General features: G+C 35.4%; 55 protein-coding genes, 1 tRNA gene, 1 other RNA gene, 2 pseudogenes, 1 riboswitch and 1 other annotated feature (1 of these 61 running past the window's edge). Of the genes and pseudogenes, 13 read left to right on the top strand and 46 right to left on the bottom strand.

Translation table 11 applies throughout. The features are described 5' to 3' along the window. Positions 1-1,620, bottom strand: partial view of a DNA polymerase III subunit gamma/tau gene (dnaX, locus tag G577_RS0101580; protein WP_028789647.1) — the 5' portion only. 114 nt of this gene lie to the left of the window's left edge; 1,620 of the gene's 1,734 nt are visible here — the first part of the coding sequence; it begins with the start codon at positions 1,618-1,620; the stop codon falls past the left edge of the window. A gap of 206 nt (positions 1,621-1,826) precedes the next feature. Between dnaX and G577_RS0101575 the strand changes: the two genes are divergently transcribed. Both G577_RS0101575 and G577_RS0101570 read left to right on the top strand, forming a co-directional pair. Continuing rightward, positions 1,827-3,227 (top strand): glycoside hydrolase family 1 protein, encoded by a 1,401-nt coding sequence (locus tag G577_RS0101575; RefSeq protein WP_028789646.1) that lies wholly within the window; start codon positions 1,827-1,829, stop codon positions 3,225-3,227. A gap of 5 nt (positions 3,228-3,232) precedes the next feature. Then, positions 3,233-4,561, top strand: coding sequence for a PTS transporter subunit EIIC (locus tag G577_RS0101570; RefSeq protein WP_028789645.1), 1,329 nt, complete (start codon positions 3,233-3,235; stop codon positions 4,559-4,561). A 214-nt stretch (positions 4,562-4,775) separates the two neighbouring features. Here G577_RS0101570 and G577_RS0101565 read toward each other — a convergent pair whose 3' ends face one another. From G577_RS0101565 to rplK, 5 genes are all read right to left on the bottom strand, one after another. Further along, positions 4,776-5,408, bottom strand: a complete 633-nt coding sequence (locus G577_RS0101565; protein ID WP_028789644.1) for an NAD(P)-dependent oxidoreductase — start codon at positions 5,406-5,408, stop codon at positions 4,776-4,778. A 182-nt stretch (positions 5,409-5,590) separates the two neighbouring features. Next, on the bottom strand, positions 5,591-5,959 hold the full coding sequence (gene rplL, locus G577_RS0101560) for a 50S ribosomal protein L7/L12 (RefSeq protein ID WP_028789643.1): 369 nt from the start codon (positions 5,957-5,959) through the stop codon (positions 5,591-5,593). A gap of 41 nt (positions 5,960-6,000) precedes the next feature. After that, positions 6,001-6,507 (bottom strand): 50S ribosomal protein L10, encoded by a 507-nt coding sequence (gene rplJ, locus G577_RS0101555; protein WP_028789642.1) that lies wholly within the window; start codon positions 6,505-6,507, stop codon positions 6,001-6,003. Between the two features lie 33 nt (positions 6,508-6,540). Further along, positions 6,541-6,666: a sequence feature (ribosomal protein L10 leader region), on the bottom strand. Between the two features lie 51 nt (positions 6,667-6,717). Next, positions 6,718-7,407: a 50S ribosomal protein L1 gene (rplA, locus tag G577_RS0101550; protein ID WP_028789641.1), complete on the bottom strand. Its 690-nt coding sequence runs from the start codon at positions 7,405-7,407 to the stop codon at positions 6,718-6,720. Between the two features lie 104 nt (positions 7,408-7,511). After that, the gene (gene rplK / locus G577_RS0101545) at positions 7,512-7,937 is read right to left on the bottom strand and encodes a 50S ribosomal protein L11 (protein WP_028789640.1); all 426 of its coding nucleotides are present in this window, start codon (positions 7,935-7,937) and stop codon (positions 7,512-7,514) included. A 229-nt stretch (positions 7,938-8,166) separates the two neighbouring features. Here rplK and G577_RS0101540 point away from each other — a divergent pair, with 229 nt between their 5' ends. Further along, entirely contained in the window at positions 8,167-9,069 is a 903-nt protein-coding gene (locus G577_RS0101540) for an alpha/beta hydrolase (RefSeq protein ID WP_028789639.1), read from the top strand. Positions 9,070-9,101: 32 nt separating this feature from the next. Here the strand turns inward: G577_RS0101540 and nusG are convergent, their stop codons facing one another. The 3 genes from nusG to rpmG form a co-directional block, all read right to left on the bottom strand. Further along, positions 9,102-9,656 (bottom strand): transcription termination/antitermination protein NusG, encoded by a 555-nt coding sequence (nusG, locus tag G577_RS0101535; RefSeq protein ID WP_028789638.1) that lies wholly within the window; start codon positions 9,654-9,656, stop codon positions 9,102-9,104. A gap of 127 nt (positions 9,657-9,783) precedes the next feature. Then, entirely contained in the window at positions 9,784-9,954 is a 171-nt protein-coding gene (secE, locus tag G577_RS0101530) for a preprotein translocase subunit SecE (protein WP_028789637.1), read from the bottom strand. 23 nt (positions 9,955-9,977) lie between these two features. Continuing rightward, positions 9,978-10,130, bottom strand: coding sequence for a 50S ribosomal protein L33 (gene rpmG / locus G577_RS0101525; RefSeq protein WP_028789636.1), 153 nt, complete (start codon positions 10,128-10,130; stop codon positions 9,978-9,980). Positions 10,131-10,292: 162 nt separating this feature from the next. Here rpmG and cbpA point away from each other — a divergent pair, with 162 nt between their 5' ends. Then, entirely contained in the window at positions 10,293-10,934 is a 642-nt protein-coding gene (gene cbpA / locus G577_RS0101520; RefSeq protein WP_028789635.1) for a cyclic di-AMP binding protein CbpA, read from the top strand. A gap of 37 nt (positions 10,935-10,971) precedes the next feature. On the opposite strand, the gene G577_RS0101515 is transcribed toward cbpA, so the two are convergent. The 5 genes from G577_RS0101515 to G577_RS0101495 all read right to left on the bottom strand — a co-directional run bounded on the left by G577_RS0101515 (position 10,972) and on the right by G577_RS0101495 (position 17,329). After that, a complete protein-coding gene (locus G577_RS0101515) occupies positions 10,972-11,460 on the bottom strand; it encodes a QueT transporter family protein (RefSeq protein ID WP_028789634.1) in 489 nt (162 codons plus the stop codon). Between the two features lie 774 nt (positions 11,461-12,234). Next, on the bottom strand, positions 12,235-14,766 hold the full coding sequence (recD2, locus tag G577_RS0101510) for an SF1B family DNA helicase RecD2 (RefSeq protein WP_081675710.1): 2,532 nt from the start codon (positions 14,764-14,766) through the stop codon (positions 12,235-12,237). A gap of 274 nt (positions 14,767-15,040) precedes the next feature. Next, positions 15,041-15,682: a histidine phosphatase family protein gene (locus G577_RS0101505; RefSeq protein WP_028789632.1), complete on the bottom strand. Its 642-nt coding sequence runs from the start codon at positions 15,680-15,682 to the stop codon at positions 15,041-15,043. Positions 15,683-15,708: 26 nt separating this feature from the next. Beyond that, complete coding sequence (gene trmL / locus G577_RS0101500; RefSeq protein ID WP_028789631.1) at positions 15,709-16,215, bottom strand: tRNA (uridine(34)/cytosine(34)/5-carboxymethylaminomethyluridine(34)-2'-O)-methyltransferase TrmL; 507 nt, start codon at positions 16,213-16,215, stop codon at positions 15,709-15,711. A gap of 271 nt (positions 16,216-16,486) precedes the next feature. After that, complete coding sequence (locus tag G577_RS0101495) at positions 16,487-17,329, bottom strand: methyltransferase domain-containing protein (RefSeq protein ID WP_028789630.1); 843 nt, start codon at positions 17,327-17,329, stop codon at positions 16,487-16,489. A gap of 81 nt (positions 17,330-17,410) precedes the next feature. Here G577_RS0101495 and G577_RS0101490 point away from each other — a divergent pair, with 81 nt between their 5' ends. Continuing rightward, the gene (locus G577_RS0101490; RefSeq protein ID WP_028789629.1) at positions 17,411-18,067 is read left to right on the top strand and encodes a copper homeostasis protein CutC; all 657 of its coding nucleotides are present in this window, start codon (positions 17,411-17,413) and stop codon (positions 18,065-18,067) included. A 118-nt stretch (positions 18,068-18,185) separates the two neighbouring features. On the opposite strand, the gene mgtE is transcribed toward G577_RS0101490, so the two are convergent. The 4 genes from mgtE to yjbM are packed head-to-tail and all read right to left on the bottom strand — an operon-like array spanning position 18,186 to position 21,940. Further along, complete coding sequence (mgtE, locus tag G577_RS0101485) at positions 18,186-19,550, bottom strand: magnesium transporter (RefSeq protein ID WP_028789628.1); 1,365 nt, start codon at positions 19,548-19,550, stop codon at positions 18,186-18,188. Between the two features lie 5 nt (positions 19,551-19,555). Beyond that, complete coding sequence (locus G577_RS0101480) at positions 19,556-20,458, bottom strand: RluA family pseudouridine synthase (protein ID WP_028789627.1); 903 nt, start codon at positions 20,456-20,458, stop codon at positions 19,556-19,558. Between the two features lie 5 nt (positions 20,459-20,463). Continuing rightward, entirely contained in the window at positions 20,464-21,270 is an 807-nt protein-coding gene (locus G577_RS0101475) for an NAD kinase (protein WP_028789626.1), read from the bottom strand. Then, a complete protein-coding gene (gene yjbM, locus G577_RS0101470; protein ID WP_028789625.1) occupies positions 21,263-21,940 on the bottom strand; it encodes a GTP diphosphokinase in 678 nt (225 codons plus the stop codon). The genes G577_RS0101475 and yjbM overlap by 8 nt, the downstream gene beginning before the upstream one ends. A gap of 152 nt (positions 21,941-22,092) precedes the next feature. Here yjbM and G577_RS0101465 point away from each other — a divergent pair, with 152 nt between their 5' ends. Continuing rightward, on the top strand, positions 22,093-22,668 hold the full coding sequence (locus G577_RS0101465; RefSeq protein WP_028789624.1) for a CYTH domain-containing protein: 576 nt from the start codon (positions 22,093-22,095) through the stop codon (positions 22,666-22,668). A gap of 88 nt (positions 22,669-22,756) precedes the next feature. Here G577_RS0101465 and pepF read toward each other — a convergent pair whose 3' ends face one another. The 8 genes from pepF to G577_RS0101425 all read right to left on the bottom strand — a co-directional run bounded on the left by pepF (position 22,757) and on the right by G577_RS0101425 (position 35,307). Continuing rightward, positions 22,757-24,574 (bottom strand): oligoendopeptidase F, encoded by a 1,818-nt coding sequence (gene pepF / locus G577_RS0101460; RefSeq protein ID WP_028789623.1) that lies wholly within the window; start codon positions 24,572-24,574, stop codon positions 22,757-22,759. Between the two features lie 91 nt (positions 24,575-24,665). Continuing rightward, entirely contained in the window at positions 24,666-25,634 is a 969-nt protein-coding gene (locus tag G577_RS0101455; protein WP_028789622.1) for a competence protein CoiA, read from the bottom strand. A 106-nt stretch (positions 25,635-25,740) separates the two neighbouring features. Beyond that, the gene (locus tag G577_RS0101450) at positions 25,741-26,451 is read right to left on the bottom strand and encodes an adaptor protein MecA (protein WP_028789621.1); all 711 of its coding nucleotides are present in this window, start codon (positions 26,449-26,451) and stop codon (positions 25,741-25,743) included. A 137-nt stretch (positions 26,452-26,588) separates the two neighbouring features. Then, entirely contained in the window at positions 26,589-26,987 is a 399-nt protein-coding gene (gene spxA, locus G577_RS0101445) for a transcriptional regulator SpxA (RefSeq protein WP_028789620.1), read from the bottom strand. A 172-nt stretch (positions 26,988-27,159) separates the two neighbouring features. Continuing rightward, positions 27,160-30,330 carry a DEAD/DEAH box helicase gene (locus G577_RS0101440; protein ID WP_028789619.1) on the bottom strand — a complete coding sequence of 1,057 codons (3,171 nt, stop codon included), beginning with the start codon at positions 30,328-30,330 and terminating at the stop codon, positions 27,160-27,162. A gap of 16 nt (positions 30,331-30,346) precedes the next feature. Continuing rightward, a complete protein-coding gene (locus G577_RS0101435) occupies positions 30,347-33,460 on the bottom strand; it encodes an AAA family ATPase (RefSeq protein WP_028789618.1) in 3,114 nt (1,037 codons plus the stop codon). Further along, a complete protein-coding gene (locus G577_RS0101430; protein ID WP_028789617.1) occupies positions 33,450-34,586 on the bottom strand; it encodes an exonuclease SbcCD subunit D in 1,137 nt (378 codons plus the stop codon). Before G577_RS0101430 ends, G577_RS0101435 begins: the two co-directional genes overlap by 11 nt. 103 nt (positions 34,587-34,689) lie before the next feature. Next, entirely contained in the window at positions 34,690-35,307 is a 618-nt protein-coding gene (locus G577_RS0101425) for a lysophospholipid acyltransferase family protein (RefSeq protein WP_028789616.1), read from the bottom strand. Between the two features lie 149 nt (positions 35,308-35,456). Here G577_RS0101425 and G577_RS0101420 point away from each other — a divergent pair, with 149 nt between their 5' ends. Together G577_RS0101420 and G577_RS0101415 are read left to right on the top strand one after the other, a co-directional pair. Then, positions 35,457-36,194: a tRNA1(Val) (adenine(37)-N6)-methyltransferase gene (locus tag G577_RS0101420; RefSeq protein ID WP_028789615.1), complete on the top strand. Its 738-nt coding sequence runs from the start codon at positions 35,457-35,459 to the stop codon at positions 36,192-36,194. Continuing rightward, on the top strand, positions 36,184-36,471 hold the full coding sequence (locus tag G577_RS0101415) for a GIY-YIG nuclease family protein (RefSeq protein WP_028789614.1): 288 nt from the start codon (positions 36,184-36,186) through the stop codon (positions 36,469-36,471). The genes G577_RS0101420 and G577_RS0101415 overlap by 11 nt, the downstream gene beginning before the upstream one ends. Positions 36,472-36,493: 22 nt before the next feature. Here the strand turns inward: G577_RS0101415 and crcB (G577_RS0101410) are convergent, their stop codons facing one another. The 3 genes from crcB (G577_RS0101410) to G577_RS0101400 form a co-directional block, all read right to left on the bottom strand. Next, positions 36,494-36,856 carry a fluoride efflux transporter CrcB gene (gene crcB, locus G577_RS0101410; RefSeq protein WP_028789613.1) on the bottom strand — a complete coding sequence of 121 codons (363 nt, stop codon included), beginning with the start codon at positions 36,854-36,856 and terminating at the stop codon, positions 36,494-36,496. Further along, entirely contained in the window at positions 36,846-37,244 is a 399-nt protein-coding gene (gene crcB, locus G577_RS0101405) for a fluoride efflux transporter CrcB (RefSeq protein WP_028789612.1), read from the bottom strand. The genes crcB (G577_RS0101410) and crcB (G577_RS0101405) overlap by 11 nt, the downstream gene beginning before the upstream one ends. 68 nt (positions 37,245-37,312) lie before the next feature. Continuing rightward, a riboswitch (Fluoride riboswitch) is annotated at positions 37,313-37,374 on the bottom strand. A 44-nt stretch (positions 37,375-37,418) separates the two neighbouring features. Further along, the gene (locus tag G577_RS0101400) at positions 37,419-38,009 is read right to left on the bottom strand and encodes a TetR/AcrR family transcriptional regulator (protein ID WP_028789611.1); all 591 of its coding nucleotides are present in this window, start codon (positions 38,007-38,009) and stop codon (positions 37,419-37,421) included. A gap of 243 nt (positions 38,010-38,252) precedes the next feature. Here G577_RS0101400 and G577_RS0101395 point away from each other — a divergent pair, with 243 nt between their 5' ends. Further along, positions 38,253-39,134 (top strand): ABC transporter ATP-binding protein, encoded by an 882-nt coding sequence (locus G577_RS0101395; RefSeq protein WP_028789610.1) that lies wholly within the window; start codon positions 38,253-38,255, stop codon positions 39,132-39,134. Positions 39,135-39,159: 25 nt separating this feature from the next. Then, entirely contained in the window at positions 39,160-40,770 is a 1,611-nt protein-coding gene (locus G577_RS0101390) for an ABC transporter permease (RefSeq protein WP_028789609.1), read from the top strand. Between the two features lie 439 nt (positions 40,771-41,209). Here the strand turns inward: G577_RS0101390 and G577_RS0101385 are convergent, their stop codons facing one another. The 16 genes from G577_RS0101385 to G577_RS0101315 form a co-directional block, all read right to left on the bottom strand. After that, positions 41,210-42,013, bottom strand: coding sequence for an AraC family transcriptional regulator (locus tag G577_RS0101385; RefSeq protein WP_028789608.1), 804 nt, complete (start codon positions 42,011-42,013; stop codon positions 41,210-41,212). Between the two features lie 229 nt (positions 42,014-42,242). Further along, the gene (gene efp, locus G577_RS0101380; protein ID WP_028789607.1) at positions 42,243-42,809 is read right to left on the bottom strand and encodes an elongation factor P; all 567 of its coding nucleotides are present in this window, start codon (positions 42,807-42,809) and stop codon (positions 42,243-42,245) included. 83 nt (positions 42,810-42,892) lie between these two features. Beyond that, positions 42,893-44,716, bottom strand: coding sequence for an LTA synthase family protein (locus G577_RS0101375; protein WP_028789606.1), 1,824 nt, complete (start codon positions 44,714-44,716; stop codon positions 42,893-42,895). A gap of 135 nt (positions 44,717-44,851) precedes the next feature. Next, positions 44,852-45,868, bottom strand: coding sequence for a lipoate--protein ligase (gene lplA / locus G577_RS0101370; protein ID WP_028789605.1), 1,017 nt, complete (start codon positions 45,866-45,868; stop codon positions 44,852-44,854). Between the two features lie 93 nt (positions 45,869-45,961). Then, positions 45,962-46,600: a TIGR01906 family membrane protein gene (locus G577_RS0101365; protein ID WP_028789604.1), complete on the bottom strand. Its 639-nt coding sequence runs from the start codon at positions 46,598-46,600 to the stop codon at positions 45,962-45,964. Next, the gene (locus G577_RS0101360; RefSeq protein ID WP_038027565.1) at positions 46,597-47,367 is read right to left on the bottom strand and encodes a TIGR01457 family HAD-type hydrolase; all 771 of its coding nucleotides are present in this window, start codon (positions 47,365-47,367) and stop codon (positions 46,597-46,599) included. Before G577_RS0101360 ends, G577_RS0101365 begins: the two co-directional genes overlap by 4 nt. 5 nt (positions 47,368-47,372) lie before the next feature. Next, on the bottom strand, positions 47,373-47,978 hold the full coding sequence (locus G577_RS0101355) for a YutD family protein (protein ID WP_028789602.1): 606 nt from the start codon (positions 47,976-47,978) through the stop codon (positions 47,373-47,375). Between the two features lie 21 nt (positions 47,979-47,999). Next, entirely contained in the window at positions 48,000-49,388 is a 1,389-nt protein-coding gene (locus G577_RS0101350; RefSeq protein ID WP_028789601.1) for a bifunctional metallophosphatase/5'-nucleotidase, read from the bottom strand. 117 nt (positions 49,389-49,505) lie between these two features. After that, positions 49,506-49,579, bottom strand: a tRNA-Pro gene (locus G577_RS0101345). A gap of 119 nt (positions 49,580-49,698) precedes the next feature. Beyond that, an RNA gene (gene ffs, locus G577_RS11685) (signal recognition particle sRNA small type) lies at positions 49,699-49,797 on the bottom strand. Between the two features lie 33 nt (positions 49,798-49,830). Next, on the bottom strand, positions 49,831-50,343 hold the full coding sequence (tadA, locus tag G577_RS0101340; protein ID WP_028789600.1) for a tRNA adenosine(34) deaminase TadA: 513 nt from the start codon (positions 50,341-50,343) through the stop codon (positions 49,831-49,833). A gap of 62 nt (positions 50,344-50,405) precedes the next feature. Continuing rightward, entirely contained in the window at positions 50,406-50,741 is a 336-nt protein-coding gene (locus G577_RS0101335) for a hypothetical protein (protein ID WP_028789599.1), read from the bottom strand. An 80-nt stretch (positions 50,742-50,821) separates the two neighbouring features. Beyond that, positions 50,822-51,529, bottom strand: coding sequence for a zinc metallopeptidase (locus G577_RS0101330; RefSeq protein ID WP_028789598.1), 708 nt, complete (start codon positions 51,527-51,529; stop codon positions 50,822-50,824). An 84-nt stretch (positions 51,530-51,613) separates the two neighbouring features. Next, positions 51,614-52,438 (bottom strand): diaminopimelate epimerase, encoded by an 825-nt coding sequence (gene dapF / locus G577_RS0101325; RefSeq protein WP_028789597.1) that lies wholly within the window; start codon positions 52,436-52,438, stop codon positions 51,614-51,616. Positions 52,439-52,447: 9 nt separating this feature from the next. Beyond that, positions 52,448-53,746 carry a diaminopimelate decarboxylase gene (gene lysA, locus G577_RS0101320; RefSeq protein WP_028789596.1) on the bottom strand — a complete coding sequence of 433 codons (1,299 nt, stop codon included), beginning with the start codon at positions 53,744-53,746 and terminating at the stop codon, positions 52,448-52,450. Next, the gene (locus tag G577_RS0101315; RefSeq protein WP_028789595.1) at positions 53,743-54,909 is read right to left on the bottom strand and encodes a M20 metallopeptidase family protein; all 1,167 of its coding nucleotides are present in this window, start codon (positions 54,907-54,909) and stop codon (positions 53,743-53,745) included. The genes lysA and G577_RS0101315 overlap by 4 nt, the downstream gene beginning before the upstream one ends. A gap of 154 nt (positions 54,910-55,063) precedes the next feature. Here G577_RS0101315 and dapA point away from each other — a divergent pair, with 154 nt between their 5' ends. From dapA to dapD, 3 genes and pseudogenes are all read left to right on the top strand, one after another. Beyond that, complete coding sequence (gene dapA / locus G577_RS0101310; protein WP_028789594.1) at positions 55,064-55,945, top strand: 4-hydroxy-tetrahydrodipicolinate synthase; 882 nt, start codon at positions 55,064-55,066, stop codon at positions 55,943-55,945. Between the two features lie 11 nt (positions 55,946-55,956). Next, a pseudogene (dapB, locus tag G577_RS10855) lies at positions 55,957-56,696 on the top strand (4-hydroxy-tetrahydrodipicolinate reductase). A gap of 12 nt (positions 56,697-56,708) precedes the next feature. Further along, positions 56,709-57,413, top strand: a complete 705-nt coding sequence (gene dapD, locus G577_RS0101300; protein ID WP_028789593.1) for a 2,3,4,5-tetrahydropyridine-2,6-dicarboxylate N-acetyltransferase — start codon at positions 56,709-56,711, stop codon at positions 57,411-57,413. Between the two features lie 84 nt (positions 57,414-57,497). Here the strand turns inward: dapD and G577_RS12620 are convergent. Beyond that, positions 57,498-57,671: pseudogene (locus tag G577_RS12620) on the bottom strand (group II intron reverse transcriptase/maturase); the annotation flags it as partial.

The raw sequence follows: 57,671 nt of genomic DNA, 5'->3' as shown, positions 1-57,671 counted from the left end.
TTCACTTTCGTTCACAGTTTCTTCTTGGCCAGAAAGAAACTCTTGTCTTAAAATCGGCCAACTTTCCTCTGTAATATAGACCAAATCTGGTTTATAGCCAGAAATCATCCGGCTAATATTATTTTGTACAGCGGCAATAAATTCCTGATCATTGGCTGCTTTTTTGCAAATAATTTCATAATCAAAAGCAATGACTAAACCATTCGGACTAGCCGCTTTGGGATGACTGGCACTTAACATCGCTTTTTGCGTGACACTTAAGCTCGCTAAAAGATCTCCCCAAATTTCTTTCACACTTGTCAGCTCTTTTTTAGTTGCTTCTTTCAAAACTTGAAATACACGTTTTTTCGGTAAACGATAATGCGTATTTGTTGCTTTTTTTTCTTTATTTTGTGCCGGCTGTGTCTGTGTTTGAGGTTGTCCAATTTGTTCTTTCAACTGAGTTACTTCTTTTTGTAACTCAGTTATTTGTTCTTTTAACTGAGTTACTTCTTGGCTATCAGCTACAGTCTGATTAGCGGTTACTGTTTCTTCAGATAAACCTTTGCCCGCTAGTTTCACCACAGCAACTTCTAGATAAATTCTAGGATTTGTAGAAAAACGAATTTCATTTTGTGCTTCATTTAATACATCTATAAAAGCATATATCTGCTCAGCAGAAATTTCTTTAGCTGACTGTTTAAATGTTTCTGTCAAATGCTGGGCTTTTTCAGCTAGTAACTGTGGCGCTTTTTGATAGATTAATAAATCGCGGCAATAGACCAACAAGTTCTCTAACAACCGTCTAGGTTCTTTACCTGAAGTCAGCATTTCATCTAATAGTTGCAAGCATGTAGCAGGTTCTTCTTGTTTACAAGCAACAATAAAACGATCCATCATGTCATAAGTCAGACTGCCAGTCACTTCTAAGGCATTTTCCAAAGTAATTGTCCCGTTACTAAAAGAAATAGCTTGATCTAAAATACTTAATCCATCGCGCATTCCGCCTTCAGCAGCTTGTGCAATCACATTTAAAGCCTCTTTAGAATACTCAATGTTACTTTTTTCTAAAACATAAGCTAAATGCTCCACAATATCACTAGTAGCAATCCGTTTAAAATCAAAACGTTGCGTTCTAGAAATAATCGTCGCTGGTATTTTATGAGGTTCTGTAGTAGCTAGGATAAAAATCACATTTTTTTTAGGTTCTTCCAAGGTCTTTAATAAGGCGTTAAAAGCACCAGTCGATAACATATGGACCTCATCGATAATATATACCTTATATTGAGCTTGTGTGGGAGCGTAGTTTGCTCGTTCACGAATTAGGCGGATCTCTTCGACACCATTGTTGCTAGCAGCATCTATTTCAATGACATCTTCTTGAGTTCCTTCTGTAATTGAGCGACATATTTCACACTCATTGCAAGGTTCCCCATCTTTGCTGTTCGGACAATTGACAGCTTTAGCAAGAATTTTTGCGGCACTGGTTTTCCCTGTACCTCGTGGGCCCGTAAATAAATAAGCATGAGAAATTTGACTTTGCATGATCGCGTTTTTTAAAGTTTGCGTAATAGCTTGCTGACCAATAACGTCATCAAATCGTTGGGAACGCCACACACGGTAGAGTGCTTGATAAACCAAATGAGCCACCTCTTTTCAAAATTCACTGCCTTCTATTATACGCAATTTCTCTTAAAAATACTACAATTTGAGAAAATCCCTTTGGATCTTTTTTAAATCTTTACCGAACAAATTGAATGTAAGTTTTTAAGCAAACATACTCGAATTTGTTCTTAAAAATTAGTATACTTAAGAATGAATGTCAATTTTCACAAAGGAGAATGATAATGTCATATAAATTTCCAAAAAATTTTCTATGGGGAGCTTCTATTAGCGCTCATCAAACAGAAGGTGCTTATAAAAGTGATGGTAAAGGGCTAACTGTACAAGATACTAGACCTCGCGATAATCATGAAATTGCTGATTTTACCATCGCAAGCGATCATTATCACCATTACAAGAAAGATATCAAACTGCTGGCAGAATTAGGTGTAGAAATTTTTCGTTTTTCTATTTCTTGGGCACGGATTTTTCCTTTAGGTAGCGGAGCAGTCAACCAATCTGGAATTGATCACTACCAGAAAGTGATCGATGAATGTTTACGTTATAATATTCAACCAATGATTACACTTAATCACTTTGATCTTCCTCAAGCTTTAGAAGATATTGGAGGTTGGTCCAATCGTGAAACCATAACTGCCTTTAAAAACTACGCTAAAACAGTATTTAAAGCTTATGGTAACCAAGTAAAATATTGGCTAACAATTAACGAACCTAATGTAATGTTACTGGTTGATCAAAAAATTTTAGGAAAACAAATTCCACTTCAAGAAAAATATCAGCAGTTTCACCACTTGATGATAGCAGAAAAGTACGCTTTTAAGCTTTGTCATGAATTAGTAGAAAATGGCCAAATTGGTCCAGTCCCTAATATTTCACTCGTTTATCCAGCCACAAGTAAACCATTGGATAATCAAGCAGCGCTATATTTTAATAGTGTAAGAAACTGGGCTTATCTCGATTTTTCTTGTTTTGGTCGCTACAATACTGTTTTTAAAGATTACCTAAAACAAAAGGATATCTCTATTACCTTTGCAGCTGAAGATGAAGCCTTAATGAAAGAAAATTTTCCTGATTTTGTCGCTATGAACTTTTATACAACAATGACTGTGGAAAAGCCAACGGATAAAAATAAGATGAGCGAAGGAATTAACGACCAACAAAGTGAAGATATTATGGACTGGGGATTTTATAAAGGGGTCACCAACCCTCACCTTAAAAAGAACCAATTTAATTGGACAATTGATCCTGAGGGATTAAAAACCACTTTACAAACATTATATGATCGCTATCATTTACCTATCATTATTACTGAAAATGGCTTAGGCGCAAAAGATCAACTAACAGAGAATGGAAAAATTCATGACGACTATCGTATCGATTATCTATCACAACATCTTGAACAATGCTTAAATGCCATTCAATCTGGAGTTGATTTATTTGGGTATAGCCCATGGTCTGCTATTGATCTAATCAGTGTGCATGAAGGTATTAGCAAGCGCTATGGCTTTATTTACGTGGATCGCACAGAAAAAGAGTTGAAACAATTGAAACGATATAAAAAAGACAGTTTCTTCTGGTATCAAAAACTCATTCAAACTAATAAGATTCCTTTAGAAAGAAGATGAAGAAAATGAATGCCGTATTTAACTTTCTAGAAAATAAACTTATGCCTCCTTTAAACCGGCTAGCGAATTTGCGAGTAGTACAAGCAATTATGCAAGCTGGGATCGTAACTGTTCCTTTTACGATCGTTGGATCGATTTTTTTAATTATTAATAATTTACCAGATATTATTCCACCATTGGCACCTTTTTTTGAGCAAACTATATTAAAGTTATCCCCGCTTTATAGTATAGTTACAACAATGTCAATTGACTCAATTGCCATTTTTTATGCTTTAGCTACTGCTTTTTATTTGACCGAAAGCTATCGAAAAGAATCCGAAAAACAAATGAGCAGTTTTGTCGGAGCCATTTTAGGACTATTTGCTTTTTTATTAACGATCATTCAAGTAGACATACAAAATGGCCAAGCACAACTACTACAAGACAGCGCTGAAGGCTCGATGATCTATAACGGCGTAGCTCTAGATAGTTGGGTGACACGTTTTAGTGGTGTGGGCATTTTCATTGGTATTATAACGTCGATTTTAGCCGTGCAAATCTACCGATATTGTATAGTGAAAAATGTGACGATTCATATGCCTAAAGGGGTTCCAGATGGGGTTAGTAAAGCATTTGCTTCTTTAATTCCAGCTATTTTTATCGCAATTACAATGGTTGTTATCAACGGAGTTTTAGCGTTTTTCCACACAGATTTACATGCCATTTTAACGGAACCTTTCGAGTTCGTAAAAGGGTTAACAGGATCTTGGTTAGGAATAGTAATTATTATGTTACTTATCCACTTACTATGGATAGTAGGCGTTCATGGAACTGCGATTATTAAAAACAGTTTTATCAATCCTATTTTATTAGTAGCTTTGACCGAAAATATTAATGGAGCGGAAAACATCTTTGCTGGCGATTTTGTTAACATGTATATTTTCCTTGGGGGTGCTGGTAGTACATTAGGGCTGGTTTTATTAATGGTCTTTAATGCAAAATCAGATCAATTAAAAGTATTAGGAAGAGCTGCTATTTTACCAGGTCTTTTTAATATTAATGAGCCTGTGATCTTTGGGGCGCCTATTGTTTATAATCCATATTTAATGATCCCATTTATATTAGCTCCTATTATTAATGTCACAATATCTTATTTTGCTGCTTCAGTAGGTTTTGTCAATAAAATTATTTCTGGAATTCCTTGGATTTCTCCTGTAGGAACAGGAGCTTTTTTAGGAACAGGTGGCGATTTCCGTGGAGTATTCATCGCTATTATTAATCTTGGCATATCGATTCTCATTTATTATCCATTCTTTAAAATGTATGACAATAAATTGTATAGTCAACAAAAGTGAAATTACCACGAAAAATTCACATCGCATTTTACTACAAAGAATAGAGCTGGGGCATAAGTTCTTTGAGTAATCAAGTATCCGAACGATATGTATTGAGGTTTGACCATCGTTACAAATTTGCGACGACTGCTAAATCGCAGAGACCGTCTTTCTATAATTCGGATATTTTTACTTATGTCACAGCTCTATTCTTCTTCTCTAATACTATTTCACACTATGCGTTTTGATAAATTGATATTTGTACTTGGTTATATTTGTCTGCTTCCACAGCATCTACAAAGGCAAGTGCGTAATCTTGATAACTAATTTTACTTTCGCCTGCTTTATTTTCTACATATTCATTATCTGTAATTGTATAATCTTCCGTTTTTACTCCATCAGCTATAAAACTTGCTGCAGGACTGACGTATACCCATTGCGCATCTCCACGCTCTTTCAAATGATCCAAAGCTTTTACCATTCCCTCAGCAACAGGTTTTGCCTCTTCTGGGAACTCTGGAGTATCCTTTAACTGTTTTACATGTTCGGAATCAATGTATAAACTACCTGCACCCCCAACCACAAATAGTTTTGTACTTGTACCACTTAAACAATCTGCTAAGTGCATTAATGAAGAATCATGTAAATCCATATCTGAAGGGTTCCAAACGCCAAAAGCATCAACCACAATATCAAATTCTTTCAAATCTTGATACGTCAAATCATAAAGATCCTTTTGTAAAACATAAGAAGCTTCCGTTTGATTTTTATGACGTACAATAGCAGTAACTTCATGGTTACGCTTAACAGCTTCATTTGTTATTAATTTTCCCGCTCTACCACTTGCGGCTACAACTGCAATTTTCATCAATAACTCCTCCAGGTATTTTATACTTTCAATAGTTATCTTACACCATCTTATGAAAAAATGGAAAAATATATTCCTCAACTTTTCTTTATTTTTATAGAATTCACCTTCTTAAATAACTACAAAAAAGAAGCTAGGAAATCTAATATTTAGACTTCCTAGCTTCTTTATCATTAACCAAATTACTTCAATTCTACGCTAGCACCAGCATCTTCTAAAGCAGATTTCAAACTGTCAGCTTCTTCTTTAGATACATTTTCTTTAACCGGAGAAGGAGCACCGTCAGCAACAGCTTTTGCTTCTTTCAAGCCTAAACCAGTTGCTTCACGGATAGCTTTAATGACTTTCACTTTTTGGTCACCAGCATCGCTAAGTTCTACAGTAAATTCAGTTTGTTCTTCAGCTTCTTCAGCTTCACTTGGAGCTGCAGCAGCAACTGGCGCTGAAGCAGATACACCAAACTCATCTTCAATAGCCTTAACTAAATCATTTAATTCTAAAATTGTCGCACCTTTTAGTTCTTCGACAATGTTTTCAACATTTAATGCCATTTTATTTTCCTCCATTATATTCAATAATTTTTTAACTGCAATTAAGCAGCATCTTCGTCGTTACTTTTTTCAATAACTGCGTTAAGTCCGTAAGCCACATTGCGTACAGGAGCTTGTAAGACAGATAGCAACATAGATAGTAGTCCATCGCGATTTGGTAGTTTTGCCAAATCTATAACTTCATCCAATGTAGCAACTCTATCTTCAACTACACCACCTTTAATTTCTAGTGCGCTCGCTTCTTTTGAAAAATCATTAATAATTTTCGCCGGAGCAACCACATCATCATTACTAAAGGCAACAGCAGTAGGGCCTACAAAAACTTCTTCTAAACCTTCTAAACCAGCTTCTTTAGCTGCCCGAACAAGAATAGAATTTTTTATTACGTGCATTTCAACATTGGCATCACGTAATTGTTTACGTAAACGAGTATCTTCGTCCACCGTCAATCCACGGTAATCAACAAACACAACTGATTCAGCTGCATTAAATTGTTTCGCTACTTCTGTAACGATTTCTGCTTTCTTTGCAATAGCTGCTTCACTCATCTTTTTTCACCTCCTAATTTTACTGCGAGAGTTTTTTACAATAAAAAAACTCTATGTCACCGCAGACATAGAGGGTCTATTGATACTTATCAATAAAAGTCCTCGGTAGGATTTACGACTTGAGTCACCTACTGTCTTCGGTACACTTAATCATTAACGTCAAACACCTTATCATAGAAAAGGTGTTTACGTCAATCTTTTTTTCAATTCTTAAAATGAAGCTGGATCTACATGAATACCAGGGCCAAAAGTTGGAGTTATAGTAATATTTTTCATGTAAGTGCCCTTAGCCGCTGATGGTTTAGCTTTTTCAATAACGTCTTGAACCGTTTTGAAGTTTTCTATTAATTGGTTGTCGTCAAAAGAGACTTTACCAATTGGTGCATGTATATTACCATTTTGATCAACACGGTAAGTTACTCGACCAGCTTTAACTTCCTCGACAGCTTTTGCCACGTCCATTGTAACTGTGCCAGTTTTAGGATTAGGCATTAAACCTTTAGGTCCTAAAACACGTCCTAATTTACCAACTTGTGCCATCATATCTGGCGTTGCAATGACTACATCAAAATCAAACCAACCTTGTTGAATGCGATCAGCTAACTCACCTTCACCTACATAATCGGCACCAGCTGCCTCAGCTTCTTGGGCTTTATCACCTTTAGCAAACACTAAAACAGTTTGCGTTTTTCCGGTGCCATTAGGCAAAACAACAGCTCCTCGTATTTGTTGGTCTGCTTTTTTTGGATCAACATTTAAACGATAAGCAACTTCAAGAGTTGCGTCAAAATTTGCAATACTTGTTTCTTTTGCTAATGCAACAGCATCCTCAACTGAATAAGCTTTTGATGTATCCACTTTTTCTAATGCTTCTTGCATTTTTCTGCTTTTTTTAGCCATTATATATGTTTCCTCCTTATTGTGGTTATAACGGTAAAACCTCCCACGTGTTCTATACCTTTCAATATAGAGCTGACTGAGAAGCTACTTTAAGGGAGAGTGATTTATCCTTCGATGGAAATCCCCATGCTTCGTGCAGTTCCTTCAACCATGCGCATAGCAGATTCAACGTCAGCTGCGTTTAGGTCTTCCATTTTTGTTTCAGCGATTTCTCTGATTTGATCACTCGTTACTTTAGCCACTTTATTTTTATTAGGTTCGCCTGAACCCTTATCCAAATTCGCAGCTGATTTTAACAATACAGGAGCTGGTGGTGTTTTAGTAACAAAAGTAAATGAACGATCTTCGTATACAGTAATTACCACAGGGATAATCATACCCGCTTGATCAGCTGTACGAGCATTAAATTCCTTGGTAAATCCCATAATATTAATACCTGCTTGTCCCAAAGCCGGACCTACGGGTGGAGCTGGCGTTGCTTTACCTGCAGGAATTTGTAATTTGACAATATTTTCTACTTTTTTTGCCACGAGACATACCTCCTTAAGTCCGTGATGTGGTTAATTGGAGAGCAAAATTTCTCCTCCCACGCTTAACTATGCAACAATATTTACATATTGCACACTCACAATATTATAGCAAAATTAGCTTCTATTGCAAGAGTTTTCCTTAATTTTTTCAAATAATCGTTCTTATTATTTTGCTTTTTTCTAGTAGAATATTATAATATGACAAGGATCACTCTAAAGGAGTACGAAAATGAAAAAATTTTTATTCCCCCTTGGCTTATTATTCATTTTGTTTTTAGTGGGGTGCCAAGGTTCAAATAATACAGAAACTCAACATAGCAATCAATCTAATCAGTCGCGAAATGCGACTCAAGCTGATGAAGATGTTAAAGCTTCACAACGATCTGACGCAGCCGTAGAAAAGTCCACAAAGCCTACGTTATTTGTTCATGGTTACCAAGGAACTGTTAACTCCTTTCGATCAATGATTCAATATATGGAGGAAGAAAATATGGCTGAGCGTGAAATGACAGTCACTGTCTATCCAGATGGTTCGCTTGATACCCAAGGTGAATTAACCGGTGAGCGTACAAACCCTATCGTTCAAATCATTTTTGAAGACAATATCAACAACGAATGGAATCAAACGGAGTGGATTAAAAACGTGTTAAGTTTTCTAGAAGATAGTTACCAGCTTGATCAAGTAAACTTAGTCGGTCATTCGATGGGCGGAGTTAGCTCCTACAGATATATGGGAACCTACGGACAAGAAGAAGCACTTCCAGAAGTTGAAAAATTTATTGGTCTAGGGGCTCCTTTTAATGGCTTTATTAATACAAGCGACCATCAATCACTGGATGATTTATTAGAGAATGGACCAGATAATCTTTCTGAAAGATACCAAGACTTCGAAGAATTAACACCTCAAGTTTCACAAGATACCACTCTGCTATTAATCGCAGGTCAATTAAGTGAATCAGACTTCTCCGATGGTACGGTCCCTCTTACAAGTGCTCTAGCTGTCTATTCTTTGTTAAAAGCTAATGAATTTGAGGTCGACTATTCCATTGTAAATGGACAAGACGCTCAACACAGTATGCTTCATGAAAATAACCAGGTAAATAAACAAATTGCCCAATTTCTATGGGAATAAAAAAACAGCACCGCATTAACGGTGCTGTTTTTTTATATGTTTTCATCTATTTTATCGACCTGGTCAAAATCAAGTTCCGTGCTCGTTTCACGACCAAACATATCAATATTTACTTTTAATTTTTGTTTTTCTTCATCAATTTCTGAAACTTGCCCTTCCAATCCAGAAAAAGCTCCCTCAACAATCTTTACTGTTTCTCCATTTTCAACTTTTAACTCTACAGTTCTTGTACTCATCCCTAACGAATGCAAAATGGAATTGATTTCTTCTGGAAGTAGTGGCGCTGGTTTACTTCCTGCTCCATGCGATCCGACAAATCCCGTGACTCCAGGAGTGTTTCTTACAATATACCAAGACTCATCAGTCATTACCATTTCTACTAGCACATAACCAGGAAATGTTTTATGAACGACTTCCTTTTCTTTCCCGTTTTTCACTTCTTTTTCTGTTTCCTCAGGGACAACTACGCGAAAAATATAATTCTCCATTTGCATACTTTGTCTGCGTGTTTCTAGGTTAATCTTCACTCTGTTTTCGTAACCAGAATACGTATGAAGTACATACCATCCTTTTTCAAAAGATTCCATTTTTTCGGCTCCTTTTACTCTTGTAAAATAAAAAAACCTCAAGTCCTCCTCGAAGTTTTTCTCCTAGTACATTATAGCATCCTTCTTAAGGTTTCGCTAGTGCTTGGCATGTAAAACTATTGAAGTTTTACTGTAATATCCAAGTAAAAACTGTTTGAATACCTGTATCCATAATATAAAAAATAACGGTAAAAATCAAAGCCATCTCAATGACTACAAGCGTATCCTTACGTAATTGTTTTCCTGTTGGCCAAGTGACTTTTTTCATTTCATCTTTTACGCTACGTATAAACTTCATCTATATCCTCCTTAAAGCGATGATCATTTAGTTTCCTTATGTAAAGTATGCTTATTACAATATCTGCAAAACTTATTAGCTGTTAAACGTTGCTGGTCTTTTCCTCGACTCGTTGTTTTTGTATAATTACGTGAACCGCATATTGAACAAGCAAGTACTGTTTTTTTTCCGCTCATACTTGCTACCTCCTAGAATGTCTCTGCGTTCTGAAACATGCTTACATTAGCACGAATTCTTTAAAGTGTCAATTCAGTAAATAGCAAGAAAAAATAACTAAATTTCTCATAGTTTTATGGTATCATAGTAAAAAATAAAGGAAAAGCAAGGAGAGTGTTTATATGTTATTAAAAACAATGGTACATAAAAAACAAGATTTAACCACTGTAACAGAAAGCAATACTTTAAAAGAAGCATTACAAATTCTAGAAAGCTCAGGTTTTCGTTGCATCCCTATACTGGATGAAAGCAATCAGACTTTTCTAGGAAACATCTATAAAATGCACATTTATCGTCATCAAGCCAATGAAGGTGACATGAATTTACCGGTAACTCATTTGTTAAAAAACGCCACAAAGTTTATTCATGTAAATTCTTCTTTTTTCCAAGTCTTTTTTACTATCAAAGAATTGCCTTATATCGCTGTTCTTGATGAAGACAACTATTTTTACGGAATACTGACCCATAGTTCCTTATTAAATATGCTTTCTCAATCTTGGAATGTTGATAAAGGAAGCTACGTTCTTACGATTGCTTCTACTGGTAAACAAGGCGACCTAGCTAACATAACAAAAATTATTTCAAAATATAGCAACATCGCAAGTTGTATCACTCTCGACATCGACAAAGATGAATTTATTCGTCGTACGTTGATCACCTTGGCATCAAATACGTCAAAACAAACCTTAGACACCATCATTAGTCGCTTAGAAAACAAAGACTTTAAAGTGGTAGAAATCGAAAATTTAATAAATGATAAATAAAAGGAAGCTGGATGACTTGTTCCCAGCTTCCTTTTATTTATACTTGTTTGGCAAAATGTAATTTTTCATTGATAAAATACATGACTGGCGCTGAAATGCTCATAATAATCAATTCGCTTAAAGCTGTTGTTAAATAAGTGAACCAAAAAGGCAATTCGGCAGTCAATATAAGCATTAAAGCAATTAAAAACATACTGAAAGTAAAGAACAAAGTGTTTAAAACCAAACGTGCTTTGATGTTGGGGATTTTCTTTTCCAATACAGCAGTTAATAATAAAGCCAACAGCGTTTGCGCTCCTCCAAAAATAACATCTAAGGGACCTTCACCAAATAAAAGGTTAAAAACAATAACTCCGCCAAAAACCCCCCATAGCATTTTTCTGTTAAATACCACGAGATGATTTAAACTTTCTGATAAACGAAATTGAATCGCTCCAGAAGATAAAGGAGAAACAAAGCTTAAAGCTACATATAGTGCCACAATGATTGCATTAACGGTAACAACTCTTACCCTATTATTTGTCATATAAATCCTTCTTTCTCCAAGTTTTGATTACGCAGGATGGTTGATGAACTGCAAATGTTTAAAACAACAAGAATAAGATAGTTACTTATAGATAAAAAAGGACGCCTACTGATTTCATTTATCTTCAAGTACAAAGAAACTTTTTTGAGCGCGCTTTGATTGGTACTACATTTTGTTTTTCTTTTTTACTGCTACAGGTAACTTCCCCACAAGTGACTAACTGCAAAGCAAACTGAAGAATTGGGGTATAATAGAAAAACCAATAAATAATACTATTTCATAACTATTCTCCTCTTGACGATAAAAGTATAACAAAAATTTTAATAAAAGTAACTAATTTCCCAAAAAAGCAAAACTTTCGTTTGAAAACGCTTGCTTTTCGCTGAAAAATATGGTATAAAATAAGTGTAAGGAGACATAAGAATTCCCAGTAAAGTAGTCGACAAAGGTACTACGTGAAAAGAATTGTTGTGATCTTAAATGAACGAAAAAGGAAGTGGGAATTTGAGTTACTCCTTACTAATTGAATAAGAATCCGATGAGTGTATGAGCATAAAATTGAAGTGGACATACGAACCTTCAACTTTATGTTAAAAGATGATCTAAGAATTTTGAAAAAGTTTTTCGAAAAATCTCATTCTCATCGGATTCTATTTTTTTGTCTTTTTTTAGTAAAAGGGCGTCTGAGTAATTAGAAACTAGCGTGCTTAAAATAAATTAACCCCCCTGTTTTTTTATTCTTATGTGCTTATTAGCAAGAAATGTCTATTATTTTTATGACATTTGAAAATCATAAGGGGTTAACTCTCCCATACCAATCATTGGATCAATTTCATTGTCTTGTATTCGTTCCTGTGTTAGTTGCATCTCCTCAAAAGAGTTGCTCGTTTCTTGTGCAAACAAGTCCATTGTCTCATCTTTAGCCAAATCCAAGTTCGGTTTTGGCCTATTACTTTTGACAGGGGTTTGTTCCTTTTCAAATGGAGCTTCTTCCTGTGCCTCTTCATAAGATGAAATTTTTAGTCTCATAGCTTGAGAAATCGAATCAATCCCACTGATTCTTTCTTTGAGCGCTGTCAATCGTAAAGTAGACACCTGCTCCACACATTTTCTGTAGGCAGATAATTCTCCTATTAAAATCAGCATTTCTTTACTTCTAGTTACAGCTGTATACAATAAATTGCGTTGAAGCATTCGCGAATATTGGTGAACCATTGGCAAAATAACCATTTTAAATTCATTGCCTTGTGCCTTATGAATTGAACAACAATAAGACAAAGTGATCTTATTCCATTCATTGCGTTTATATCTCACTTCATTCGCATCAAAGGCAATAACGAGTTCGTCCACTTTTTCCTCTGAGTCCTTAGCATAAATAATACCTGTAATTTCTCCCATATCTCCATTAAATACATTATCTTCAGGCGCGTTAACTAATTGAAGGACCTTATCACCAATCCGATAAACAACATTATTAAATGAGACTTCCTTTTTTGTCTGATCAGCATTTGAATTGAAAATTTCTTGCATCATTTTATTTAACGCATGAATACCAGCGGGTCCTTTATACATAGGGGCTAAAACTTGGATATCCTGCGGAGTAAAGCCTCTTTGTTTAGCTTTTATAGCTACCTTAGAGATTAAAGGCTCAATTTGTTGAGCTTGGCAAGCAAAATACGACCGATCTATTTGATTTTGCGTAAAGTCCTCGGGTAACGCGCCATTCTTTATTTCATGAGCCAATGAAATGATACTGGAGCCATCCTCTTGTCGATAGATTTCAGTTAATTCTTTGTGAGGAATTTCTGAGATACACAATAAATCATGTAAGATTTGTCCAGGGCCTACGGAAGGAAGCTGGTCCTTATCGCCGACAAAAATGACTTGCATATTATCAGGGATCGCTTTAAACAAAGTATTAGCTAACCAAGTATCTACCATAGACATTTCATCAACAATTAAAAGCCCCCCCTCAAGCTCTTTGGGAGCTGTATTTTTCGCCTTATTTTCTCGTCCATTTAAACCTAGCAAACGATGAATAGTACTACTAGGGAGCCCTGTTGTTTCATTCATACGTTTAGCAGCACGACCTGTGGGAGCTGCTAATAATACAGGAAAAGTTTCTTCTGAATATTGACTCGGGTCTAAAGAGATATCGTTTAATTCGGCAAATAATTGAACAATACCATCGATAACAGTGGTTTTTCCAGTGCCAGGCCCACCAGTTAGTAGAAATAATGGAGATTGTATCGCTTTTTTTATTGCTTCTTCTTGTGAAGTGCCGTAGACAATATCCAATCGTTTTTCCAACTTGCGTAGACTTTTATTCAACTTATTTTGGGAGTAACTGATTTCTTTTTTTTGTTGCAGCAATCGTTGGATGCTTGAAGCTATTCCCCATTCAGCAAAATAAAGACTATTTTCAAATAAATTGGTTTCTTCTTGTTGGATTTTTCCTTCTTCTACTAATTCGATGACCCCGTTAGCAACTTTTTCTGGGGCAATTTCTACAGGACGGCTATTTTCTAATATTTGTAAGACCTGTTCCAATAACTCTTTAGCTGCAATATAGGTATCTCCCGTTTCCATTGATTGCTGCAAGATTTGATGCAAGATAGCGGCACGGATCCTTTTATCTGAAGTAGCATCAATTCCCAATTGCTCAGCGATATTGTCAGCCTTTTTAAAACCAATCCCATCAATATCTTCCACCAATTGATAAGGATTTTCTTCGATGATCTCTAAAGTTTCGTTTTTATAAGTCTGGTAAATAGCAAATGCTAATTGACTTCCAAATCCGTACCGATTTAAACCCACAATCGCTTTGTCCATGCCGTAATTTAAACGTATTGTATCTACTAACATCTCACGCTTTTTTTTATTTAATCCAGAAATCTGTTCTAGTACTGTTGGCTCATCCAAGATTTTATCGATAGCACCTTCACCCAACAGGTCAACAATTTTTTCGGCCGTTTTTTGCCCAATACCAGGAAAGGTATCACTTGAAAGATAATGGATGAGACCGTTTTCTGAAGTTGGTTGCTCTTTTTGATAAGCCCTAGCTTTAAATTGTTCGCCGTATTTCGGATGCACTACAGGTTCTCCAAAAAAACGGTACAATTCTTCCTCTTGGATATCACCAAAACTACCTGTAACAACAATTTCTTTGTCGTTATAATCCATATTGGTTTCCGAGATTTTAACTAAGAGTACTTTATAAAAATTATTAGGATTTCTAAAAAAAACCGCCGCAATTTTACCGATAATATACCATTCTTCTGGCAACGGATATGACGCTCCTTTCACGTATAAACATAAATATCACATTAGCTTACAAAGTGAGCTTATTATTCCTGCTACAAGCCTGAATAAAGAAGACCTGTGTCCTGAATTGGATTTCAGGACATAAGTTAACCATTTTTTGAGCTAAATTTTAGTTTTCAGTACATAACTTTACTAAAGCTATGTACTGAGATGATCTTCAGGGCATAGGTTGCCTTGTTTTATGTCCTGAATTTAATTTCAGGACATAGCTTAAGATATTCATAAACTACCCTATTGATTTTATATCGTTAAATTCTCATTTGAGTTCTTGTAAAGAAGGAAGAAAACTAACATCGTTCCATAATGTTAATTCATAAGGTTCCTTTTGATCTTTTGTTTCTAAAATCGACAGACTATTATTTTTTAACCCGCCCATTTCGCGTAACTCAGCATAGCTCTTTCCTGCTAAAAATTGAATTGCAGCCGTCATTGAAGCGCCATGACCTACAAAAAGTACAGGGCTGTCATGATAATGTGAAGCATGAATAATTGTCTTAGTCATACGTTCAAGCATTGCACTTACCGTCTCTCCATTAAAAGGAGACGGATCATAAAGATCTAGACGATGTCGCATATTTGTTAACGTTTCTTGATACTGTTCTTGCATTTTATCGATGCTTTTTCTTTCTAACATGCCATAACCCATTTCTTTTAAATTAGCATCATAGAAGATAGGTACAGATTGTTCCCACTGACTAACAATGCCCTGAGCTGTTTGCTTTGCTCGCTTAGAAGGGCTAGCATAGACAGCCGCAAACGGGACGTCTTGTAAGTAACAGCTAAGTGCTTGAATTTGAGCAAAACTTGAAGATAATAAGGGCGAATCTCCATGCATTCCTTGAAAACGATGTTGCTTATTCCACTCTGTTTTACCATGTCTAGTAAAATATAGCTTCACTTTACAGTTTCCCCCTTTTTGTTCGTCTAATCTAACTTGTCGTTATCATAGTGATGGGTCAACTCCAAATTAGGATACCCTTGTTGTCGTAAAGCTTCATAAACAACTGTAACGACAGTATTTGCTAAATTTAGTGAGCGTACGTGAGTATCATTCATAGGCAAACGCAGACATTTTTCCTCATTCTCACGCATAAATTCTTCTGGTAATCCAGTGGTCTCTTTGCCAAAAAGAAAATAGTGATCGCGTCCATCATCATAATTTTCCTCACTATAAATTTTGTGCGAAAACTTAGAGATTAAATGTAAGGGCTGATCACCTACTAAAGCTAAAAATTCCTCTAAACTTTTATGATAAGTAATATCCACATTATCCCAGTAATCTAAGCCAGCCCGTTTTAAATGTTTATCATCTGTTGAAAAACCCAAAGGTTCAATCAAATGTAAAGACGTATTGGTAGCAGCACAAGTTCTAGAAATATTTCCTGTATTTGTCGGGATCAATGGTTCAAATAAAGCAACATGGTTCAACACTATTCCTCTTTTCTTATTTTTACATCAAAATGATAATACTATTATAATAACGCATTTATTCTATTTTAGCAGTTAAAAGTTTCTAGTAAAACAAAATAAAAAAACGTAATAACTCGGTGTCTAGCACTGCGAGCCATTACGTTAGTGAAGTTCTTTTCACTAACTTTTATCAGAACAGGACGCTGATAAAAACCAATGAAAAGCAACTTGAATCTAATATAACAAAGTGTTCACATGAATGCAAGAAATTTGAGCAAAAAGTTCATATTTTTCACTCCTTTTTCCCAATGAGCACGTCCAAATCAATCGTTACTTTTCCTATAGGACTTTGTTTTACCCTCTCTTTTTGAAAAGCGGAAACACCCCATTCTAAAGGAGACATTTCTAATAATGATTTATGTTTCTCTTTTGGTACTTCATAAGTGTAGGTAATCCTTTCATATCGAACAGAAGAAAAAGCTTGTTGAAATTTTTCTACTACTCGATCATTGGAATACTTTTGTTTACTGACATCCTCTGGGTAAAAAGATTGTCTTAATTCCTGTAGATAGCCACTTTGCGGTACAACTTTAATCACTTGTCCACCCTTTTTCAAAACACGCGAAAATTCAGCATAATTTGAAGGAGAAAATATATTTAAAATCGTGGAAAAAGATTGCTCACGAAAAGGCAAATTAGTTAAATCAGCGATGCACCAAAAAATGTTATGCTGATCTTCAGTAGCTAGATAAATCCCTTCCTTAGAAATATCAAACCCAACGCTAGGCCGAATTTCACTTTTCTCAGCAATTTCTTGTAGAAAACTTCCTTCACCGCAACCCACATCCAAAAGTTGTTCTTTTTCACAATAAGAGAACAAAAATTCCAAAAGCGGCTCATACATGCCACTTTTAATCATATTTCTACGATGTTCAAACATTTCTTTTTGGTATTCTGTTTTGACTTGATGGTTTAAAAAATAAAGGGTACCCTTTTTTGACAAATCAAATTGATGTTGATTCTTACAATATAAACTTCTTTGACTTACTTGCATCTTTGTATGGCAAATAGGACATTGAAATAAGTGACTATAAGTATGAATAAATTCTTGACTTTGCTGTATTTTTTTCTTCATAAACTTCTCCTCATTCTTCAATACTTTAGCACAATTTCATGCTAAAATGCTAGATGGAACCTAAAATAAAGGAGAATTTATATGTTAATAAAAGAATACTGTGCGGAAAATTATACTTATATACCAGCAGCTATTAACAATGGCGCAAATCGCATTGAACTTTGCGATAACCTTAATGTGGGTGGTACTACACCAAGCATTGGTGTCATTGAAGAAAGCCTTGCTTATGCTAGTGAAAAAGAAATTCCCATTATGACAATGATTCGTCCACGCAGCGGCAACTTTATCTATAACGATATTGAATTACGCATCATGGAATCAGATGTGATTGAAGCTAAAAAATTGGGGATCGATGGCGTTGTCTTTGGCTGTTTAACTCCTAATAACTGGCTAGACGAAGAAGCTTTAGACCGTTTAATTGAGGCAGCTGAAGGACTACAAATAACTTTTCATATGGCATTTGACCAAATCCCAACAACACAACAATTTGAAGCGATCGATTGGTTGAGTGAACATGGGATTCATCGTATTTTAACTCATGGAGGACCAAGGAATACCGCAATTAATGAAAATCTTGAACAGCTTAGAAAATTGGTGAACTACGCTAACCAACGCCTTACTATCTTACCTGGTGGCGGTGTTACAGTAGACAATGCTGAAGAACTCGCAAAACAAATAAATGTTAACGAAGTACATGGAACAAAAATCATCTCTTTACCAGAAGAAAACAACGATTAATTTTTACTCAATGAAAGTTTTTCTCCTTAACTAAAAATAAAAAGCTAAAATGTTCACTTAAAAAAATAAGGAATATTTTAGCTTTTTAATAGATAGTGATAGACACTGTTTTCTTATATTAACCAATGAAATAGCCCATAAATAAACTGGCAATATTAAAATAAATCAAAACACTGGTCAAGTCGCTTAAAGTAGTAATAAAAGGGCCACTAGCAACTGCTGGATCAAATCCTAATTTCTCCATGAGCATAGGAATCAAGCTACCAGCTAAATTTGCAACTGTAATAGCACACATCATTGCCATTCCAATGATAAATCCCAATATAGGGTTAGCTTTCCAAACCCAAACAATGACAAATATAGTCGCCCCCGTAACAATACCAGTAACTAAACCAGTTAAAACCTCACTAAATATCGTTTTTAAATAATTTTTCGCTTTATCATCATTAAAAGCTAAACGACGAACAGCCACCGCTAACGACTGAGTTCCTGCATTACCTGCTGTTCCAGTAATTAGCGTAATGAAAGCCGCTAAAATACTTGCTTGACTTACAAGTGCTTCATATCGATTAATCAAACTTGCTGTTGCCATGCCTAAAAAAAGCAAAGTAATCAACCAAGGTAAACGTTTGAAAGCAGCTTTAGCAGGATTTTCATGGACTTCTTCTACATTAACTCCGGCCAGTCCGGAGTAATCACTTGTAGCTTCTTCATCAATAACATCAATAATGTCATCCACTGTAACAATCCCTAACAGATGATCTTCATAATCTGTAACTGGTAAAGCTAAGAAATCATAGTCACGAAACGTTTGAGCAACATCTTCTTGATCATCACCTACGTGTACAGAAATCACTCGTTCATTTAAAATATCGACAATAATCTCGTCATCATCCCTTATAATAAGGTCTCTAAGTGAGATTACACCTACTAAACGATTTTCTTGATCCACAACATAAGTATAGTAGATCGTTTCTGCTGTTTTTGCGACTCTTTTTAAAACATACATAGCAGAACGTACTGTTTGATTAGCCACAATTGAAACAAATTCAGTGGTCATAATCGCTCCAGCTGTCTCATCTTCATAATGCAACAATTCTTTGATCTCTGCTGCATCTTCCTGGCTCATTAAACTCAGATATTTCCCCATTTGTTTTTTGTCTAGTGTATTCAATAAATCTACAGCGTTGTCTGTATACATCTGTGCTAGCATCTCGCTAGCATAATTGGGGCGCATTTCGCTCAGATAGTCCTGAATATTTTCATTATCTTCTTCAAGAACATCAAACATATTCGCTAACTCTTTAGGTGACAGATAGGTATATACAAGATAGCGTTCATCTTCGTCTAGTTCTTCATAGAACTGACTTTGCTCATAAACATGCATCTCTAAAAAATTTTCACGAAAATCTTGCAAGTTGTTTTCTTTCAAATCTTTCTTTAATTGATCAAAACGATTTTCTAATTCTTGTGTTTCATCCAATCTTGTCACCTCGTTTCAGTTATTTCCATTATTCTTTCCATATCAGAAGGAAGACTTTGTTTAAAACAAAGCTTTGCTCGCGTAAATGGATGAATAAAATTTAGCTCTCTACAATGCAAAGCTTGTCGCTTAAGCGGTAAAGATGTTGCTCCTCCATATAGTTCATCACTGACCAAAGGAAATCCTATGGCAGCAAAATGCACACGTATCTGATGCGTTCTTCCTGTATGAAGCCAGACGTCAACTAAGGCGTGCGTAGTATTTTTTTGTCTAAGCCAGTACTCTGTTTTTGCCGCCTTTCCACTAGCTCCAGTTTGTCGCTTAATAATAGACGACGGATCTCGCAAAATGGGTAAGTCTATCACATCATGAGAGTTAAGTTTTGTTAAATTACCACTAATAATTGCCTGATATTTTTTATTCAATTGTTTATTAAATAGTTGCTTGTCCAACAAAGCATGAGAAAAACAATGTCTGGCAAATAGCATGAGTCCTGAAGTGTCTCGATCCAACCGAGTGACCACGTGTACGATTTGATCCTTATAGCTTTGTTTTTGATAATAAGATTTTACGCGATTAGCCATCGTACCATTGGGATGATACTGTGCAGGTATAGAAGGAACACCGGCCGGTTTATTAACCACTAATAAATGCTCATCTTCAAAGATGATATCAATCGGTGTCTCATCTGGCAACAAAGTTTCCTGGCTACCTTCATCAGGAATAATGACTCTTATCTTATCTTCAGGCTTTAATTCATATAATACATTTTCTACTCGGTTATTAACAAAGATTTGTCCACCTTGAAATTTAATTTTTGCAAGCAACCTTTTTGAAATTCCTTGTTCTTTTAAGAAAAACTTGACTTGCTGTGGCTCATATTTATGATAGACATAACAAAATTCCATAATTTTTATATTTCCCCGATAAAGGCATCTTTTACTCGATGCCAAAAATGCATATGTCGATACGAAGCAAAATGTACTCGTTCATCTGCGATCTTAAAAGAGAGCCATTCAATTTCATCATGTTGAATAGTGAAACGATCGATCGTCACAAGATAATCACTACTTTCCTCCAGGTGAACCGTTAACCATTCGCTATCTGAAATAATGATTGGTGAACCTAGCGTTCTAAATACTCGGTTATTCAAAGAAGCTATCTCAGCTAGTTGAAAAGCATTAATTCTAGGATGTAAAACAGCGCCCCCCACGCTCTTATTATAAGCTGTTGAACCTGTTGGTGTGGAAACTGAAAGACCATCACCTCTAAAACGTTCAAATATTTCATCTTTAATATAAACATCAGCTACCATAGTACGAGTGGCACGCTTTATTGTTGCTTCATTTAATGCTAAAAAACGCTGTGGTTGCGTTTGGTATCGATCCTTTACTTGAACATCCAGTAAAGGATAACTAACTGGTGGATGTTCATCATTAGACAAATTAGAGACCAACTCCTCTAATTCAAAATCTCGCCAATCTGTATAAAAACCCAAGTGTCCTGTATGCACTCCCAAAAAGCGAACATGATTTAATTTATGATCAAACATATGAAACGCAGAAAGAAAAGTACCATCTCCTCCAATAGAGATAATAATCTCTGGATCATTTTGGTCAATAGTATAATCAGCCGCTTTTAAAAGAGTTGTTAATTTTTCTTTCGCAGCAAAAGAAGACTCTTGTTGATTACTCATGATTGCTACTTTTCCTTTAGTCATCACGCTGCTCCCTTCTTGCTTTATCGTTTGAATAATCCGCTGTGCGCTCGCTTTTTTTGCCATGAGAAAAAAGATGTTGAGCTTCTTGGATCTCTTCGCGTATACTTGACATCTCTTCATCTAAACGATAGGCCGCTTCTGCAGCCCGAATTAAACGATTGCTAATTTCTTCAGGAAAATCTCCCTGATATTTATAATTTAATGAATGCTCAATTGTTGCCCAAAAGTTCATTGCTAATGTACGTATTTGAATTTCAACTAAAAGATTCCGTGGCCCATCAACTAATTGAACCGGATACTCAATCACTAAATGGTAGGAACGATAGCCACTTTGTTTGCTATTTGTTATATAATCTCTTTCTACAATAACGTTCATATCTTTGCGACTTCGTAAAATTTTTACCACTTCATAAATGTCTTCTACAAACTGACACATAATTCGTAGCCCAGCAATATCGGACATTTCATTTTCTAATCTTTCAAGAGAAATATTGCGTAGCTTTGCTTTAGCTAAAATGCTATCTACAGGTTTGACACGTCCGGTAACAAATTCGATAGGAACATGCTCATTCTTTTCACGAAATTCTTTACGAATCCCTCGCAATTTAACCTTTAACTCATTAACCGCTTGCTCGTAGGGTGCTAATATATTTTCCCAATTTTTTCCCATTTACAATCCCTCATTTCCAAGCAAATCTCCGTCTCTCATTCTATCATAATTATTAAAAAAGCTTTACCAACTTTTTTCGCTAAATTTTATTTTACAAAAAGATTGACGAATCCCAATATTTTTTGTACAAAGAAAAAAAGGAGCGAAATACTATGAGTGAACAAACTGAAATTGAATTTAAAACTTTGTTAACAAGAGACGATTATAATCGTCTTACTGAATATTATCAATTATCATCCGAAAGTTTCTATACACAAAAAAATTGCTACTTTGACACTCCAAATTACAAACTAGCTGCTAATCACTGTGGACTGCGTATCCGTGAGTTAACTACTTATGGCGAACTTACACTAAAAACACCTGAAAAAGTAGGACGCCTCGAAACTACTGACCCGTTAAGTTTAGCGCAAACAAAAAATTTAATTAAGCAGCAACAAATCTTAACAACAGGCAATGTAGTAGACAAGTTATGTGATCTCGACATTCTCCCCAGTGATTTAGGTTTATTTGCTGAATTAACAACAAAACGGGCAGAGTTCCCTATAGAAGAAGGGTTACTCGCACTCGATGAAAATTGGTATGAAAAAGAGCATGATTATGAGTTGGAATTAGAAGTGGAAAACTCTGATAAAGGAAAACAAAATTTCCAAAATCTCCTAACCAAGTTTAACCTATCTTATAAGCCAGCACAAAACAAAATCGTTCGTGCGACTCAAGCTAAAAAATAAAGTTTTATCATTAAACCCCCTCAAAGTTAGATTATTGGGTCTAACTTTGAGGGGGTGCATTTCAAATCGTTGGCTCTTTTTCAACTTATTATTTTTCTAATTCATCAACTAGCAACTCTAGTTCATTTAAACGTTCTTCAAAAACATGCATCGCATCTTCAATATAATCAGGTTTTGTCATATCCACGCCAGCTTTTTTCATCACTTCAATTGGATAATCACTATCCCCAGATTTTAGATAAGTTAAGTAACGATCCAAAGCAGCTGGATCTTTTGTTAATACCTTTTGGGCCAAAGCTGAAGCTGCCGAAAATCCAGTAGCATATTGGAAAACATAATAGTTATAATAAAAGTGAGGAATTCGCGACCATTCCATATGGATCTCTGGATCATCCTCCATCTCATCGCCATAGTAACGTTTATTTAACTCTCCGTAATTGTCATTCAAAAAATCACTTGTTAATGGTGTTCCCTTGGCATCTTCTGTATGCATAAAGTGTTCAAATTCTGCAAACTGCGTTTGGCGGAAAATAGTTCCTTTAAAACCATCCAAATAGTGGTTTAAAACATAAGCACGAACACGTGGATCGTTTTGAGTTTCTAGGAGATGTTCTGTTAAAATATTTTCATTTGTAGTAGACGCAATTTCTGCTAGAAAAATAGAGTAATCGCCATAAACATAAGGCTGATTATTCTGAGTAAAATAGCTATGCACACTATGTCCCATCTCGTGCACCAATGTAAATAAATGATCTAACGTATCGTGCCAGTTAAGCAAAATATACGGACTCGTATCATAAGTACCAGAAGAATAAGCTCCGCTGCGTTTCCCTTGATTTTCAACGACATCAATCCAACGTTCATCAAAAGCTTTTTTCACAACAGCTAAATATTCCTCACCTAATGGAGCCAAAGCTTCAAGAGCCTTATCTTTTGCTTGTTCAAAAGTAAAACTAATTGGCGCTTCACCTAAAAGTGGCGTGTATACATCATACATATGCAATTGATCCACTTGCAATAGACGTTTTCTTAACGCCATATATCGATGAAGTAAATTTAAATTCTTATTAACGACCTCTACTAACGTATCATAGACACTTTCAGGTATATGGTTACTTGAAAGTGCAGCTTCTCTAGCAGATTGGTAATGTCGAACTTTTGCATTATAATTATGCGTTTTAATGTGAGAATTTAATGTAGAAGCAAGCGTATTACCAAATTGTCCATATACACTATATAACCCCTTAAAAGCATTTTCGCGTACTGAACGATCCGTACTTTCCATCAATTGACCATAAATACCATGAGAAAGTTGGACTTTTTCGCCATTTGCATCTTCAATGACTGGAAAGACTAAATCCGCGTTATTTAGTATAGAAAACGTATTACTAGAAGCTCCAAAGATTTCCCCAGCGCCTGCCAATAAAGCCTCCTGTTCTTTAGGTAACACATGAGAACGATTAGAAATAATTTGTTCAACAAAATGTCGATAGATTTCCAAGCGTGGTTCATTATCAAAATATCCCCATATCGTTTCATCACTTAAAGATAATAACTCTGGTTCAAAAAAAGATAACTTTTCATCTGCTTGAGTGGCAAGCGCTCCAGCTCGAGCATTCAGTGCTTGATAAGTAGTATTGGACGTATCTTGGTCATTTTTTAAATGACTATAAACATAAACTGTTTCTAATTGTCGCGAAATATTTAATAAATATTCTAAAGCAGCTAAAAATGCTTCGGGCCCGTTTTCCAAGGTTCCTTTATAAGAATCAGCATATTTTAACTTTTCTTCTAACTCTTTAAACGCATTTTCAAATTCTTGATCATCTGAAAAAATTTTTGTTAAATCCCAAGTCAATTCTTCAGGAACTTCCTCACGTTTAGGTAATTTTTTTGTTTCTGACATCTGATCTTCTCCTTTACTATGCAGATAAGAAACACTCTTTCTGCAATTTATATTTCAAGTTTACCATAACTTTTTTTTCCTGCAAAAGCTTCTATTTCTTCCCTACTAACTTCTGGCATTCTAAATAAATGTCTTGTAGTATTTCTTTTTGTGATACTAAGGGATAAAGCCAAGGATGATTTAACGTTTTAATTCGATGGATCCATTCCAAAAATGACCGACTTTTTAAATAACAAAATCGCAGAAATAATAACTCATCTTCAAAGAAAAAATGATACCAACTAGGCTCATAGCACCAGTCAGGTAAGTCTTGAAATGTGGCTCCTAATAAATATAATTTTTCTTGTAGACGTATCGTACTTATCTGTTTTTGTCCTAACTTTTTGTAAATAAAAAAACGATACTGGCTTACATCCCATTCTAAAGATGGTTGTTGACTAGGTATGACCGTAAAAAGTTTATCTAGCGTTACACTATTAACAGGCCATTTTTTCACTTGATAAAAAAACCCCCATCGGTAATGCCAACGTATATGGTCTATTAGCCAAATTTCTTTTTTTATAGGCTTACTTAACCATAAGTAAAAGCCCCCTTGTCGATGATAATAGGTCCCTGCTTTTTGTAAGCTAGTAAGTCTGTTTCTAAGCACAAACTTTTCACCAAATAACCACCAGGGACAGTAACCATGTTTCAGATAATTTCGTGTTCGTTCCACAAATTTTTCGATTGGCAAAAACGAACATTGAACCTCGATAGCAATATGGTTATAAAGAATATCAGGCCGCTGATGTAATTTAGGCAAATAGGCTTCTAATTCCCCTGTTTGCGCCCATTGAAATAAAAAATCTTTACCTGCCAAATGTTCTGGAGTTTCCCCTTCACTAAAACTATCACACATTTTACGAGAAAAATGAGCAAAGTGTGAAAGTTTTACCTTTCCTTGCTTGTAAAATACAGGTTTATGACAGCTAGGGCAAAACAAATCAATCTTGTGCGACTCCTCTTGTCTAAATGTCCGAGCGTCGTATTTATCTCCTTTATTAGAATTTGCAATTAACATAACGATCTCCTCCTCTAAAAGAAGATACGTATTTTTTTGCAAAATCATTTTTTTTAACAAAAAAAGACGAAAAATTTTTTATTTTTCGTCTCATCCCACGCTTATTTTACAAAAAATAGCTTCGCGTCTTACTTAAAGCATCATGATCCATAATTAAATTTCCATGTTCTACAAGGTAATCAGGAGTCATAGAAACTTTTTTGGCAAACTCAGATAAATAGGCCAACTGATTGTCCACTTGGAAACTTCCAGCTGATTCTTCTGCAAAATCTACTTTCAGGTAATAAACTTGATTTAATAAATAAAGTCGACTCTTTGCCTGTTCTAAATAAATTTCCGAAGACAATTGAATCATATCTTCAAACGTTCCAACTTCAAAAACAAAGGAATCCTTAGAATCTTCTATTTCAGCTTCTTCTACTTGAGTTTTTTCTGGAAATTGATTTTTAAACCAATCCATGATTTCCTCTTGCGAATAGCCTTCGTAAGCATCTGGATCTTCCTGTTTTAACCATTCTGTTATTTCTTCAGGAGAGTAATAATCACCATATGCTTCATAAGGATCAACATTATCCAGTGACACATTCTTGCTAATAAACAATTCCAAACCGTCACCTTTAGGCAACACTTGAAAAGTTACAGCATCGCTTCCTTTGAATTCTTCTTCAACGTCAACCTCTTCCAAAATACTGTAAAAGAACTTTTCTATTTCTTTACGATTTCCAAGTAGGTCTAAAAAAGTGATTCCTCTGGCAGCTAAATCTTCATTTTTAATCAATACGCGAATCGTATTTTCATTAATATGTTCCATCTCCATATTAGCTACACCTCACTTACTTTCATACTCTAAGTTCATTGTAACGGAAGTGTTTAAAATGTAAAGGAAAAAACTTCAAAATCAATCTTTCTTCATTATTCTTTGTAAAAAACGTTGAGGAAATCTCCTCAACGTTTTTATAAACCTGCCATCATTTGTGCATTGCGTAGCTCTACTTGACGAACATCTCTAGGCAAAAAGCGTCGAATTTCGTCTTCATTAAAACCAACTTGTAATCTTTTATCATCAATCATAATAGGGCGGCGCAATAAACCAGGATTTTCTTGAACTAACTTTAAAAGTTCATTAAGCGGAAGATCATCTAAATCTACGTTTAACTTTTGAAAGACTTTCGAACGCGTCGAGATAATTTCTTCCGTTCCGTTTTCGGTCATTTGTAAAATATTGGTTAATTCATCACTAGTTAATGGTTCAGAAAAAATATTACGTTCTACAAAAGGAATTTCGTGTTCTTGTAACCAAGCTCTAGCTTTTCTACAAGATGTACAACTTGGGGAAGTATATAATGTTAACAATGTGCATCACTCCTTTGTGATAATAAACCAAAACCACTTTGTTATACTACTATCCTATTATCTCATATTTTTCTTATAATTACTAGTGAATTTATCTATCTCCTAAAAATTTATTGTTATTAAACTGAAAAGTTTCTTCTATTGATTCAATAGTAAAACAAAACCTATTTCATCAGCTTTCTCCAATACTTAAAATAGAACGAATATCAGCTTCTGTCATTTGCTGTAGTTGAGTTTCATTTCCTTCGATCACATTTTTAAAGAGCTCTTTTTTCTCTTGTTGCAAATAATTCATTCGCTCTTCAATCGTTCCTTCAGCAATCATTCGCCAAATTTCCACATTTTTTTCTTGCCCAATACGATGAGCACGTCCAGCCGCTTGTTCTTCCACTGCCGGATTCCACCATAGATCATATAAAATCACTGTATCTGCGCCAGTTAAATTCAATCCTGTACCACCTGCTTTTAAGGAAATTAAAAATACATCACGTTCTCCAGCATTGAACGCATCAACCATTTCAATACGATCTTGTGGGGGAGTACTCCCTCTTAAATAAAATGTTTCGATACCTAATTCATCTAACTCTTCTTCAATAATAGACAACATACTCGTAAATTGGGAAAACAGTAAAATACGACGGTTGTTTTCTTTAGCTGCTTGTATTAAATCTTTTACTTGTTCTAATTTACCAGATCGTCCTTGATAGTCTTCAAGAAACAACCTAGGATCACAACAAATTTGCCGTAAACGAGTTAAGCCAGCTAAGATACTCATACGATTTTTCTTAAATTCTGCTTCGTCCATGGCAGAAACTTCCTCACGCATTTGTTCAAGATAAGCCAGATATACTTTTTTCTGTCGGTCAGTCAAAGCACTATAATAATTTGTCTCTAGTTTTTCCGGTAAATCTTGTAGTACAGTTTGTTTATCTCTTCTTAAAATAAACGGACGTATCATCGAAGCAATTTTATCCTGAGACAAATTACGGTATAATTGCTTGTTTGGGAAAAACCCTGGCATAATCATTTGAAATAAAGACCATAATTCATCTAAATTATTTTCAATTGGTGTACCACTTAAAGCAAAACGGTGCTCGATCTTCAAAGAACGTAAAGCTTGTGCCGTTTTTGTCGCACTATTTTTTACCATTTGGGCTTCATCTAAAATCAAATAGTTTATGTCTAACTGACGATAATCATCAATGTCTTGTCGCAAGCTGGCGTAAGAAGTAATCCAAATGTCTACATCTTGTTTTAAAGAATTCTCACGGGTATTTTTGTTTCCTGAAACAACAATGGAATCCAATGAAGGAGCAAAGCGTTTAATTTCTTGTTGCCAATTAAATGTTAAACTAGCCGGCGCTACGATAACTGCCTGAACTCCTCCTTTTTCTTGTTTTTCAGAAAGTAAGAAACTAATTGTTTGCAATGTTTTTCCTAAACCCATTTCATCAGCTAAAACACCACCAAATTGATAATAACTCAACATTTTCAACCAACGAAAACCTACAACTTGGTAGTCACGTAATTGTGCATGGATACCTTCAGGTACTTGTGCAGAGAAGTTTTCGGGGTGTGTAAGATCATATGTCATCTCCTGAAAGCCTTCACTAAAGTGTGCTTGACCAGCTAGTTGATCTTGGACCTGTAGCCCTTGATTTAGAGGAACTTTCATTACACCTTCATTAGCAGAATGGATAGAATCTCGCAATTGCGATAAAACTTTACTAGTTTCTTGGAATTCTTCTGAATCAAGAGAAAGTACTTGCCCATTTTCTAGTGTATGATAATTATCATTTTTCATTAGACTTTGTAAAACATCATCTACTTCATTTTGCTTGATCCCAGTAATATCAAATGAAACATCTAGCCATGAACCAGATTCACTAACGTTAATATGGGGCTTATGTTGTTGTCCATCTAGATATAGCTCTCGTAACTTTTTACCTAGATAAATTTCTCCAAGTTGTCGCATATAATACAATTCTTGATTAAAGAAGCGATACAACTCTTCCCCCTTAGGAATAGGTTTATTCCAACCTCTCTCCGTTTGTTTAAAACCTAATTGTTCGACAACTGCTTGAGCTTGTCTTTCCCGTTCGTAATCTCGCAACACCTCTGGATGAACATCTGGAATTTTTTGATGCGCAGGATCACTTGAAAAAGTAATATTTCCATAAACATGATCGATTCTTAATTCAATCATTCCTTTACGTTTTTTTAAATAAAATCGCAAAAACAACGGTTCATTACTAATGTATTGATAAACTTGCTGATCAACTTGTACTTCTCCGATTTTTTCCAACAGCGGTAGAACTTGCTTAAATAAGACCGACAATTCTGCTTGAGGGTAAGTAATAACAGGTTTTTCCAAACGCTTCAACAGTTGTTTCATGGTTAAGTATATATCCATTTGTTCTGCAGAAAGTTCAACAATTTGACCTGAAAACAAGGCCCAACCATAGTATTGATACACTTTATCAAAATCATAATGAATAGATAAATCAAACCCATCTGTTCCTTTAGACACTTGAAAAGACAACATACGATTTTTTTCAGAAAATGTAAGCTCATGTAACTTATGATCGCCATACTGAAATACAAAGGGGAAATCAGCCATCTTCTGGATAAACTCTTTGGCATACTCTACAGGTAACAGCAAATACTTCTTATCCATTTTTCCATCAATTGAAACGCCAGTTCGTCCTAGAAGCTCTTGAGTTTGAGCTAAACCAGCTAATCGCTGCAATAGTTCATTTTCTTCTTGAGTAAAAGCCTTATGGTTTAAATAGAAACTATTTCGTTTATTTGCAGCATATACTTTTTCTGTTTGATAAACTTGTAAAAATTTATAAATATTTTTAACCATATAGCTACGGCCATGTTGTTGCCCGATTTTCAAAGAAATACCTAATATATCCAATTCATCGCGATAAGGATTTGTCGCAATACTATCTAGCTGGCATTCAATTTGTAAAGGAACTTGCGAACGATCCTGTTTATTTGTTAAGTAATGTAACCCATTGGAAAACATTTGAGAAGCTGAAAAACTCTCGCTTTTAGGAACCGTGGACGCAGTAATTTTTCGTGATTGTCCTTGATTACGCAAATACAACTCAACAGCCACAGTATGCTTGCAAAATCCATGTTCTTCCCAATAAAGGCACTGACAGTAATCTTCTTCTTTAGCTGTCGCATCTAAATCCACACGATATAATTCGCTGCCTAAAACTTCTCCATGCCAAACCTGATTGTCTGGATCTGGTGTAACAGAAAGCACACGCCCATCGTTTAAATAACTTCTTCCCTTCTCAATAATACGTTCAGGTATACTCCATTTCATTGATTTCTGCCCTCCTTTATTCATTCAAGCTGGTGCTAATATAGCTTTGGCCTGCACCATTTGATTTGACGATCATTTGTTGTGTGATACGGCTTTTGAGTTCACCTACATGACTGATAATACCTATCATCCTTCCTTCATCTTCTACCATTTCTAAAGCTTCAATTGCCATTTCCAAAGCGTCTTCGTCCAATGAACCGAACCCCTCATCGATAAACAATGTTTCGATGATCACCCCACCAGTATGGCTTTGGATCACATCTCCTAGAGATAAAGCCAAAGCTAGTGCTGCAATAAAGCTTTCACCTCCGGATAATGTTTGAGCGCGACGGCTGGTTCCTGCGTGATCGTCATATATACTAATTTCTAACCCCGTCGATTTTTTATAGCTTCCTTTTTCTTCCGAAAGAAGAAATTGATAGCGTCCTTGTGTTAATCGGTTCAAACGTACATTCGCTGTTTCTAAAATTTCAGCAAAAAAAGTCTGTAAAACATAACGTTCGATTCCCATTCTCTCTAGGTTATCACCATTCATTGTTTCTGCCAACTGTTTCATCTGACTCATTTCTTCCATCTTTGTTTGGTTGGCTTCATACAGTTGTTGAAAGTCCTGCAATGTTTTTTGATTCGAACGCCATACTTCTTGTTTTTGTATAAGTGAAGTTTGCATAGCTTCCAGCTTTTCTTCTGCTAATTGACTTTTTTCTTGCAAATCTTCAAGGTCAGGTGCCTTTGTTTGTTTAAAATCAGTTAATTCAGACAAACGTTGTTGCGTATACTTATACTCACTTTGATATTGCTCAATAATTTCTTGCAAATTTTCCAATTGATTGAGTTCTGGCAACATTTCTCGCATTTTATTTTCAGTGAAATCAAATGAGCTATCACTAATCGCTTGCGTTATTTTTTGCTTAGTCTCAGACAATTTTCTTTGCAAATGTTGATATTGCTGTTGCTGTTGTTCATTTCGTTCTTTTAATCTTGCACTTTCTCGTTGAAGCTGTTCTTCTTGCTGCTTGTAATAGACGATTTTTTCTTTAATATTGGCTAATCTTTCTTCTAATTGGCTTTTTTGTTTTAATAATTCCTTATGATCCTTCTGGTCCAGTTGCTCTTGTAAAGCAGTTTGCGTCGCTGATATCTTGACCTTCTCTTCTTGAGCTTTTTGCAATTGCTTTTGTCGCTGAGACAAAGTTTCATTCAAATCTTCCGTTTCTTTTTTTACAGCTATCTGCTTTTTTTCTGCCGTAGTTATTGTTTCTTTCTTTTTTTCTAAGCTTTCTTGCAATTGTTGTAAATAAGTGTCAGGATTTATTTCTATTATAGAAATCGCCAAGGTAGTTTCACATTCGTTGCTCAAAACTTGAAAATTTTCCTGTGCTTTTTTCTTTTTCTCATAAAGAGCTTCTTGCTCTTTTTTATTACTTTCCAGCGTAGCAGCCACTTTTTGTTTCTGTTCTAGCACTTGAGTATAATCTTCTTCACTTTGTGCAAGCTTTTCCTCATTTTGCGTGATCTCAGCTAAAGTATAGGTTTGTTGTGCAGAGGCTTCTTTATTATGATGGTACGAACCACAAACCGGACAAGGCTCGCCGTCTTTTAGATACAGCTGTAAACGTGCAATCTGCATTTTAGCATTATCGCTACGTGCAGTATCTAGTATCTCTTTACTTATTTCTACCTTTTTTTGATAGCTTTGCAATTGTTGGGTAAGATCTTCGTTTTTTTCTTGACCCTTTTGATAAGCTAAAGTTTGTTCTTTCTGTTCATTTTGAGCTTTTTCAAATCGACTAACAAGTTCTTCGGCACGATAGAGTTGAACTTCTTCTGCTTGAATGTCTGCTTTTTGTTGTATCTGATAGGCTAAAGACTGTTCTAAATCCTGATTTTTTTCCAATTGTTCATTGGTTCCTTCTATTTCTTCTTTTTGTTGCTGGATTTTTCTATCAAGCTGTTCTTTTTCTTTTATTAGTCCATTGACTTTTTGAATAATCGGTAATTGTTCATTAATTCGTTGTAGTGCATATTGATTTTCTCGTTCTTGTTCTTGCCAATGTTCGTATTCTTTTTCTTGTTCTATCAGTTTTTCATAGCTCTTTTGATTTTTATCTTGAGCATCTGCAATTTCTTTTAATGAGTTTTCTAATTCTTTAAGCTCTTGACGATAATCGTCTTGTTGTACGAGCAATCCCTTTTGGTCGTTCAACCAAGAAAGTTGGGCAACATATCGCTTTTTACGGTTCATTTCTGGCTCGTTTTCTTTTAGTTTCTCTTCTTGTTGAATTAATTTGTTATACTCATTTAAAGCATTAGCGATTTCTTTTCCATCATAGAAGGCCTTTTCTGCTTCTTTTTTGACTTGTTTTTGTTGTGCAAGACTTTCCTTTTGTTCAGCGATGGCTTTTTCTAATTGACTCATTTCATTTTTCCATTGTGTTATCGTCTCTTGGTAAGAAGGCGGTACTTGTTCTAAACCTTCAAATTGTTGTTGAAGGTTTTCTAGTTGATCTGTTTGTTTAGCTAGTTCATTTCCTATAGATTTTTGCTGCGCCGAAAGCCATTCATTTAGTCGTTGATAAAGTTGAGTGCCAAATAAATTGCGTAAAAGCTTTTCCTTATCACTACTCGATGCCACTAGAAAATTACGAAATTTTCCTTGTGGTAATAACACAATTTGAAAAAATTGTTTAGCATTCACGTTTAATAGCTCAGTAATAAATTGATCCACTTCATTCTTTTTTGTGTATTGAGATTGCAAGGTACCAGAAGCATCAAAAATGGATAATTGTACTTTGGCAGAACGGTTCGTACTCCCTTTTCCCCTCTTTTTTTCTAACACTTGTTCAGGGGATCGACTCACTTCATAAGTCATTGACTGATGAGCGAAACTAAAACTCACTTCTGTTTGTTCTTGTGCAGGCGCAAAAGTAGATCGCATTTCCTTTCCTGTCCGTAAACGGCCTGAAGTTTCTCCAAATAAAGCAAAAGTCATCCCATCAAATATGGTCGTTTTTCCTGCACCTGTTTTGCCAGAAATCAAAAACAGGCCACTAGTTTGCAGATCACTAAAATCAACGGCTTCATTAAGAAATGGGCCAAAATTCTTTAAAGTTAATTTTTTAGGTTGCATCTTGGTTCCTCTTTTCTGTATCCGTAGCTTGTTGCAGGCCTTCTTCTAGCCAAAGGCGTTGTTTTTCAGTTAATGTATCTCCCGTAATTTCTTCAAAAAAAGACGTTAACATATGATAAGGTGCTTTTTTACGTTCTTTTATTTGACTTATTTGATTTTCTTTTTGTCGTCCGTTGATTCGCTCAACGCCTAATATATTAGGATAAATGGTACGTAATTGCGCCATCATGTTGGTAATAACACTACGGTCAGTTAGTTGGAAATACCAAAAGCAACTGCGATCAAGTTGTTGATAAAATACAGGATTCGTTAATTCCTCAAAGGAAGCTTCTAAGGTACGAACGTCCCGTTTAGGATGCAACTCATGAAATTCTGGCTGCATCGTTTGGCTGTCTACAATCCAGACACCTTTTTGGTCATCTTTTTCAGACAATGAAAACTTTAACGGCGAGCCGCTATAAAGAGCATTTTCTTTTTTAAGAGCGTTTTTTGAATGTAAATGGCCTAAAGCGATATAATCAAATCCTTGGATTAAATGATAGGAAATCCCATCAAGCCCACCAACTTCCACTGTAGTCTCAGAATCACAACGACTGCTCCCATCAATAAAAAAGTGAGTGACAAGCACATGTTTTTTATTAGGATCAAACAAATCGTACATTTTCGTAATAATTTTTTTCATCGCTTCTTGCAACGTTAATTTTTCTTCTTCAAAATAAATACGGGCCGCGATAGGCTCAAAATAGGGTAACAAAAAAAACTGAGTGTCTCCTATTTCAATAGGAGCAAAAGATTGCTGCAAATCAGTATATAAATGAAAATTTGTTTGTTCATACCACGGCATACCTGTGCTTAAACGCACGTCTGAATCATGATTACCTGAAATAACCAAAAGTGGCAGCTTTTCTTCTAAATTCATTTTAATAAATGACTGATTGAGCAGTTGACAAGCCTCTACACTCGGAAGACTACGATCATATAAGTCCCCTGCAATAACAATAGCGTCCACTTGTTGGTCGATTGCAATCGTTAAAATTTGTTCAATGATGTCCTTTTGATCGGCTAACAAGTCATAGCCGTAAAGTTTTTTTCCTATATGCCAATCTCCTGTATGTAAAAACCGCACTTTTTTCATCTCCTAAAAAGGTCTTTCCCATTATTATATCACTTTTTATGCTCATCTAAAGTCAAAAAAGTACAGCACCTATTTACAAGCGCTGTACTTACCCTTATTTTGCTTCATAATGAAAGTTAGGATCAATTTCTTCATCTAGTTGATCAAAAGACGACTGCAAACGCTGCTCTACAACTTGCATCCCCGCTTCATCGGCCTTTTTAATATCACTAAGATCAATAGGCTCGCCAAAACGAACGGTAACACGTTTTCGTTTAAATAGATCTTTTAATCGCAAAGGTCCTTGATAAACGCAAGGAACAATTCGTACTTTGGCCATACGACCAATCACTACCATGCCACCCTTTAATTCGGTCGAATGTCTAGTACCACTAGGAAACATCAACAAGCTTAAATCTGTTTCGCGTAATAATTTTACTGGAGTTTTAATTGTACTAGGCCCCGGGTTTTCTCTTTTAACCGCAAATGCATTCGCATGGACCAAGATAAAACGCAAAATAGGGTTTTTAAACAGTTCTTCTTTAGCCATAAAAGCAAACTTCTTAGGCCCAGCAGCGATTGCCAAGTAGAGGGGTTCCCACCATGTTCGATGTGGAGCGGCCAAAATATAATTTTCATTCTGGGGCAATACCTCTTTATTTTCATAACGAGCTCTTCCATTCACTAAAAATAAGAGCCCTTTAACTAAGCCACGCATAAATAAATAAAACATAATCTCTTCCCTTTGGTATAATCTTTTATTCCCAAAATTAGTATGCAAGAAAAACGTCAATTTGACAAGTTTTTTATTTATACTCCATTTTAATTTTTAAGAAAAAAAGGTATAATGCATGGGAATATAAAAAAGGAGATTGCTGCCAGATGTGGTTAAAAGAAGATGAACGTATCGATCAACTTTACGCGAATAATATTAAAATTATCCAAAGTACAAATGTCTTTTCTTTTTCATTAGATGCCGTATTATTAGCTAATTTCCCCCTTATTCCCAAAAAAGGAACAATTGTTGATCTGTGTGCTGGTAATGGTGCTGTAGGATTATTTATTGCTAAAAAGACTCGAGGGACTATCTATCAAATTGAAATTCAAAAAAAGTTAGCTGATATGGCTCAACGTAGCATCCAGCTAAATCATTTGGAAAATCAGGTCGAAGTTTTCCCCATCGATTTAAAAGATAGTTTATCCAAAATTCCAAGTGACTCATGTGATTTGGTACTATGTAACCCCCCATATTTCAAAAATCTACCTACAAACCATAAAAATCCTAACCCATTTTATGCCACAGCGCGCCATGAAATCTATACAGACTTAGACCAAGTTTTATCCACTTCTTCCAAACTACTAAAAATGAACGGGCATTTTGCCATGGTTCATCGTCCCGAACGTTTTTTGGAAATTATCGAGTTAATGAAAAAAAACCGATTGGCTCCTAAACGTGTGCAATTTGTCTATCCTAAAGCCGAAAAAGAAGCTAACATTTTATTAATTGAAGGGATAAAGGATGGAAAAACAGACGGTTTTAAAGTCCTTCCTCCTATGTTCACTTATGATGCTTATGGAAATTATTCTTTAGAAACAAGTAGGCTGCTTTATGGAAAATAAAAAACATTGTTTTTACGTATTACTTTGTAAAGACCGTAGTTTTTACGGTGGATACACAACTGATCTTTCTCGCAGATTAAAAGAACATAATCAAGGGATTGGCGCCAAATATACCCAACCAAAAAGCCGAAGACCTCTTAAAATGATTCATGCAGAAGTTTTTGAAACAAGAAGCCAAGCCACAAAAGCAGAGGCTTTTTTCAAAAGCTTATCACGTATCGAAAAAGAAAACTATTTACAATTACATCAAAGGGAAAATATCTGGCACAAATGCTAAAACTAGCATAAGTGTCAGTTTTTTAAATGAGATTCCCACAAATAATCCCAACAAAAGACGCGAAAATTCCAAAAGTATAGGAAGCTCCTGTGTAGAAAAAAAAGTGCTTAAAATTTTTCATTCGTAATAACTCTATACTTTCTATATTAAAAGTAGAAAAGGTGGTAAAAGCCCCCATAAAACCAGTTCCTATCAAAAGAGAAAATCCAGACTCAAGACTTAATCCAGTAACTAAACCAAGAAAAAAGCAACCTACGCTATTTATTATAAAAGTAGCCAACGGAAACGCATGTCTCCATCCTTTTTTGATCCAATTTGTCGAAAGAACACGCGCAAGTACCCCAAATACGGCACCAATAGAAACTAACAGAAAATTAACGACCATCTTTTTTCCCCCGTTTTCTTCGAACAATCAAGCTTTTACTCACTTTATAACCCAGCGCACTGGCTATTAATCCACCAAATAGACTAGCAAGTATATATCCTAAAGCGCTCAAGTAGTTTCCATCTTGAATTAAACTCGTAGACTCTAAAGCAAATGTTGAAAAAGTAGTAAAAGAACCAATTATTCCGGTACCTATCGCTGAAGCAACAATAGCCGGGATAGAAGAAAATTGAGTAAAAAAATAAGTAATAAAAGCAAGCAAAAAACAACCTAATAAATTAACTATTAAAGTAGCCAAGGGGAACTGTTCTACACTAATGAATAACCCTAAAGCATATCTTGATGTTGCCCCAATCATCCCAAATATCACAAGTAAACAATAGTACATAAAAAACCTCCAACAAAAAAGCCTATTATAGATAACTATTGATCTAGCAATCGCTAAATAAACAGTTACTTATAATAGGCACCATTAACCACTTCTGGTAATTATAGGGAGTACCATCCCTTTTTTAGATACTAGCATGTTTATCATTTAACTTCAATATAAAGCCCATTATTCTTATGGGGCAACACCTTTAATTAATATTTCCGTCCATTCAGCTGTATAAGGCTTCATCCTTTCGTATACATATGGTTTTGATAGTCCTTCAATCAATGTTTGGAAAAAATTAATTAAAAATTCATCAGAGTATTTCAAAGCGACTTTGCCTTCTTTTCGGCCGCGATGAAATAGATCAAGCATCATATTCTGGTTTTCTTTAGTAAACTGTTGCATTAAAAGAGATAGTTCATTATCATTTTTTTCAGTTATATAGTTCATTAATTCCAAGTAAAACTGTTGGGTGATTTTATTTAAATAATTTATCTTATTTTGACTCAGTGCAATCAATGTTTCCTCAAAAGGGCGGTCGTCATAGACAATTTCCCTTGCATCTTCGATTAGTTGTTCTATATAAGACTGAAATACCTTGCGAATAAGATTTTCCTTACTATCAAAATACTTAAAAATCGTCGTTTTTCCTACATGTGCTTCCTTAGCTATTTTCTCCATGGTTATATTTTCTTGGCTTGCATTTGTATTCAATAAGTTAAAAGTTGCTTCAAGAATTTGCTTCTCTTTTTCTTCTCTTCGTTTTTCAAAACCATTCAAACGAGTCCCCACTCTCTTTTTGTTATTTTCTTCTATTTTATACGCAAAATCACAAACTAGCAACCCTATTATTAACCATCATTATTGACTATTCAATTGAAATATAATATTATAAAACCAAATAAGTTTATATAGTTTATTTTTAGCCTTTAAATCTTATTTTAAAAACTAATTCAAACTATTCAGTTTTAATATATTGTTAGATTTTAGTTGTATCTTGATTGACTAAAGGAGAGATAAAAAATGGAAGAAATCATTAAGACGAATCAACTACAAAAAAAGTTCGGAAAGTTTCAAGCATTAACTGATGTTACTTTTTCAGTAAAAGCTGGTGAAGTCACTGGTTTCATTGGACCAAATGGGGCAGGTAAGTCAACAACTATTCGTATTTTACTAGGTATTATCAAACGTTCTGCTGGGCAAGCAAAAATCTTCGGAAAAGATGTATGGAAGGACAGTCTCGACATACACAAACGGATTTCATATGTTCCTGGCGACGTATCACTTTGGGGAAACCTTAGTGGCGGTGAAATTATTGATCTATTTATGAAGCTTCATGGTAGTGGAAACAAACAAAAGCGAGAGGCATTAGTGAAACGTTTTGAATTAGACCCAAAGAAAAAAGCTAAAAATTACTCTAAAGGGAACCGTCAAAAAGTTGGCTTAATTGCGGCTTTGTCTGTCGATTCAGATTTATATATTTTTGATGAACCAACTTCGGGGCTAGATCCACTAATGGGAGCTATTTTCCAAGAAGAAGTTCAAAAAATCAAAGATGCAGGAAAGACTATTCTTCTTTCTTCCCATAGTTTAAATGAAGTAGAACATTTAGCAGATAAAATTGCTATTATTCGTCAAGGTGAAATTGTGGAATCAGGGTCGCTTGATGAATTACGTCATTTAACACGTCCTACTGTAACTTTAGTGACTGAAAAAGACGTAGCCAAAATGTCCGAAGTAATTGGGATTCATAACTTCCAACAAACAGATAATCAAGCCGTATTTTCTGTAGAAAATAAATATCTTGATGAAGTTTTGTTAGAAGCAAGTAAGTTAGGCGTAAAAAAATTTGAAGCTGTCCCCCCTACGCTTGAAGATTTATTTATGCGCCATTACAAAGGATAAACATTGAAAGAAGGGAAAAAATACTATGCAAGAAAGATTTAATAAAACGCTAACCTTGCTCTTCCAATATTTCAAAAGAGACTGGCTCAAAATCATTCTTTGGATACTAGGTATTGGTCTGTTCTCAGCTGGATTTGGCCCAGCTTTTGAAGAGATAGCAAAAGGACAAGGATTACAGGGAATGTATGAAACGATGCAAAATCCTGCCATGGTAGCTATGGTAGGACCCACTCCGATTGAATCCGCAACAGATTATACAATAGGAGCGATGTATGCTAATGAAATGTTACTATTTTGTAGTTTATTTTCCTTGATAATTGCTGCTTTGCATGTAACAAGCCATACTCGTAAAGAAGAGGATCTTGGATTAACTGAGCTTGTACGTTCATTTCAAGTTGGACGACAAGCGAATTCTTTTGCAACTATGATAGAAACAATAATTATTAATGTTTTATTAGCTATTTTTATTAGCGGTATCATGATCAGCTTTGATATCAATACAATTTCTGCTGAAGGTGCTTTATTGTTTAGTGCTACTATAGCTATGGCAGGGATCACTGGCGCAACAATCGCTCTGATTTTAGCACAAATCATGCCAAATTCTTCTGGAGCAACAGGTGCCTCTCTAGGAATCATTGGTTTTTTATATATTATACGTGCAGGGACTGACGTTTCAAATGTCGACCTTTCTTTGTTCAATCCCTTAGGGTGGACTTATTTAACTTATCCTTTTACTGAAAATAATTGGGTTATTCTTATTTTCGCTGTTATCTTTAGTGTAGTTGCTGCCATTATAGCTTTTTCACTTGAAGGAAAACGTGACATGGATAGAGGTTATTTACCCGAAAGAGAAGGACAAGGAAACGCTAAACAATCTTTATTATCTGTTCCAAGTTTATTTATAAAAATTAACAAAGGTATGATTATTGCATGGTTGATAGCTTTTATTATTATGGGAGCTGCCTATGGGTCTATTTATGGAGATATGGCTACTTTTATAGAAAGTAATGAACTGTTACAGCAAATGTTTACTGCTTCTGATATTTCTATCGAAGAGTCATTTACCAGCACAATTATGCTCGTCATGATTTTTTTAGTCGCCATTTTGCCTATCAATATTGTAAACAAGCTCTTTGTAGAAGAAAGTCGCCAACATTTAAGTCAACTTTTCACTACAAAAGTATCTCGCGGACAATTTTATTGGACGACTGTAATATTAGCTGTTTTTTGTGGGATCCTTGGCATTTTATTCGCTGCAGGTAGTTTAGGTAGTACAGCCATCTATTCGATAGATAATCATTCAATGGACCTTATGGATTTTCTGACTTCTGGCTATAACTTTTTACCATCTGTCCTCTTTTATACGGGACTTGCAAGTTTAACTTTAGGTTGGGTACCAAGATTGGGAAAGTTTGTTTATATCTACCTAGGATATTCTTTTGTTCTTGGCTATTTTGACAACATTTTAGACTTACCAGAGTGGTTTTTTAATACTGCTGTCGAAAACTGGCTTGCTCATATGCCGATGGATAGCTTTGAACCCGTTGCTTTCTTTGCCATCACAGGAATCAGTATAGCACTTATACTCCTCGGTTATTTAGGTTATAAACGGCGCGATATGGTTGAAGGTGCTTAAAGTGATTAAAAATAAAAAGCTGCGTTACAAGCTAACTTTTGAAAAAGATAGCTTGTACGCAGTTTTTTTACAATTCTATCTTGATTACTGCTTTGTCCCCATGGATATTATCTAACAGCGGAATGTTAGAAGGACAGAGACTGACCGCTACATTGTAGTATAAATGACATGAATTCAAATAAAAAGGTAAGGATAACTAATACCTTGAAATAGCAATTCAAAATACTCGAGAATATGGCTATGAGAACTTCAAAAACTATTTTATAAACAAGATAAAACTAAATATTTATTCACAAAAAGCTCTCAGCAAAGTAATTCAGAACCGCTTGTGATCCTTTGCTAAGAGCAGGTCTATTAATACAAAGAGCTCCAATTGATTAATAAGCAAAAAAGAAGTCACAAAGCCTCCTACAAATTACTTCTTTTTCTTAACAGGGACCTAAATTTCTGTTTTTGTATCATTAATTCCCTTAATTATTTCTGGAGCTTGGGCAAAAAGGTATCCCGATGTAGGAAACCATTCGGTATAAACCCTTTCCCATGTCTTTAATAACGTTTCTGGCATTTCCCCTATTGCTTCAAACACTGCCCATGTATGAGAAGAAATCTGTAACTGTTCAAATCCTTCAGGATACGATTCCATAGTCGTTGTAGCAATATAGTAATCGATATCCCCATTCTCTTTAGCAAAAGAAACGTGTAGTATTTCTGGAAGTGAAGCATTACTATACAACTTCAAGTTTTCTTCGATGTTTTCAAGTTGTTCCCACATCTTTGGGTTAAACCCTGCCTCATTAGTGGTCACCGTTTCTTTTTTTCCTACAATAGTAAAAGCTTCATTCTCAACAAATCTGTAGTTCATCTCTACATCTCCTTTAATTGTAATCTGAAAGGACATCCGCGGAAAAGCTTTTAATGAAACGTTAGAATTTTTAGCTAAACTTGGAGTTACTTCATGTAATACTTGAAAAGCCCTGGAAAAAGAATCGGGGGAATGGTAACCGTACTTAATAGCTACATCAATCACTCGCATATTCGTTTCTTTTAAATCAAAACCAGCTAAAGTCAACCGTCTTCTACGAATATATTCTGCCAAAGATATACCAGCTATAAACGAAAACATTCGCTTAAAATGATGCTCGGAAAAACAAGCGATTTTGGCAATTTCCTGATATTCGATTTCTTCCTCCAAATGATTCTCAACATAGTCTATGGCCGCGTTCATATTTTCAAGCAAATCCATCCGAACAGCCTCCTTTCTTTTAAAGGATAGCAAGATAACCAATTCATCATCCGATAAAATCTGTTCAATTTTGTAGGAAAGAGATCAAAAATCTTTTATTCGAGCTTTTCTCGACCAAAAGTAGACTTTTTACAAAAAAGTTTCTGCATGCCCGTAAGCACACAGAAACTCATCGCTTTATCTTTTGACTTCTCTATAATAATATTTGAGCTTATTTTACAACTTCAGCTTATTTACCAGCACGTTTTACGTAAGCCCCTTCTTGCGTATTAATTTCTAATTTTTCGCCTTCTTCAACAAAATCTGGCACATTCACAACTAGACCCGTTTCTAATGTAGCAGGCTTCCCTGATCCGGTTACGGTAGCGCCTTTGATTGAAGGTTGAGTTTCAGTGACATGCAACACAACTGTCGTAGGCAATTGAACACCAATGACTTCGCTACCATAAAATTGAATTTTTACTTCCATATTTTCTACCAAGAATTTCATTTCATCTTCAATATTTTCGGTAGGAATTTCATATTGTTCATAAGAATCCATGTCCATAAAATAAGCCATTTGATCCATTGCGTATAAAAATTGCACCGTTCTTGTCTCAATTATTGCTTGATCAAACTTATCTTCGGGACGAAAAGTGGTATCATATGTTGTACCTGAGCGCACATCTCTTAATTTCATGCGCATCACTGTATTGCCTTTACCTGGTTTATGATGACTAGCCTCTAGCACTTTAATTAAAGAACCATCTTTTTGGACAAATGTCATCCCAGCTTTTAGATCACTTGCTGCAATCATTGTTCATTCTCCTTTACTCGTAAGAATTATCCTTTACTATACTAACACAAAAGACAAACAATAAGCTAGTTGAAATGCATCGCTTATTCACGTTGTTCATCTTCTTCTTTTGTTTGCATTAATTTTTCATTATAAAAATCTGACTTTTTCATCAACTCATTTTGAAACCGATCATAACCTAACTGCTCAGTTAATGTAGGCTGCGAAGAAAAGAGATTGACGCCAAGTCCCATCCGATCTTCTGGCACCTCTACTCCTAAAGCTGATAATGTCGTAGGAAACATATCCACTGCACTAAATTGGCGATTTCTATTACGAACATTTTGTTTATCTGTATTTAAGAATAAATTAAACACCGAACGTTGATAATTTGGATCCACAGAATCAAAAAAATCGCTATCCATAGTTAAATGATCCCCTACTAAAACCACAGTAGTATCTTCATAAAAAGGTTGCTCTTTCATCCATTCTAACAACTGAGAAATCTGCTTATCTGAATCATGAATCACGTTACTATATTGATCCCCAAACAAATCAGGGGTATCTTCTGTAGCATAACCGTCTTCAAAGTGTGTGTCTACGGTTAACATTGTTAAATTAAAGGGCTCTTCTTCTTGCGAAAGCTCATTTAACGTTTCTTTTGCATAATCTACCAACTTACGATCTTCATATCCCCACCAGACATAATAATCTTCTGGGATACGGCCCGTTTCTACTGCCCAATGGTAATCCCGGATATCGTAATCACCATGTTGCGAAAAATATTTATCTCTGCCTGCAAATTCGGCTTCTGATCCCATTAAAAGTGCTTGATTATAACCTTCTTCATCTAAAATTTCACCTAAAGAGTAAGCACCCGGAAAATATTCAGCACTGTTTTCTTCAGAGCTTTCTGAACTATTCAAACTCGTTGAAGGACGCAATGGCAAGCCAGAAGTTTGAGCAACCATGGAACTAGCTGTTTGATTAGCTCCTGGGATTTGTAGCATCCCACCTAATTTATTCGAATTAGAAAAATTTATGCCTTCATTTTGAGCTAAATCCGCAAAATTAGGCAGTAAATTATGCTCTTGAATTCCACCTAATTCTTTAGAAAAATAGCTACTTTCCATCGATTCTAGAAAAATATAAACTAAATTTTGCTTTTTTTCAGGAAATTCCAAGTCAACTTCCTGCGGATCCACATAGTATTTATCATAAAGATTCGTATGTTCAAAATAAAACGCTTTGATATCAGCGTAACCCATTTCTTTACCACTTAAAAAAATCCCAAAAACCAAACCAATTAGTCCAACAAAAACAACCTTTTTTGTACTAAAATGAGGAGACCTTTGTAAATATCGCGAGCCGAATTTAAAGGAACATGTAGTTGCAAAGTAAAGTAACGTTACAAGAGGTACTGTAATCAAAAGTGCCTCAAGTAAAGGATCGATAATATAATTAATAATCTGACCCGAATCACTTCCTCGAATCGGTTGAGTCATAGTAAATAAAATCTGATCAAAGCTGGTATTATCTATTCCTTTCATTGCATAACGACTACTAGAATAGGCGAGGAACCCTGAAAAAATTAACAACACAGCTACACTATAAATTATCCAATTCTTTCTAGAATATTGATAATTTTTTTTCACATATCCTTTAGAAAATAGTTTCCAAAAAAGAAAAACCAGAGCAAATGTAACAAGTCCAGCTAAAAGGCTGATCCTTCCACTATTTTCTTCATTAAACTGTAACAAAAAATAAGAGCGCCAATCTGAAAGATCTATTTTTTGTTGATTATATAAAAATATCGTTGTACCCAAATATAAAAAACTTGTATAACCAAGCGTTAACCAACGTCCTAAACTTTTTTTAGGCGTCTGTTGATAAACAAACAGTACAAGTAGAATAAATATGAAAAGCACGAGTATAATCCCCTTTTCCAACTACCTCATATTTGGGTCATTATAACATAGTTCTTATCGAAAAATATGAAAGAAGAATGAATCTTAACTATAAAATATATTTTTATATATAAGTAGAAAACTTAAATCTTTCAACTATTCCATTAACAAATCTAATAAAGCCTGGTTAGTGAAATTAAAAATATATTCTGAAACATCGACCTTATCTAATGTTTCTTTAATCGTTTCATACTTATACGTAGTACCTACCAATAAGCTTTCTAGCTCTGTAATATCTTTTACGCCAAAGAAATCTCCGAAAAATTGTATAGCAGAAATTTTCCCTTTTTCAGTAGATAAATGCACATCAACAATCCCTACATCAGATACACGTGTACGTTGGTTAAACTCAAAGTTTGGAGCTTCTCCATAAACCCAATCGTCATTAGCATAGCGTTTATCCACTAATTCTTGAATCCCTTGGCGATCCTCATTAGTTAGTTCTAATTTTTTATCTGCAATTTCTTGTAAGGAATCTACTTGATAGACATGACAAAGTAGTTCATCCCGAAACTCTTCAATGCTAGATTTTTGAAACTCAGGCGCTAAATAAGGTTTAACATTTGCTACATTTTTAGGAACAGAAGGTGTTGCTTTTGAAGCAATTTTTTCTTTAGATACTGTTAATACTTTTCCCAAAACGCTCAAATCAACATCGTACATCAATGTCCCATGAGAATAAGTTCGTCCTTTTTTCGTATACATCGCATTTCCAGAAAACTTCTTATCCCCTAAATATAAATCATTTCGTCCACCAGCAGAGGCTTGTTCAGCACCCATACTACGCAGAGCCTTTAAAATTGGTGTAGTTACACCACGATAATCTCCAAAGGTAGTATCTCCTTTTTTCGTCACAAAACTAAAGCTTATGTTACCCAAATCATCATAAACGGCGCCACCACCTGATACTCGACGTGTTAGTACAATTTGATTTTCACGTAAATAATTCAGATCAATTTCTTCATAAGCATTTTGATTTCGTCCAATAATAATACAAGGTTTTTGAATGTATAATAATAATAGTGGTTCAGAGACGTCCGCTGTATCCATTAAGTATTCTTCTGTTGCTAAATTATCTCGAATATCGTTACTTGGCATTACATAATATCGCATAAAGTCTACCTTCTTCCATCTTTCTTTTTTCTGATTAGAAATCGCAAACAAATAAATTATCACATTAAAAAAAGAAAAAAGCAAAGACCAACATTAATGGTTTTTGCTTTCTTTTTTTCCTATAAGAATCATTATCCAAAAAAATAGTTCAATCAAAACAAAAAAGAACAAGAAACAATGCATAAAATATTGCTCTGGCAATACATTAATAATGGGATCTGTTGCTGGGTCAAAAAGCCAATCCTCATTAGTGAAAAAGACTTCATGAAAAGTAATAAAAAACTGATCAAAGCCTACCGCCATTAAAGCTAATAAAACAACAGGTGCAGCCATCCCCCATTTAAACGGCCGAACCAAACGCCAGAAGCGTATACTTTTTTTCAAGTGATGTAAAAACATAACACTAGGAACTAGCGTTACTAACAGTACGGCGTAATCAAGCATAAATAACTTTTTAACATCATAAAAATGAGCTCTTCCATTAGAGGACATAGGAAAATCAGGTAAGTTTAGCTCTGTGATCCAAGGACGTTTTAAAAAAGCCATTAACTGATCATAATTTTCTAGCAGCCTCTCTTTACTTAAATGGACGAAATCCAAAATATTTAAATAATCAATGTCTATCACATAAATGAAACGAGCGTTAATTGTCAAAGCGATTGCTAAACTAATAAATGTCAAAAATAAACAACAAATACCTAAACGTTCAAACCAGACCTGAGATTTTTTCATTTATCAAAGTCCCACTCGTCTAAACTATCAATCACATAAGTCGGAGCCACAGGCAATGAAGGCACAGCACTCTTGGGAGTAAAGCCTGAAAGAACTAATAAAGTATCGATATCATTATTAATTCCTGAGCGAATGTCTGTTTCGTAATTATCCCCTACCATAAGTACTTCATCTTTAGATAAGCCAACACGATCCAAAGCTTTTTCCATAATAACGGTTTCTGGTTTGCCAACATAAATGGGTTCTGTTTGTGTGGCTGTTTCTAACAAACTAATAAGAGCTCCCGCTCCGGGAACTAAGCCTCGTTCATTAGGTAAATTTTTATCTGAATTCGTTCCAATAAAAGTAGCTCCTTTTTGAATAGCTAAAGTAGCAATGGTAAATTTCTCATACGTAACTTCTGAATCGAGCCCTACTACTACATAATCTGGCTTTTCTTCTTCCCAAACAAAACCAGCATCCAAGATCAAGTCAATAAGCCCTGCTTCGCCAATGACATATACCTTTTTTCCTTTGGCATCATCTTTCATATAATCAATCGTAGCTAAACTCGCTGTATAGATAAGCTTACTTTCTACATGAATATCAAACTCATTTGCTAATCGATTTTGTACTGATGCCGGGCTTTTTGTAGTATTATTCGTAACAAAAAGAAAAGGGATCTCTTTTTCTTGTAATCTATCAACAAAACGTTTACCTGCTGGTATTGATTCTGAACCTAAGTAGATAGTCCCGTCCATATCAATTAAATACCCACTATATTTCATACGTATTAATCCTCTTTCTTCCGAATAACAAATTCTTTGGTCTCTTTTTTTGTAACCTTTTTATCGCTAGATCGTGTTTCTTTGACTTCTCTTTGTTTAATCGTTGGCTTATTTGTTCCTTGCTTTTGTGTTTTTTCTTTTTTTCTTGTTACTTGTTGTGTTTGTTTATTTTTCTTATTATGAGGCTTTTTACGTCGACGACCTGTTTTTTCATTAGGACGTTCTACACATGCAATTACAAAATAAGCACAACCGAAGTTACAGTACTCATATAAATAGTCTTCTAGCATATTAATTTTTTGATCTGGCGAAAACTTACGGTTCTTACTAGCAAAAAAACCTTTCAACCGCAATTGTTCAAAGCCCCAGTCGCCTACAATATAATCATATTTAGCTAAAACGTCACTATATCTTTCACCTAGTTTTTGAGCGTCAAATCCTTCTCGATAATTAACTACTAACTGATAACGACGATTATCAAGCATAAATTCTGTTTCATTAATCGGGAAAACTTCTTTACCTTTTTGCGGTTTTTCCTTTTCGCTGTCTTCTACTATTTCTGATAAGACTGCTGTGACTTCTTCTGTAATGTTTTCTTTATCTTTAGTCATTTTCTCACCGCCTATGACATATTATATCTTGTTTTCTACTGAAAGTGGATACCTTTTTGCTAAATAATCGCCTAATACTGTACGGATAAATTCAGGAAAAAGAAATTCTGTTTGTCCAGCAATTTCAATCGTTGGAAAAAAAGGAATAAACATAAAATGGTCTACTGTAGTAAAACTATAGAACTTTTGTGGATCAATTGCTTTATTTAACCATCTGACCACATGATTCGTTTCATCATATTGAATACCTGAATAGACAATTTGACCAAAAATCTTCCCACGAAAACCCATCCCGCGAATGGGATAATTACGTAAAAAGTGACGGTTTTTTTCCATTTCTAATATCAAACGAGTAACATCTGATCCCTTTAAAGTTACGCGAATTAAATGCATAGGATGAGGTAGGATCATATGTAATTCATCTTGGTTTACCACGCCTTTTTTTAAATCATCTAAAAAAAGACCTGTATTTAAAATAGCTGCTTCTGTTTCGCCTCTTTCTTTCACTGCTGCTAATGTTTCATCAACTAAGCAATGTTCTTGTTGATCAACTCCAAGATTAAAAGGCAACCAAGCTACTTTCTTTTCTTGCAATAACTTCTTCCCCTTATCAGTATAATGAAAAACTTCAGCTTCATCCTCAGGATAGCTAAGCATTTCTTCTGTAGCAAAGGTATCTGCACGAGCTTTAGTTAACTGATGATAATCATCCAAAAAAAGAGTAACTTCTCCTACATATTCACCAAAACGTCCTGCTGCAGCAAGCAAAGTATTGCCTACTTGTTCTCCGTTAGGAAATAAGTGATGGGTATGCGACCCTATAATAACATCAAATTCAGGAAGCTCTTTGGCAATTTGTCGATCTTCATTAATACCTAAATGACTTAATAAAACTAATATATCGACTTTTTTTCTTAGAAATTGAACGATATTGGGTAGAATATCCGACCAATTGCGTGCATCCCATCCATTAGGGGTATAAGAAAGCGGAAAAGGGGCAGTAGCTCCAACCAAACCAATCTTTGTCCCTTCTTTTGTGGTTATAATCTTATGCTCATTTGCCCATTCTGGCAATTGTAAAGTACTTCTGTCAAAAAGATTAGCTAAAATAACAGGAAAGTCAGCTTCTTTATACAACTGGTTCAGTTGACTTTTAGAATTACCAATACCTTCATTATTACCAATAGTCGTCGCGTCATAGTGAGCTTGTTTCATTAACTGGGTGTTTGCTTTCCCATCTGTTGCTTCTGTTAAAGGATGCCAACGATCACAAAAATCGCCTAAATCTACTGTCAAAGTCGATTCATTTCCCGTGGTTTTTTGTCTTTCTTGTAAAAAACGGCGAATTTTAGGCCACTTTTCTAGATGTGAATGTATATCATTGGTATGTAATAAACGTATTTTTTCCATGTATTCCCTCGATTTCTGTCTTCATCGCTTAAAGTAATTAAAATTTTAGAAGTTAATATAAAAAAAGCAGGCAGCAATCATGCTCCTGATTTTAGTTTGTTTCACTTCATCAAAAAATCGGGAAAACAGGATTTGAACCTGCGACCCCTTACTCCCGAAGCAAGTGCTCTACCAAACTGAGCTATTTCCCGCAAGTATTTATTAAGATTCTCTCTAATAAACCATTAATAAAAACCGATAACACTAAATAACCTAGGGGACTCCTAGGTCTTTTTTATTTTTCAATATGTCATTTTCTTGCTCGGGTCAATGATAATAATATAATCAGACACATGAGAACCGCTGCTTAGTGCTGCTTCCTTCCAGACCTGACACCCTTCACAACGTTCTCATTGTCCTAGCCTTTCGGCACTAATATTATAGCGTATTTTTGCTTATAATACTAGTCTTTTTCCAACATTTCTTTTTTCTTTTGCTTCTTTTTTGTACGTATTTTTTTAAAAAAATCGCGTAATAAAGTAGAACAAGTTGTAGATAAAACACCTGATTCCACATAACACCAATGGTTAAACCGAGTGTCTTCTAATAAATTCATCAAACTTCCACAAGCTCCCGCTTTAGGATCAAAAGCACCAAAATATACTTCTTCAATACGCGATTGCAAAATAGCCCCACTGCACATAGGGCAAGGCTCTAAAGTAACAAACAACTGAGCATTTTCTAAACGCCAACTAGCTACTTGATCACAAGCTTCTTGTATTGCTATCATCTCTGCATGCTTTACCGCGCTTTGTGTCGTTTCTTTTAAATTATACCCACGACCAATAATTTCTTTGTTTAACACAACAACTGCCCCAATAGGGACCTCTGCAAGTCTTAAAGCTTTATGAGCTTCTTTAATCGCTTCATTCATAAAAAGATCTTTTTCTTCTGGTGACAATGATGTTTCTTTCAATTGCTTTCCTCCGATTAAATAAAAAATCTGAGTAAACAATCCATTTACCCAGAAGTTTTATGTTAACAATTATGTTCCATCAAATCGACAATTTTTTCTTTTACATTGTCTGTAGCGTTTTTTACGTTGTCACCATAAGCCGCAACCTTATCGCGTTTAGCACTAACCTTTTGCGCTACCTTCATAAATGATTCAATGTCTTTATCTTCCAAATTATCCACAAAGTTTAGTAGAGTTTCGTTTCCATTAAATTTATCTTCTACAAAACGTTCAACTTTTTTACGATTTGCCATATGGCGAACCTTAGTAACCACTTTATCTGAAACAAATACGGTTGAAGCAATGCTAGCCGCAGCTGCTACACTCAAACCCAATGTTACTTTTGTTGTTAATTTCATTTCGTCATCTCCTTTTCTTTTATCTTATAATCTACGATAACATGATAAGTTAAATAAAAACACTATTATGTCCAATTTTTCTAGCGTCTACGGTTCCCGCCAAATAACAAAAATAGACGTAATAATTGAAGTAACACGCTGATTGCAGCTGCGACATAAGTCAATGCAGCAGCCGTCAATACTTTACGAGCCTGCGGGACTTCATCTTGAGTCAACAGACCTCCATCAGATAAAATTTGTAAAGCTCGCTTAGAGGCGTTAAATTCTACAGGCAATGTTACCAGTTGAAAAATAAAAGCTAGGGAAAAAGCTAATAAACCTATATTGATAATAACCTGCCCGCTAGATCCACTGATTAAAACCCCTACAATTAATAAAGGGATAGATAAATTCGTACCAAAATTAGCCACAGGGACAATTGCCGTACGTAAACGCAATGGAAAATAACCTTGGGCATCTTGTACAGCGTGCCCACATTCATGGGCGGCAACTCCGATCGCGGCTACAGAAGTTGACTGCGCTGTTGCCTGCGATAAACTTAACACCTTATTGCCAGAATTGTAGTTGTCTGTCAAATTCCCCGAAATTTGTTGTACACCCACATCATCAATGTTTTGACTCCGTAAAATATATTGCGCCGCATCTGTTCCTGTAATACGATGCGAACTATTTACCGCATCATAACGTTCAAATGTCTTATTCACATATGATGAAGCAATCATCGAAATAACCATTCCGATAATAACTAGAATAAAGGTTGGATCGAAAAAAAATCCCATTGGAAACATTATACGCTCTCTCCTCATCTTGCATTTATCTTTATTATACAATAGCTGAATGAATTTTTTATGAAGAAATAAGCGTTATTTTTATTAAATTAAAAGGTCTTCATCGCAAATATATCCTTTAGTTACGATATTCGTATCACCGATTAAATAAAAATGCTGGTTGTCTTCTTCTACTTCAAGTAGACCACCTAAAACTTGTAGCGTCAGCGGGTTTTGCTTTACTATTTGTTTTTTTAACAATACATAAGCTGTAGCAACTGCACCCGTCCCACAAGCTAAAGTAAAATCTTCTACCCCACGTTCAAATGTCCGCAAAATAACTTCATTTTTTTCATTCACCGCATAAAAGTTTACGTTCGCCCCTTTAGCCAGAATCTCCCAAGAACGTAGTTTTTTAGCTAAAGGTTTTATTTCTTCCAAAGGGGTTTCTTGTAAACTAGGGTAGTGAACAACTAAGTGTGGAACGCCAGGATTTCCTAGCTCAACATAATCTAATGAAATATTATTATCAGGAAAATGCAAATCAAACTTCTCTATAGAAGGTTCGTTAATTTGCACTCTATATTTTCGTTGATCTAAACGCCAACAATAAACATCTCCAGCTTTTGTCTCAATAACCATTTCTTGACCAGAAACACCCGTTTCATAGGCATAACGTGCAATACAACGCACGCCGTTCCCGCACATTTCAGCTTCCGTTCCATCTGCATTATAAAAACGCATCCGAAAATCACCGTTTTTTTGCGGAAAATCAAGCGCCATTAAAGCGTCACTACCTACTGAAAAACGTTGTCTACAAGCCTGTTTCGTCAAAAAAACTAACTGTTTGTCCGTTAATTTTAATTCCATATTATTAATAACGATAAAATCATTTGCTGCTCCCTGCATTTTATAAAAAGGGATTTCCATAAATTCACCTCATTTTAAAGACTCTGGTATACGTTCATTTTGAATGATTTGTTCATAAGTTTGTCGTTTTACAATGATATCTGCCTTTCCTTTATTTACTAAAACAACAGCAGGTATCGCCAGTTTATTATAATTATTTGCCATAGCATAGCCATAGGCACCTGTGGTAAATGTCGCAAAAATATCGCCTGATGCAATTGTCGGCACTTGTATATTTTCTATCAAAATATCTGTACTTTCACAAGCTTTACCCGAAATCGTGACTGTTTCATCTAAAGCTTGAGCTGCTTTGTTGGCTAGCATCCCCGTGTAAGTTGCTTGGTAGAGTCCTGGTCGAATGTTATCCGTCATCCCCCCATCAATTGCTGCATACTTACGAATCCCTGGTAAGGTTTTAATACTCCCAATTGTATGAAGCGAAATCCCAGCCTCGGCTACAATGCTACGCCCCGGCTCAATTGCAATGGTTGGTCGGTTCAATCCATTTTGTACACAAAAGTCTTCCGTAAGCGCCATTAATGGATCTAGAAAATAAGCATACGACTGCCGCTTGTCATCTTCAGTATAACGTACACCAAAACCACCGCCATAGTTTAGTTCTTTTATCTCATAATTAAATTTTCCCTTAATCATTACCGCCAATTGCAAAGCTACTTCAGCTGCTTTTAAATGCGTTGAATTATCAAAAAGTTGGCTACCAATATGGAAATGAATTCCGTAAAAATTGACCTCTGAACTTTGAATAGCTTGTTGTATAATGGGTAATAATAAGGATTCATCTAACGGCAAACCAAACTTTGAATCCTTTTGTCCAGTGGAAATAAATTGATGTGTCTCTACTTCGACTTCAGGTGTAATGCGAAATAAAATATTCGCTTTTTTTCCTTTTTTACGACAAATTTCGATAATTTTCTCTAGTTCTTGGCTACCATCAACAATCAATCGACCAACGCCGTAATCAATTGCTTGTTCTAATTCTTCATTTGACTTATTATTTCCATTAAATTCGATACGTTCAGGCGGAAATTGGGCACAGATAGCAGTATACAATTCACCACCACTTACAACGTCAACCCCCAATCCTTCTTTTTCAATGATCTTCAACATAGCTAAACTATTAAAAGCTTTTGATGCATAAGCAACATGAACATTTTCATATTTTTTTATAAATTCCTCTTGTAACGCACGGCACTCCTTTTCAATAGCTGTTTGAGAAACAACATATAAAGGCGTGCCATACTTTTTAGCAAGTTCAACCGTATCACAACCATCCCACAATAAATGATTCTTTTTTATTTCCTTACTCATCTATCCACCTCTTTATTTAACGTTTCAATTAATTGAACATAGCAAGTAACTGCCAATAGCAAATTTTTTTCATCAAACTGCATTTTTCCGCTATGTAAAGGATAAGTATACCCTTTTTCTTCATTCCGAATTCCTACAAAAAAGAATAGACCAGGAACAACTTGTTGATACATAGAAAAATCTTCGGCTAACATATAAGGCTGACATTCAACGTAATTTTTTCCAGCTACTTCTTCCAAAGCTTGCACCATTTTAGCATCGTTATCCACAACACGATACATATGATTAAAGGAAACTTCCGCCTGACAACCGTATCCTTGCGCAATAAATTCAGCGAGTTCTTTTACACGTTGAGTCATTATATCATAAGCTTCATCACTAAAAGCACGCATCGTTCCTTCAATTTTTACTTCTCCAGCGATAATATTCATCGCCTGCCCACCAGTAATTTCGCCAAAAGTTAGCACACCAGTGTCTAATGGACTAATATTACGAGAAATGATACTATGAAGACCTTGAATAACTGCTGAGGCTGCTAATATAGCATCCTGTCCTTGATGTGGTTGAGCGCCATGTGCACTTTTCCCTTTTATTTTAATCGTTACTTCACCATTGCGTGCCATCATAGCCCCTGGACGGCAAGCAATCACTCCTTCAGGAAATTCTGGAAAAAGGTGGATGCCCACAATTTGATCAATACCAAATTTTTCAGTTAAGCCCTCGTTAATAAGTAGTTGTGCTCCACCTGGCCCTTCTTCAGCTGGTTGAAAAATTAAAACAATGGTTCCTTTAATAACTTCAGGATGTTGGCTTAAATATTTAGCAAATCCGAGCAAAGCTGAAGCGTGACCATCATGTCCACAAGCATGCATCTTCCCTTCTGTTTTTGAAGCAAAGCTAACTCCAGTTTCTTCAGTCACAGGTAAAGCATCAATATCAGAACGAAACGCTAAAGTTTTGCCCGCTTGTTTTCCATGAAAAACAGCAATCGTAGCCGTCGTAAGCATTGTATAAATTTCTGTAATACCAAATGAACGTAATTTTTCCCGAATAAATTCGGCGCTCTTTTTTTCTTCTAGTCCTAATTCAGGAATCTGATGAAGTTGTCGCCGATAAGATGTAACATCTGTTAATAAATCTTGTACTTCTTCTTTTATTTGCATAAAAACCACTTTCTGTTAAAAGTTGTCAACGTTTTAACGAAAACATTGAATTTTCCCCTTATTATATAATACCTATTAATCAATAGTGAAAAAGTTCAAACAATTTAGAATCTTTATTTTCATGTATTGAATTATTTGAAAGGAAGTGGCGTCATTGGCAGTATTTACAGGCTCCGGCGTGGCCTTAGTCACACCGATGAAACAAGATGGAGCAGTCGATTACCCAAAGCTAAACGAACTAGTCGAATGGCAAGTCAATGAAGGTATCAACGCAATTGTCGCTTGCGGAACTACAGGCGAAGCCTCCACATTAGACGATGAGGAACATGTTTCAGTCATTGAAACAGTTGTAAAAAAAGTTGATGGAAGAACCCCTGTAATTGCTGGTACTGGGTCAAATAACACCCAACATGGAATTCACTTAGCAAAAGAAGCAGAACGAGTAGGAGCAGATGCGCTACTCGTAGTAACACCGTATTATAATAAAGCGACGAAAAAAAGTTTAGTTGCCCACTATGAAGCAATCTCTAATAATACAAGTTTACCTATTATTTTATATTCTGTTGCTTCGCGTACAGGAATGAACTTAAATTATGAAATGGTTAAAGAGCTAAAACAAATTCCTAATGTTGTTGGAATTAAAGAAGCCAGCGGTAATATCGCTCAAATTGTCGAAATTGCTCAATTAGTAGATAAAGACTTTGCCCTTTACTCAGGAAATGACGATCAAGTATTACCACTACTAGCTGTTGGTGGTTCTGGCGTAATTTCGACAATTTCAAATATATTACCAAAAGAGACTGCGCAAATGGTCGATGACTTTTTAAATTGCGATATTGTGAATGCAAAGAATACGCAATTAAGACAATTTCCATTAATAAAAGCTCTGTTTTCAGAAGTTAATCCTGTGCCAATTAAAGCAGCTGTCTCACTTTTAGGAAAATGTGAATTAAGTTATCGACTCCCCCTAGCTGCTCCTGAAACAGAAACACTAGAACAATTAAAAAGTCAAATGACAGCCTACGGACTTTTATAGGAGGTACAGACATGCTTAGCATTATTTTAAATGGCTGCTTTGGTCGTATGGGAGAAGAACTGCAAAAAGAAATTTATAACAGAGAGGATTTAAACCTGGTAGCAGGTATTGATCGTACAAAACAAGATGCTGCTTTTCCAGTATATCAAAGCCTAGCAGAAGTAAATGAAACAGCAGATGTTGTTATTGATTTCTCACATGAAAGCAGCATCCCCCATTTGGTTGATCAGTGCGTGCAAAAACAATTACCAGTAGTTATCGCGACTACAGGTCTCTCTGAACAAAAAAAACAAAAATTACAGGAGGCAAGTCGCGCAATTCCACTTTTTTACTCAGCCAATATGTCTTTAGGAATTAACGTCTTAATTGAGGCTTTACAAAAGCTCTAGAAGAAGATTTTAATACAGAAATCATAGAAAAACATCATAACAAGAAAAAGGATGCCCCTAGTGGAACAGCTTTATTACTTGCTGACAGCATAAATAATGTTTCTCAAACAAAAAAAGAGTATGTATTTGGTCGAGAAGGAAAAGAAAACGAAAATCCTCTAAACGAAATGGGCATTCACGCTGTACGTGGAGGTACTATTCCTGGAGAGCATACAGTGATTTATGCAGGGAACGATGAAGTACTTGAATTTAAACATACTGCCTTGTCGCGCGGTATTTTTGCTAACGGTGCATTAAAAGCAGCTGAATTTATACAAAAAAAAGAAGCAGGAATGTACTCAATGAGAGAATTACTACAATAAAGAGGTGAGGAAATGGCAGATTTACGCTTTACAGATGCTTATGAAATTGCAAATTATATTAAAGAAGCTGAAAAAGAAACTCCCGTTAAAGCTTATGTTAACGGTGACCTATCACAAATGGATACAAGTAATGTCAAAACCTTTGGTCATCTTGTCATTGGTAATAACGAAAGTATTCAACAATTTTTAGATACGAATAAGAATGCTATTAATGATTATTATCTCGAAAATGATCGACGAAACTCAGCTGTTCCTATGCTGGACTTTACTACCGTTGAAGCTCGGATTGAGCCTGGTGCTATGATTCGTGACCAAGTAATTATTGAAAAAAATGCCGTAATCATGATGGGAGCTATTATTAATATTGGTGCAGCTATCGGCGAAGAAACAATGATTGACATGGGGGCAGTTTTAGGAGCACGAGCGACGGTAGGAAAACGCGCTCACGTGGGTGCAGGAGCTGTATTAGCAGGCGTTCTTGAGCCACCTTCGGCTAATCCAGTTGTCATTGAAGATAACGTAGTCATTGGCGCAAACGCTGTTATTTTAGAAGGCGTACGTGTAGGAAAGGACGCCATAGTAGCGGCAGGGTCTGTTGTAACAAGAGATGTTGAAGCAGGAACTGTCGTAGGAGGAACTCCTGCAAAAGTGTTGAAAACAAAAGATGAACAAACTACTTCAAAGACCCAGCTTTTAGATGAGTTACGTAATAATTAATAGGGTAGAGGGGAAATAAATTTCCGCCCCTCCCGTCGCACCGTACGTACGGTCCTCGTATACGGCGCTACATTTGTACTGTTTTCACGCTTTATTTAGATAGTAGGATAAAGGATCAACCAATCCAGGTCGATCCTTTTTCTTTATGGCTAAAACTTTCGGACTTAACGTAAAGTTGACAACGTCCATCCCGCATTTCCTATACCAACCTAATCTAGAATTAGCGACCTTATAAATGTCTTCTTTCTTGAAATGACA

Source organism: Tetragenococcus muriaticus DSM 15685 (genome assembly GCF_000423785.1).
GTDB lineage: Bacteria > Bacillota > Bacilli > Lactobacillales > Enterococcaceae > Tetragenococcus > Tetragenococcus muriaticus.
This window is presented reverse-complemented; position numbering and strand designations above follow the sequence as displayed.

Excerpts from the sequence above, each read along its gene's own strand:
- G577_RS0101425 (WP_028789616.1), bottom strand. The coding sequence starts at position 35,307 with ATGTTTTATTTATTTATGCGTGGCTTAGTTAAAGGGCTCTTATTTTTA.
- G577_RS0101335 (WP_028789599.1), bottom strand. The coding sequence starts at position 50,741 with ATGAAATTAACAACAAAAGTAACATTGGGTTTGAGTGTAGCAGCTGCG.
- G577_RS0101385 (WP_028789608.1), bottom strand. The coding sequence starts at position 42,013 with ATGGATTTGCTTGAAAATATGAACGCGGCCATAGACTATGTTGAGAAT.
- G577_RS0101540 (WP_028789639.1), top strand. The coding sequence starts at position 8,167 with ATGAAAAAATTTTTATTCCCCCTTGGCTTATTATTCATTTTGTTTTTA.
- G577_RS0101570 (WP_028789645.1), top strand. The coding sequence starts at position 3,233 with ATGAATGCCGTATTTAACTTTCTAGAAAATAAACTTATGCCTCCTTTA.
- G577_RS0101565 (WP_028789644.1), bottom strand. The coding sequence starts at position 5,408 with ATGAAAATTGCAGTTGTAGCCGCAAGTGGTAGAGCGGGAAAATTAATA.
- G577_RS0101315 (WP_028789595.1), bottom strand. The coding sequence starts at position 54,909 with ATGCAAATAAAAGAAGAAGTACAAGATTTATTAACAGATGTTACATCT.
- rplA (WP_028789641.1), bottom strand. The coding sequence starts at position 7,407 with ATGGCTAAAAAAAGCAGAAAAATGCAAGAAGCATTAGAAAAAGTGGAT.
- G577_RS0101455 (WP_028789622.1), bottom strand. The coding sequence starts at position 25,634 with ATGTTAATTGCAAATTCTAATAAAGGAGATAAATACGACGCTCGGACA.
- rplJ (WP_028789642.1), bottom strand. The coding sequence starts at position 6,507 with ATGAGTGAAGCAGCTATTGCAAAGAAAGCAGAAATCGTTACAGAAGTA.
- G577_RS0101490 (WP_028789629.1), top strand. The coding sequence starts at position 17,411 with ATGTTAATAAAAGAATACTGTGCGGAAAATTATACTTATATACCAGCA.
- G577_RS0101420 (WP_028789615.1), top strand. The coding sequence starts at position 35,457 with ATGTGGTTAAAAGAAGATGAACGTATCGATCAACTTTACGCGAATAAT.
- G577_RS0101395 (WP_028789610.1), top strand. The coding sequence starts at position 38,253 with ATGGAAGAAATCATTAAGACGAATCAACTACAAAAAAAGTTCGGAAAG.
- rpmG (WP_028789636.1), bottom strand. The coding sequence starts at position 10,130 with ATGAGCGGAAAAAAAACAGTACTTGCTTGTTCAATATGCGGTTCACGT.
- cbpA (WP_028789635.1), top strand. The coding sequence starts at position 10,293 with ATGTTATTAAAAACAATGGTACATAAAAAACAAGATTTAACCACTGTA.
- G577_RS0101390 (WP_028789609.1), top strand. The coding sequence starts at position 39,160 with ATGCAAGAAAGATTTAATAAAACGCTAACCTTGCTCTTCCAATATTTC.
- G577_RS0101475 (WP_028789626.1), bottom strand. The coding sequence starts at position 21,270 with ATGACTAAAGGAAAAGTAGCAATCATGAGTAATCAACAAGAGTCTTCT.
- lysA (WP_028789596.1), bottom strand. The coding sequence starts at position 53,746 with ATGAGTAAGGAAATAAAAAAGAATCATTTATTGTGGGATGGTTGTGAT.
- G577_RS0101495 (WP_028789630.1), bottom strand. The coding sequence starts at position 17,329 with ATGAAGAAAAAAATACAGCAAAGTCAAGAATTTATTCATACTTATAGT.
- G577_RS0101350 (WP_028789601.1), bottom strand. The coding sequence starts at position 49,388 with ATGGAAAAAATACGTTTATTACATACCAATGATATACATTCACATCTA.
- G577_RS0101440 (WP_028789619.1), bottom strand. The coding sequence starts at position 30,330 with ATGAAATGGAGTATACCTGAACGTATTATTGAGAAGGGAAGAAGTTAT.
- pepF (WP_028789623.1), bottom strand. The coding sequence starts at position 24,574 with ATGTCAGAAACAAAAAAATTACCTAAACGTGAGGAAGTTCCTGAAGAA.
- lplA (WP_028789605.1), bottom strand. The coding sequence starts at position 45,868 with ATGCGATATTATGTAATGCCAAGTAACGATATTCGAGATAATTTAGCA.
- secE (WP_028789637.1), bottom strand. The coding sequence starts at position 9,954 with ATGAAGTTTATACGTAGCGTAAAAGATGAAATGAAAAAAGTCACTTGG.
- crcB (WP_028789613.1), bottom strand. The coding sequence starts at position 36,856 with ATGGTCGTTAATTTTCTGTTAGTTTCTATTGGTGCCGTATTTGGGGTA.
- G577_RS0101365 (WP_028789604.1), bottom strand. The coding sequence starts at position 46,600 with ATGAAAAAATCTCAGGTCTGGTTTGAACGTTTAGGTATTTGTTGTTTA.
- yjbM (WP_028789625.1), bottom strand. The coding sequence starts at position 21,940 with ATGGGAAAAAATTGGGAAAATATATTAGCACCCTACGAGCAAGCGGTT.
- G577_RS0101575 (WP_028789646.1), top strand. The coding sequence starts at position 1,827 with ATGTCATATAAATTTCCAAAAAATTTTCTATGGGGAGCTTCTATTAGC.
- G577_RS0101480 (WP_028789627.1), bottom strand. The coding sequence starts at position 20,458 with ATGGAATTTTGTTATGTCTATCATAAATATGAGCCACAGCAAGTCAAG.
- rplL (WP_028789643.1), bottom strand. The coding sequence starts at position 5,959 with ATGGCATTAAATGTTGAAAACATTGTCGAAGAACTAAAAGGTGCGACA.
- crcB (WP_028789612.1), bottom strand. The coding sequence starts at position 37,244 with ATGTACTATTGTTTACTTGTGATATTTGGGATGATTGGGGCAACATCA.
- G577_RS0101515 (WP_028789634.1), bottom strand. The coding sequence starts at position 11,460 with ATGACAAATAATAGGGTAAGAGTTGTTACCGTTAATGCAATCATTGTG.
- G577_RS0101450 (WP_028789621.1), bottom strand. The coding sequence starts at position 26,451 with ATGGAGATGGAACATATTAATGAAAATACGATTCGCGTATTGATTAAA.
- G577_RS0101330 (WP_028789598.1), bottom strand. The coding sequence starts at position 51,529 with ATGTTTCCAATGGGATTTTTTTTCGATCCAACCTTTATTCTAGTTATT.
- dapD (WP_028789593.1), top strand. The coding sequence starts at position 56,709 with ATGGCAGATTTACGCTTTACAGATGCTTATGAAATTGCAAATTATATT.
- efp (WP_028789607.1), bottom strand. The coding sequence starts at position 42,809 with ATGATTGCAGCAAGTGATCTAAAAGCTGGGATGACATTTGTCCAAAAA.
- G577_RS0101435 (WP_028789618.1), bottom strand. The coding sequence starts at position 33,460 with ATGCAACCTAAAAAATTAACTTTAAAGAATTTTGGCCCATTTCTTAAT.
- dapF (WP_028789597.1), bottom strand. The coding sequence starts at position 52,438 with ATGGAAATCCCTTTTTATAAAATGCAGGGAGCAGCAAATGATTTTATC.
- G577_RS0101465 (WP_028789624.1), top strand. The coding sequence starts at position 22,093 with ATGAGTGAACAAACTGAAATTGAATTTAAAACTTTGTTAACAAGAGAC.
- nusG (WP_028789638.1), bottom strand. The coding sequence starts at position 9,656 with ATGGAATCTTTTGAAAAAGGATGGTATGTACTTCATACGTATTCTGGT.
- G577_RS0101415 (WP_028789614.1), top strand. The coding sequence starts at position 36,184 with ATGGAAAATAAAAAACATTGTTTTTACGTATTACTTTGTAAAGACCGT.
- G577_RS0101360 (WP_038027565.1), bottom strand. The coding sequence starts at position 47,367 with ATGAAATATAGTGGGTATTTAATTGATATGGACGGGACTATCTACTTA.
- G577_RS0101355 (WP_028789602.1), bottom strand. The coding sequence starts at position 47,978 with ATGACTAAAGATAAAGAAAACATTACAGAAGAAGTCACAGCAGTCTTA.